Below are 46,740 nucleotides of genomic sequence, written 5' to 3'. Positions count from 1 at the left end.
CTCGGGAGATTTTTTTATTCAAATCCGTATTACGGCGTTGGCGTTGCGGTAACTTCCACCGCAGACCCGACGTAGAACGCAAAATTATTTGGCGAAACATCTGCCGAGTGACCGGTGGGAACCATGCCTTGCGTTGTCAAAACCGCGAACAACGTAGAGTCTTCCCAATTGCCGTTGCCAAAAATGTTGTTGCCGGTGGCAGTTGCATCCGCGCGCTGTGAGCCCAACTGCATGGCATCGTAGCTGGACAGGTCCAACCCGCCGCTACGCGCTGTGAGCGCCGAGTTATGACACGAGACACACCCAATCGCATTGGCATACCATTGCCCGTTTTCCACAAACAGCGGTTGAATATCCCGATACGTCGCTTCGCAGTCTTTCCCGTTCATATCGGTGAATGGAAAGGCTTCACTTTCAGGGGCGCCTGCCGAAACCCACGCGCCGATCAACTCAGTCGCGGAGACCTGGCATTTATCAAACTCGTCCGCCGCGCCGCCCATGGAAGAATCGACATGGCTGGCGGGAATCAAGGTGGGGACCGGAGTGCGTTCCACAATTTGGCTCGCGCGCGCGCACTCGAAGGAAAACCCGCAAGACCAAAACAACAGGGCGGTGATCCAGACCACCAGCGTTGCAAGAAAGGCGATGATCGTGGTGTAAATTAATTTTCTAACATCATTCATAATCGAAATCCCTATTCTGCAGGTTGTAATGTGCGCAGGAAGTTAACCACATCCCAGCGCTCAGACACGGTCAGGTTTTCGTTCAGAGCGGGCATGCGTCCATCCACGCCATTGGAGATGGTCAGGAACATCGAACCGTCGCTCTTGGATTGCGCAATAGCGGAGGTCAGGTCGGCAGGCTTGAATTGGATAAGAAATGGGGCAACCGGTCCGCTCCCGGCGCCATCCGCGCCGTGACACATTTGGCAGTTGATCGCGAACAATTCCGCGCCGCGCGCCAGGGAGGCGTCATCCGCTATGGTGGGGTTTTCGGGCGCGCCCATGCCGGGGATGACGATCGCCCCTTCTATTGGAACAGATTGACTGGGCGGAGGAAGCGGGTCTTCCATCGCGCGATAGGATGGCTGGATCTCCATGAAGCTGACCCAGTCGATCTTGATGATATCGAACATGAAGAGTTCGAGAATTCCGAAAAGGATACCGAGGGTGAGGAAAACCCAGAATAGTTGTTTCAAAAGTCTCATAGTTGCCGCGCCTCCGCGGGTTTGACAGATTCAGCGCCGAGCGTATTCATGGCGTCGGTAAATTTTTTGGCGTCGTCTTCCGCAACCCGAAAGAAGACGGCGATCTTTCCATCGCTCACCTCGTCGACATATTCCAGCGGGCGATAATTCGGGAAGTAACTATCCAAAAAGACGCCGAGGAAGGTGGCAAGGAGCGCAAACAGCATGGTCATTTCGAAGGTCACAATTGCGCCAGGCGGAATCGGGGTAACGTACTGCCCGCCTACTTGAATGCCATAGAGATGGGGCGTTCCAAAATTGAGGAAGATGCCAAACAGAAAGCCCGCCGCCGCGCCGCCCATCGAAAGTTTCGATACGTTCGTCCATGGATGCGGGCGCCCCAAAATTTTATGCGCCACCGGCACGCCGGAAATCACATTGATGTTTTCATCGCCCACGCCCATCTCGTGCAATTTTTCGATGGCGCTCGCGGCGGGGTCTAGGTCTTCGAAGACAGCAAGTAAAGTTGCTTCAGACATGGTTCGCTCCGTTTATTCGAATTCGCTGATCGTTGGGAGTTTCGCCTTACCCACTTTGCGAAGCGAGTGAGTCATCTGCCCTTCTTGCACCTCCCAGACCGGGATCAAAGGGATGAGGCGGGAAACGATCATATAGAACAGGAGGAACATGGAGAATGTTCCAATGGTGAGGAAGATCTCGAGACGCGGTTCAAATAATTTCCACGTGAACGGCATACGGTTGATGGTGAGCATGACCGGAATGATCAAATAACGCTCCCAATACATGCCAACGTTGATCATCAGACCGATCAAGGCAAGCAACCAGGGGGTTTCACGCACTTTCTTACTCCACAGCAACAGCGGCGGAATGACGATGTTGAAAAACACGAACTGAATGAACATCCATGCCATGGGACCTTCTTCCAACCAGTGCAAAAGATCATCGGTTGCCTTGTCGCCGCCGTACCATTGCACGATATAGTCGTTGAAGAAGAAGTATGTGTAAGCGAAGGTGACCATCAGCATCAACTTGCCGAGCGCATCGAAGTGCTCTTTGCGGATGAAATAGTCCATGTGCTTCATGGTGGCGCGCATCACAAACAGCACCATCGCCACCGCGCCCATACCCGAATGCAAAGCGCCGAGCACGAAATACGGACCGAACACGCTGGAAGACCAGCCCGGGCGCATCGCCATGGCAAAGTCCCAAGACACGATGGTATGCACAGAGAACATCACAGGGATGATGGCAAAGGCGAAGAAGTTCATGGCGACCGTGAGATGCCGCCACTCGCCCTCTGTGCCGCGGAAACCGAGCGCGAGGATTTTGTAGAACGTCTTGCGCCAGCCGGTGGAACGATCGCGCGCCATGGCAAGATCAGGGATGAGCGGCAGGAACAGGTACATGGTACTGCCAAGAACATAGGTGGAAATGGCGAGCAAATCCCACATCAAGGGCGAGTGAAAGTTGGGCCACAACTGCCGCGCGTTCGGGATGGGAAACATCCAATACGAAAGCCACACACGACCCATGTGCATGAAGATGCTCGCGCCCGCCTGGATCAAGCCGAAGGTGGTCATTAGCTCGGCGGCGCGGGTAAACGGACGGCGGAACTCCGCCTTGAACACGCGCAGGATCGCGGAGATAAAGGTTCCCGCATGGCTAATACCGATCCAAAACACGGTGTTGACGAGGAAGATGCCCCAATAGGCTGGTCGCATCACCCCGCCAACATACAAGCCTTCATTGATCATATATCCCCAGGCAAAGAAGAAACAGGTAACAACCAGAAACGCCAGCACGCCCAACACTGCCCAGAACTTCCACGAGGTCGTGTGCATGGATTCCATCACCATCGCGTTCATCTCGCCGCGCGGCTTGGGATCGTACATCAAATACTGTTTCGGATCTTCTTCGTGGTGAGAGTCGTGCGCTTCATGCGCACCGGATAAATATTTGGAAGTAGCGGTCATGAGTTAACCTTCCTTGAGGTAGGTCACGCGCGGCAGGGTATTGAGTTCTTCGAGGTGCTTCACACCGCGTTCCTGATGAGCCAGCTGGCTGACCAGGCTCTCCGGGTGATCCACACGCCCAAAAGTGATCGCGCTTGCCGGGCAGGCTTGCGCGCAAGCGGTTGTGAACTCGCCGTCTTCAACCTCGCGCCCTTCAGACTTGGCTTTATCTTGAGCCTTGTGGATGCGTTGAATGCAGAACGTGCATTTTTCCATCACACCGCGGCGGCGGACGGTTACATCCGGGTTGAGTTGATTATGAAGCGGGAAGACGAGCGTCCCGTTCACCATATTTCCAAGTTCGGGAACGGTGTGGTAATCGCGCCAGTTAAACGAACGCACCTGATAGGGGCAGTTGTTGGCGCAATAGCGCGTGCCGACACAACGGTTATACACTTGCAAATTGAGGTCTTCCGCCGGGCTGTGGGGAGTGGCAAACACTGGGCAAACAGGCTCACACGGCGCGTGACCGCATTGCTGGCAGAGCATCGGCTGAAAGGGAGTCGCCTGCACGTGCGGATATTCCCCATCCCAAAAACGTTCGATCCGGATCCAGTGCTGGGTTCGCCCATAGCCGGCGTCTTCCTCGCCCACAAAGGCAAGGTTGTTCTCCATGGCGCACGCCGCAACGCATGCCTGACAGCCGGTGCAAATATCCTGGTCGATGGTCATCCCCCACTTTCCTGCCGCGGCTTCGGCGATGGCGCCTTTGGCGCCAACGAGATTTAAATCAACGGTCATGATTATTTCTCCTCGGGAAATCCCTCGCCGTAGACGCCGATGCGGCTTTCGAGGCGGGATAGGTATTGTTTACGTCCGGTCTTTTCAATCTTTACTTTCATGCCCGCAAAGGCAAGATCACCGGCTTCATTGAAATGCGCGCCGAGCACATCGGCTGGATTCGCGCCGCGTTGCATGGCATCGCCCACAAGCCCGCCATGCGGCACAAGCCCCATAAATCGGTCTTGCGGCATTTTGGCTGTGGCAAACCTTCCATAAGCGGTATGACCTTGCCCGAAGGGCATGGCAACCACCTCCGGGTGGATGGCTGGATACTCGTACACTGCCACTTCTACCTCCCCGGCTTCGCTGATGATCTTCACTACGTCGTCGTTTTCAATACCGAGATGATGAGCGGTTTCAGGGTTGATCGCCACCCACGAATTCCACATGACAGTGGTCATCGGGTCGGGCAACTCTTGCAACCATGGCTTGTTGGCGCCAGCCTCGCCCAACGTCGGCGAAACGAATGGGATAAAGAAGAACTCGCCGTCGCCGGCAAATTCTGTCTCTTTGACGGCAATCGCCTTGCTGAGCGCGCTTGCGGAAGATGATGAAGTAGAAACTCCCGCCGCAGACCACCAGCCGCCATGTTGCTGAAAGTAAGAAGCGAAGGTGTTGATCTCTGGCGCAACGAATGAACCATCGGCGCGAGGGATGAGGGTGGAAATTTTGTTTCGAATGAAGGCAACTTCGTCGGTGAAGGGCAATGCTTCGGAAAATTTTCCGCCAGCCAACCGCGCCGCTTCGATCAACACGTCGGCTGTGGAGCGCGTATCGCCCATCGGCGAAACCACCGGTTGCGCGCCTGACAGCACCGATTGCATGGCGCCGGTCGCAGAACGCTGGTACCCCCACGCTTCGAGACCTTGATGATCGGGGAAGATATAGTCGGAGGCGAGAGCGGTTTCGTCGGGGAATGTTGCGAACGAGATCACAGTAGGAATAGATGCTAACGCCTCGGCAAAACCTAGCGATTTTGGCAATTCAAATAGCGGGTTGACCCCATGAATGAACAGGGTTTTCACGCCGCCGCTCTTCAGCGTTGTGATGAAGTCTGCCATTTCTTTCGCGCTGGCAGGGCGATGGTAAACATCTTCGTTCGGTGACAGCGGAGAGATGAACACGCCGCCGGGTTTGCCGTAGTTTTCAACTAACGCGTTTAATGCAAGCGCCGCTTCTGCTGTGAACAGCCCGTTGCTCTGCCCTAATGCCTGCCCGCCGGGGATGGCAAGCGGGGCTTGCGCCTGGGCGATCAAACTGGCGATATGCTCCAGTTGTTCCAGCGAAACGCCAGATTTCGCGGATACCTCTTCGATGTCGACAGATGCAAACGCGCGAGGGGTTGTTCCGCCTTTTGCTTCCGCCACGAGCCGGCCGAGGGCAAGGGTAACCAAGCCTTCCGTCCCGGGAAGAAGCGGAATCCATTCGTCTGCTTTGGCGGCAGTCTGCGACATCTGCGATTCAAACTGGATGAGGTATCCGCGCTTTTGCTTATTACCGCGGCGCATTTTTGCAAAGCCGCGCGTGTAAGCCACTGGCGAAAGCCACGTTTCGAGGAAGTTTGATCCAAATGAAACGACGAGATCGGCATTTGCCATGTCAAAGAACGGCAAGCCAGCCTCTCCCAGGAGGTTCTCAGCCGCCTTGCTCAAGGTGGCGCGAGATTCGAACATGCTCAACGCGCCAAAACGGATCGGGGCAGGCGCGCCGATTGCCTGGGTGAGATCGGTGACCAAATCGTAAAGGTGATCCGACGCGGTTCCTAGCAGGAAGGCAACTTCGGAAGCGTTCGATTTGCTCAAAGCATCCGAAACAACTTGAAGCGCTTCGTCCCAATTCATGGCAGTGGTTGCCAATGCCGCGCCGCGCGCCTGCTTCACGGGGAATTCAACACGATCGGGGTTATACAAGCCGTGCAAGGTTGCCTGCCCGCGCGCGCAGGTCTTGCCGAGGTTGATCGGGTTCGCAGGGTTGCCTTCCACTTTGATGGCGCGCCCTTGCATGGTGCGGACGATCAGCCCGCAACCAGCCGCACATTCGCGGCAGGTGGTGGCGTAATAGGCGCTCAAACCATTGTAGGTGTACTCCGGCATTTTGGTATACGGTTCGCGCGTCACGTAACGCGAAGCGGGACCGCAACCGGTTAATACCGCGGTGGTTGCCGCGCCTGCAGTGGCTAATTTGAGAAAATCACGCCGGGAAATTTTTTGACTCATAGAATATTCCTCTGTGCCCGGATTAATAATGACATGTGCCGCAATCGGTGAGTTTCGTGCGCTTCTTCTCCAACTGGGCAGATACGCCGGCGTCGCCCGTGGGGTTATTTTGGACGTTATCCTCGGTGCGCGACTTGTGGCAGTTAAGACACCACCCCATGTTCATCACCTGCGGGTTCTCGGCGATGGTCACTTTAGTCATGTCGCCGTGACAATTTTCGCAGTTGAGACCCGCCGCCACATGCGGACGATGTGTGAAATGCACAAAGTCCGGCACTTGCGCCACCGGAACCCACGTGAAACCCACGCCGGCGTTCATTGCGTCGACCATGGGCTTGAGAAGCGGACTGGTTTGTGTTTTTGCAATTTGCTGATGGCATCCCCAGCATTTGTTGATGGTCGGCAAACCGGGAGACGGTCCGCGCAAAGCGCCGGGATGGCAATACAAACATTGAATGCCCAGCCCTACGTGTAACTTATGAGTGAATTGAATCGGTTGTTCGGGAGGCTGTTGAGTTTGATAAACCCCATAGGCGGCAAGGCTGAACAGCGACATTACGGTGATCACCACTGCTATCCGCCCCATCGGGCTTAAGACCCATTCAAAAAATTTTCGGATCATGCATTCTCCTGGAACGAAGATTTATTCGTGAAATATTGCACGATTTTACCTAATTGAACCAAATTTGTAAACATGAGTTTGCATAACGAATTGTCAGCCATCGTCATGAATGCCATGCGCGTCATTTGAGTTTTTATCGAACAAGTGAATCGACCAAAAATTAACATCGTCATTCAGGGTAATCATTCACCCTGAAAGCGCGCCGAAATTATACTTCAAAAGGACAGGCAAGTACATAAAAGACACAATAGGCGCGTGATATACTTGCCCGGCATGAAAAGAACAACCCGGGTCATCATCATCATTATTCTGGCGTCGGTCTTGGCGATGGCTCTAACCGCTTTCACGCAATCGCTGGCAAGCCGGGCAACCTTCACACAAGCAGACGCTGAAGCCTCGTTCTTCTTCCAAGCCACCACCACCCCCGAACCGAAAGATCAATCTGAAGTCGGATCGACCGATGGCATCATCGTCATGGGAGGCGTGATCTCCCTCATTATCATTATCCCCATTCTGGCGCGTCGAAAACGCTGGGCGAATCAGCCTTCGCAATAATTTTGACACATTAACAAACCTTAAAATCCATTATAATGAGGCATAGTAAGGCGCTGAACAAGTCTATTTCTGCCGCATTGCGGCTCGGCTGTACACTCTCTGGATATTACGAGCAAGAACCTCCCCGTTTTGGGAGTTATTTGAAGAAGTCAAACAAACTATGTATGAAAAAGAAACTGACTTCACCCCCACAACACGTTCGCCGTCTGTGACCTGATCATCGTCACGCGGTTTGACCCACCCCGGCGCGCTTCACCCGGGACGTTGGGTTTGCTCCACATTCCCAGACATTTTTCTCCGTTGACGCGGGGTCTTCGACAGCCGAAACCGACAGGCGGCGCTTCGGTTGTTTTATTTTAAATGAAAAAGATCACTGCCCTCGAAGCGCAAAAGCGAAACCCGAATCGAGTCAATGTGCACCTCGATGGGGAATTCGCCTTCGGGCTGGCGCGCATTACCGCCGCATGGCTCAAAGTCGGCGACGGGTTGGATGATGAAAAAATTCAGCGGCTTCAGGCTGAGGACGCGAAAGAACGAGCCATCCAGCAGGCGCTATTGTTTTTGAGTTACCGGGCAAGGTCCGAAGCGGAGATCTGCAAGAACCTGCGCAAACATGAGACCCCGGAAGATGTGATCGAGCAAACGCTCGAACGGTTGCGGCAAGATGGGCTTGCCAGTGACGATCAGTTTGCCCGCGCATGGGTCGAAAACCGAAGCGCCTTCCGCCCGCGCAGTCGCCGCATGTTGGCGATGGAAATGCGACAAAAAGGCATCGACGACGAAACGACCTCAGCCGCCCTCCAATCTGTGGATGATGACGCGCTGGCATATGAAGCGGCGCGAAAAAAATCAAGCCGTTTCAAAGAGTTGGACTGGCAGGAATACAGAAGAAAACTTTCAGAGTTCCTTGCCAGGCGCGGTTTTTCCTATTCGACTATTGCGCCCGTAGTGAGAAGAATCTGGAACGAAACGCATCAAGAAGAAAAATCTTTCGAAGAAAATGAGGATACACCATGAATCCGATTATTTTGATCGTTGACATACTGGTATTAGGCGTTGGTCTGGCGGCGGGATACTTCCTTCACCGGTATCAGGCGGAACGCGCGTTGAAAAACCAGCAAGACAAGGCAGATAACATCCTAAAGGTCGCCAATGAACAAGCACGGTTGATCGAAAGCCAGGCGCGCGAGAACGCGACCAAAATTGTGCAAGCCGCCGAAGCGGAAATGAAAGAACGGCGCATCGAACTCAACAAAGAGACCGAACGATTGGACAAACGCCGCTCGGAGGTGGACAGCCGAAGCGACCGCCTTGAACAACGCGAGCAACAGATCAATAAGCGCCAGTCGCAGGTGGACCGGCGCGGCAACGAGATCGATAAACTGCACGAGGAGCAGGTCAAAAAACTCGAACAAATTGCCCAGCTTTCGCCAGAGGATGCGAAGAAAGAATTGTTCGCGGCTGTGGATAAAGAGGCGCGCGGCGATATGGCGCGCATCATCCGCCAGATCGAGGCGGAAGCGCGCGAAGAAGGCGAGAAACGCGCCCGCAAGTTGATCGCGGACGCCATCCAGCGCGTGGCAAGCGAACACGTGGCGGAGGTGACGCGCGCGGTTGTCACCCTCCCCAGCGAAGAGATGAAGGGGCGCATCGTTGGTCGCAATGGACGCAACATCAAAGCCTTCGAGCAAGCCGCGGGCGTGGATGTGATCGTGGACGATACGCCGGACTCTGTGACCGTCTCGTGTTTCGACTCAGTCCGCCGTGAAATTGGCCGGCGGGCGTTGGCGAAGTTAATCCTCGATGGACGGATTCACCCCGCGCACATCGAAAAGATCGTGGAAGACGAAACACGCGCGGTGGAAAAGATCATCAACGAAGCGGGCGAGCAAGCCGCCTATGAGGCAAACGTCTCGGGCTTGCATCCGGAAATCCTACGAATGATGGGGCGTCTCAAATTCCGCACTTCGTATGGTCAGAACCAGCTGGCGCATGCGGTCGAAGTTTCCAAACTGGCTGGTATCCTGGCGGCGGAGATCGGGGCGAACGTCGAGCTATCCAAACTGGGAGGCTTCTTGCACGATATCGGCAAAGCGATGGATCACAACCAGGATGGCACGCACGCAAAACTCGGCGCGGAATATTGCAAGCGTTATGGCGTCAACTCGATCGTGGTGAATGCCATCGAATCGCACCACCATGAGGTGGATCAACTCACCGTGGAAGCGGTCATCACCGAATCGGCAGACGCCATCTCCGGCGCGAGACCCGGCGCGCGGCGCGAGGACCTTGAGGCATACATCAAGCGCATCCGCTCGCTCGAAGAAATGTCGATGTCGTTCGATGGAGTTCAACAGGCTTTTGCAATACAAGCCGGGCGCGAAGTGCGTATCATTGTTAAGCCAGACGCAATTGACGATCTCGCCTCGACTCGTTTGGCTCGCGATGTGGCAAAGAAAATCGAAGAGACCATGCAATACCCCGGACAGATTAAGGTAACGGTCATCCGCGAGACACGATCGACCGAGATCGCAAAATAATCCAAATCCGTTTAGGCTCAAAATGGCTCAGCCTGAAACAAGCAGAGCAACACAAGAGAAAAAACAATCTGTGAAAGCCGCTCGATCGCAACACGGGACGGCTGTGTCTTCACGAGAGGAATACCTCGCGCTTCTCAATGAGATGACACATGCCATCCTGCTCTCCGAGGATTTTGACGCCACTCTACACGCTTTGGCGATCGATATGGCAAGGCTCATCGGCGCGGACGATTGTTATATCACGCGGTGGGACGCGGAACGACAGTTAACCATCCCCACTGCGACCACGGCAAAACTCCCATTCCAGTATTCGCGGGATGCTGAAAAGAACCCCGAGGTTCATTCTCTCACCGCCTCTGTATTACGAGCCGAGCGCGCGCTTGCCATAGAGGATGTATTCAACTCCCCCTATATCAGTATCGAGATTGCAAAGCGCTACCCAGCGCGCTCGGCATTAGGCGTTCCGCTCATCGCAAGAGAGCGGAAATTGGGCGCGGCAATCATTGCTTTTAACGAGCCTCATCAATTTACGGCGGAGGAAACCGAACGAGCGGAAGAGGCGGGCAACCAGATCGCGCTGGCGCTCTGGAACTTCCAACAAAGCGCGGAGATCCAACATCGCCTCAAAGAGAGCCATGCCCTGGCGAAGATCGGGCGCGCCCTTAGTGAAACCGAGCGCGTGGGCACCAGCGGAGTCTTACAACTGATCGTTGATTCTGCCCGCGAACTCATTCCGCAAGTTGAAAAAAGCGTTATTCATCTGTTAGAAGCAGACGAACAGGCTTTATTTGCCCGCGCTGTTTCCGGCTTCGACGAGGGTGAAAAAAAAATTGAGCGGGTACGGATGCGTTTGGGCGAAGGCGTGGCAGGGCAGGTGATCCGCGAGGGGGTTACGATCAACATCGGAGATATACGGACCCATCCGGATTTCATTCGCGGCGAGTCGTTGCCTGAATTTCGCTCCTTGCTGGTTGCGCCGGTGCAAAGCGGCGACCAACAAATTGGCACGATCAGCGTTCAAAGCGCCCTGGCAAACGCTTTTTCCATGAAAGACGCCGAGTTGCTCAACGCGCTGGGCGTGCAAGCCGCCATTGCCATCGAAAACTCCAACTTGTTCGAGAACACGCAACAACGATTAAAAGAGGTGGGCGCGCTCTACCGAACCAGCCGGGGGTTGGCGGCGTCGCTGGATACGGACGAACTCATCAAGGAAGTTGTAAAACTTCTTCACCAAAATTTCGGCTATTATCATGTGCAGATTTATCTGATCGAACCGGATAGTAGAAACCTTGTGATACGCCACGGTAGCGGATATATTGGCGACACGCTTGTGCAACAGGGACACTATATCCCTCCCGGCGAGGGGATCGCCGGTCATGTGGCGGAAACCGGTGAGTCGTTTATCTCCAACAATGTCGATCGCGTGGTTTTCTTCAAGCGCAGTCCTTTACTGCCCGAAACACAATCCGAAATTGCCGTGCCGATCAAGATCGAGGATCGAGTGGTGGGCGTGCTGGATATTCAACAAACGCCGCCGCACCGCCTCACGGATAGCGACCTGCAACTCATGGTCGCCGTTGCGGACCAGTTGACCGTGGTGTTACAAAAAGCCAATTTATATAATACTCTGCAAACGGCTTTACGCCAGGAACAAACGGTTCGCTCGCAATTGATCCAAAACGAGCGTCTCGCGCTTGTCGGGCGATTGCTTGCTTCTGTTTCCCATGAACTGAATAACCCACTGCAAGCGATTCAAAACGCTCTGTTCCTTCTGAAAGAGGAGGCGGATCTTTCCAGCCAGGCAAAACAGGACCTGGATGTGATTCTAGCGGAAGCAGAACGGATGGCGGCGTTGATCGAGCGTCTGCGCAGCGCCTACCGCCCCATGCGCATGATGGATTTTCAACCCGTGGAACTCAACGGGTTGATCGAGGACGTCCACGCCCTGATCTCCACGCATATGCGTCAAAAAGAAATCGCTTTTGAATTTTTCCCAGACGCCAACCTGCCAGCTATTTCAGGCGTATCGGATCAGATTCGACAGGTGGTATTGAATCTGTTCCTGAACGCGGTCGAGGTGATGAAACCCGGCGGGCGCCTCATCGTTCAGACCCAAGGGTTGGTCTCACAAAACGAAATCCTCTTCACCGTCAAAGATACGGGTCCTGGCATCGACCCTGAAATGCTCCCCAGGGTTTTCGATGCGTTTATCACCAGCAAACATACAGGCACCGGGCTTGGGCTGACCATCACACACGACATCATCCAACAACATCATGGGCGCATTGAAGCGGCGAACGACCCGCAAGGCGGGGCGACCTTCACCATTTGGCTGCCAATTCACGAGGAGGGCTTTGAATGAGCGCCAGCGGTCACATTCTGATCATTGACGATGAAGCCAGCCTGCGCCAAACTTTAGCGCGTATTCTTCAACGCGCGGGGTTTGAAGTCACCACCGCCATCAACGGGACAGAAGGATTTTCTCTCGTTTCACAGCACCTGTTTGACATGGTCTATCTCGATATTCGTATGCCGGATGTGAGCGGGCTGGAACTGCTCAAGTCGATCCACGCGAAGTACCCGGACCTGCCGGTCATTTTGTTCACCGCCCAACCCGACCTGAATTCGGCGGTGGAGGCGTTGAGAAGCGGGGCAACCGATTATCTCTTGAAGCCGCTCAAGCCTCAGGCTGTGGTCGACCGCACGAATTCTGTTTTGGCAAACCAACACAAAGAACGGCGCAAGCGCGAACTGCAAAGGCAAATTGATTCTTTGCAAGCCGAATTGAACGAGTTGGAAACCCCAAGGGGCGAACCGGCCGAATCGAAGGCTGAGCAGGCAGCCACGGCGGATGACCGCTTTCTCAAACGCGGCGCGCTCACACTCGACCTGCACACTCGCCGCGTCGCGATGAATGAGCGCGTCATCAATCTTCCGCCAACTTCATTCGATTATTTATTGTCGTTGGCGCGTCACACTCCAAACGTGGTGGATTATCAAACGCTTGTCTCCGAAGCGCAGGGCTATGATGCCGATGTGCGCGAGGCGCAAGAATTAACAAAATGGCACATCCATCACATCCGCCAGGCGATCGAGCCAGATCCGCGCAACCCGGTTCATGTGATTAATGTGCGAGGCACGGGGTATCGGCTTGTCTTAGGCTGAGAGTTCGTGGCGCGCAGTTTCCTGTGCGCCTGCGCGAGGCGTCTCATCAACCCGGGCGCGCAACAAGGGGATACAAACTTTTGCCAACTTTATCCAATTAATTCAAACGGTGCGGCGGGGAAGATCAGAGAAAATAAGGAGGCGATGAACCGACCTTCCCTTCCCATGGTAGACACGCCGGTCAAAATCCTTGTGGTGGACGATCACCCCAATACGGCGACGATGTTAGCGCGCGCCATTTCGCAATTAGGTCCTCAGGTAAAAGTTGCTTCAGCCACCAGCGCCAGTGAGGCGCTGCGCCACGCGGGCAACGACGTTGTGGATATTCTAATTACCGACATGGTGATGCCGGAGATGACCGGGTTGGAATTGATCGAGCAGTTGAACAGCAACCCGGCGGGGCGACCGGCGTTTTCGTTCTTGATCACCGCGTACGACGTGCCGGGGTTGAAAGTCAGCGCGAACCGCCTCAAGGTGAAGGAAGTCATTGTCAAGCCGGTTCATCCCGAGCGGATCTGCCAGATCGTCGCGCGCGCCATGGATGAAATGCATCAGGCGAAGACCGTTCACAAAGAGCCAATCCCCCAGAAATCCTTCACGATTTTGATCGCCGACGACCAGCCCGATAACCTCACATTACTCGCCCGTTATCTAAGCAACGAGGGCTACAAACACATCAAAGCCAAAGACGGCGTCGAGACGTTGACGCTTGTTCGAAGCGACATGCCCGACCTGGTCCTGCTGGACGTCAACATGCCGCGCAAAGACGGCTTTGCCGTTTTGGAGGAAATTCGCGCCGACCCCGCCATCCAACACATCCCGGTCATCATCCTCACCGCGGCGAAACTCGACCTCGCCGACATCCAATCTGGGTTGAACATGGGCGCGGACGATTATGTGACCAAGCCTTTCGACCGCCGCGAATTACTCGCCCGCATCCGCACAAAGTTGCGCGTTAAGCAGGCGGAGGATGTGATCCGACGGCGGAACCGCGAACTTAACCTGTTGCCTGAAATCGGCAAGGAGTTGAGCGCGCGGCTTAACATCGATGAACTGACAACCGTGTTGCTCAAACGCACGGTGGAAACCCTTGGGGCAATGTTTGGTCATATCCTGATCCTCAATCCAACGGGAACGTATGAAAAAACATTCCGTCTCGAATCATCCTCCTCCGACTTTACGCTACCGCAGGGGTTGTTTGAAATCGTCAATGAGTCTCGCCAGGGGTTCATTGTAGACGACACGCAAACCGACCCGCTCTGGCGGGATGAAAAAGAGGCATTCGCCGGCTCCGCGGTCGTTGTCCCCATGTTCGGCAGGCACAGCCTGCTGGGGATCCTGGTGCTCACAAACGAGCAAACCAAATACTTCACCCTCGATCATTTGCTGTTACTGCAAGCCATTACCAGCCAGGCAAGCATCGCGTTGGAAAACGCCCAGTTATACAACATCGTGTCGCGGGAACAGCAACAATTAGCCGCCGTGCTGCAAAACGCGGCAGACGCAATTCTTGTGTTCGATGCCGAATACCGGCTGACTCTCGTAAACCCAGCCGCTCAAAAGTTATTTACCGATTACGAGACAAACCTTGGGCAAACTTTGGAGGCGGGCGCCGGATACGATTCCTTCCTCGCGCTCCTCAACCAGACTCAGGATACGAACGCTTCTTTCGCAGGGGAGGTTGTTTGGCCCGACCAGCGCGTTTTCTCCGCCTCCGCCACTCCCCTCGAGCAGGGCGGGTGCGTGGTTATCCTGCACGATGTGACGCGCTTCAAGGAACTGGAGCGCGTGAAAGATGAGTTCATCGCGATCGCGTCTCACGATCTGCGAAACCCGATCACGTCCATCAAAGGCTTCGGTCACCTCATCAAACAAGCGGGACCGCTCAACGACAACCAGACTGAATTTGTGGAACGCATTCAGAACTCCACAGAGACTATGAGCGAACTCGTGGAGAACCTGCTCGATCTGGCAAAAATGGATTTGGGCGAGGAACCCGCGTTTGAAATTCTGGATGCCACTCGCCTCTTAACGGACATCGCGGATGAATTTAAACCGCAGGCAGAAGCGAAGGGGCTGTGGCTCACGCTGGGGAAAACCGGGACCAGCTCACATGTGAGAGGAGACGCGTTGCAGATCCGTCAGGCTTTAAGAAATTTGATCGGCAACGCCGTCAAATACACGCCGGAGGGCGGCAGAATTTCGCTTTCATCTGAAAACCAGCCTGGGCAGGTGTGTCTCCACATTCGGGATAACGGCTACGGAATCCCCGCCTCTGACCTGCCTCACATCTTTGACCGTTTCTACCGGGTGCGAAATAACGGGCATGACGATGTAAAAGGCAATGGGCTGGGGCTGGCAATTGTAAAAATGATCGCCGAAGAACACGGCGGAAGCGTGGCGGTGGAGAGCGCGCAAGGCGAAGGAACCTGCTTTAGCCTGACCCTGCCGCTGGTCGCCGAGGCATAAGGACCAACTTTTCCCAACTTTTCTACACGAATTCCATCGGTCGTTGCGATGAATTCATGCAAAATATGACTACCGAGATCGTTTTCTCAAAGGAGCCAATCATGTCGACTAAAAAATTATTCGTTTTGTTTTTCGCTCTTAGTTTGATCCTGTCAAGCTGTGGCGCGTCGAAGCCCCAATCGTATACCGTTGGGGTCATTGTGGAGATCAGTTGGTTAAGCCCAATTGTCGATCACTTTAAAACCACAATGACCGAATTGGGGTATGTGGAAGGTGAAAATATCACCTATCTCTATAACCCCGAAGTGGGACCCGACCAGGCGGCATTCGACGCCGAAGCGCAACGGCTGATGGAACAAAAGGTGGATATCTTCTTTACGGTCGGCACCCTGACCACGAAAGCCGCAAAGAAAGCGGTGGAAGGCACAGACATCCCAGTGGTGTTCACCCCGGTCATCAATCCCGTTGAAGAAGGCGTAGTGGCGAGCATTGCCAACCCGGGCGGCAATGTGACCGGCGTGCAAATCGTAGACCGTTCTGCCAAAGCGCTGGAGTGGGCGCTGAAGATCGCGCCCGATACAAAGTATGTTTATATTCCTCACAATCCCGCCGATACTATTACGACGATGGTCTTGCAGGGCATAACCGACAGCCTGCCTCAATTCAAGGTGGAGTTGGCGCCCGGCAGCGAGGTAAACAGTATTGATGAGATGTTGGCGGCTGTTGAAACTTTGCCGGAAGATACCATCATCTTCTTGCCTTCGCCTCTCTCAAGCCTGGAGCCGGGGCTGGAACAACTGAGCGAGGTGGCTAAGAAACAAGGAGTTCCGGTATTTGGCAGTAACAGAGGCGGAAGCGCGCTCTATCTGATTTCCGACTATACAGTGACCTTCGCGGGGGAGGCGGAACAAGGCGCCGCCATGGTGAACCGGATATTGAAAGGCGCCAGCCCCGCTGAAACGCCGGTGGAAACCGCCGATAGCTTTTTGTTCATCAACTTAAATGCCGCTCAAGCGTATGGCGTTACGATTTCAGACGAGATCATCAAGCAGGCAAACACGATCATCCGCTAAGGTAAACGTTTTGCAGACCCCAACGGCTTCTGTCTCTTGGGGTCTGCAAAATATCATTCACAGAATACGTCCAATGGTACGCGATCGAAAGTTCTAGTCGGAGACCCTCTATGAGAAAAAGCCTACAAACACGATTGACAGTCTACTTTATTGCGCTAGTGTTGATTCCTTTGTTAATCGTTGGAGCCATAGGCGCCTGGCAAACCTACAGTGGCGAGGTTCCCCACGCTCTGGAATCTCAGGGGCAGCTCGCAAAACGCGTGGCTGAACAGGTCGAAAACTTCATCGAGGGACGCGAAACCGAACTGCGTTCATTGACTGCTATCAATGATTTTTCGAATGCTACACGGGAAGAACAAACCGTCCTGCTTTCCAATCTGTTTTCAGACCAGACGGTCTACGAGGAACTGGTTCTGACGAACGGCCAAGGCAGGGAATTGATCTTCCTCTCCCGCTCGAAGGTGGTTACACCCGGGGAATTTAGCAATAGGGCTGGTTCCGAAGAATTTGATAAGCCGAAAGAAACGAACGCAACCTATTTTAGCCCTGTCTTTTTCAACGAAGTCACGGGCGAGCCGTATATGGTCGTTTCCGTTCCAATGCTCGACCTTCGGAGCGGCAGGCTCGATTATGTGCTGATCGCCAAGATTCGTTTCAAATCGGTGTGGGACCTCATGGCGCAGGCGGGCGTAACTGGCGAGAGCGCAGTATACATGACAGATAATAACGGTTTCGTGGTTGCCCATGCCAATCCTTCCTTCGTTTTGAAAAGAGCGCAAATCACTCCTCCAGCAGAAAATTCATTTACCACCGGCTTAAGCGGGGCTTCCGCCGCTTTGGCAGTCGAAAAGATTACGTTTGGCGATCAAACCTTTTATGTTCTCGCCGAACAGCCCGCTTCTGAAGCGTTATCGCTGGCTTCCAAAAACATCATTCTGACGATCATCACAACTTTGATCGCGATCGTCGTCGCCGGTTTCTTAGGCGTGCTTGCCGCCCGCCAGATCACCACTCCGATCACTGAATTAGCCGCAACGGCGCAATTGGTCAGCGAAGGCGATTTAACCCGGACGACTCATGTGAGTAATCAGGATGAAATCGGCGCGCTGGCTACGGCGTTCAACCGCATGACATCCCAACTGCGCGACTTGATCGGTTCTTTGGAACAACGCGTGGCTGAACGCACAAAGGCGCTTTCCTCTGTGGCGGAAGTAGGCATCGCCGCTTCCACGATTTTAGAGACAGACGAATTGTTGCAACAGGTGGTTGACCTCACCAAGGAGCGCTTCAATTTGTATCACGCCCATATTTATCTCTTGAACGAAGCCGGCGACACGCTTGTGCTTGCTTCGGGCGCGGGCGCGGCGGGCAGGCAGATGGTCGCCGAAGGTCGTTCCATTCCACTCGACCGCGAACAGTCATTGGTGGCTCGCGCCGCCCGCGAACGAAAAGGCGTCACGGTCAACGACGTGACGCAAGCGCCGGACTTTCTGCCTAACCCGCTGTTGCCCGACACGCGCTCCGAGATGGCTGTGCCGATGATCGTGGGCGAAAACATCATTGGCGTGTTCGACGTGCAATCGGAGGCAATCGGTCGCTTTACAGACGCGGATATCGCCGTTCAAACCACGCTCAGTTCGCAAGTTGCCGTTGCCGTGCAAAATGCCAATCAATACGAGGAAACCAGAGCGGCGTTAGCGCAGTCTGAAAAGTTGTTCAACGCAAGCGATCGTTTGTCGCAAGCGACCAATTTACAGGAATTGATCAAATTCATCGTAGAGTCGCTGGGGATTCGCGCGATCGACCGGGCTATCTTGGGAAGCCTGGCGTATAACGACAGGGATGAACTGGATGGCATGACCATTATTGCAAACTGGTCGAAGAGCGCCGAACTGCCAGCCTCTCCCATTGACACGCATTATTCGAAAGACATGTTAAGTTCCCTGTCTATGTTCACAAGCCTGGAACCGCTGTTTTTTAGCGACGTATGGAACGACGAGCGCGTGGACGAGGCGACCAGAGCCATCGCCCAAAAGGTAAATTATCGCAGTGTTGCGGCTCTCCCCATCTATATTGGATCGCGTCGCGACGCCATTGTCTTGCTGGAAGGACAGCAACCGCACAGTTTCACGCAAGCCGAAACCCGTCTGCTCGCCTCTCTAAGCCCCCAATTTGCCGCCATTTTGGAGAACCGCCGCCAGTTTGAACGGGCGCAAGAACAGGCAAAACGCGAGGCGATGCTTAACTTGATCACACAAAAGATTCAAGGCGCAACATCGATCGAAGCGGCGATGAAGATCACAGCCCGCGAGTTAGGTCATGCGCTGGGCATGAAGCCCACCCTGGTTTCCCTCGATCAGCCCGTGCCAGCCGGCGACGCTCAAAAAGTTACGGAAAACAGGCAATGATGACATTCACTGGAGCCATGTTCCACTTCTTCTTCCCGAACGCGCAAGGAGTCATGAAATGAACTATTCAACACCCGCCTTTTCCGAAGATACCCTGAGGCGAAGACGCAATGCCCTCATTGCGACCGGTCTCTATCTGTTCGCCAGCGTCATCGTAAGCGGATATCTACTGCTTCAGTTTTCTCAAGACCCTTCCTGGCAGATCAAAGTCGCAACGACCACGATGCTTGCCATGTCTATGGCGTGGGTCGTCTCCTTGTATATGATCTGGCGGGGCCGCATTGAGGCGGGAACCTGGCTCACGGTGGCGGTTTCGCTTCTGGGAGCAGTCGGCGTTATCGCTTCCATCTCCGGTCTGGGCGTGATATTCCTAATAGGCTCGGTGTTTCTCTGCGCCATAGTCGCCATCGAAACGTTGCAGACCCGCCAGACAGCGATGATCGTCACAGGCATTGCGGCGGGCTTGCTCTTCATCTTGATGGACGCGTTTCTTCCGTGGGAGCGCATTAGCGCCGCAGGGATTCAAGCGCTGATCACCTTTATTGTCCCTGTGCCGATCGCGCTGTTGGCTTTTATCATTTTCCGTCAGTTCCGCAATTACTCCCTGCGGGTTAAACTGATCTCGTCCATCGTCTCCGCCACAGTAGCGTCCATCGTGATCTTCTCGATCGTTTCGAACAGCATTACAGCCACGCTGATTAACACGCAAGTGGAACGTAACATCAACGCCCTGGCTGATTCAAGCGTTCGCGATGTGACTAACGCCATCGACAGCAACCTCGACTCGCTTAACGCGCTAGCGCTCAATAAATTTCTCCAGGAATCCGTAGCGCAAGAGAATCCCGTTCGGTCGCCGGATAGCGGCGAATTCCAAAGCCTCGATGCGCGCTGGGGGCGCGCGCTCGACAGCGATCCGCTGATCCAAAACGTGATCGCCGACGATCTATCGGCGGAGTTCAGAAATATTCAATCCGTCTTTCCGCAGTTCGTCGAAGTTTTTGTCACAGATCAATACGGCGCAATCATATCGTCCAGCGACCGCACGTCCGATTACTATCAAGCGGATGAGGACTGGTGGCAGGCGGCATGGAACGACGGCAAGGGCGGCGTCTACATCGGCGAGCCGGCATTTGACGAGAGCACCAATACGCTTGCCATTCAAATGGCGATCCCTGTCGCCTCGCGCAACACGGCGGGCAAACCGATCGGGGTCTTACGCGCCACAATCGACATCAACGAATTGGCGGCGCTTGTTTCCGCCAATCAATTCGGCAACACCGGCAAAGTGGAAATTATCTTTCAAAATAATCAACTATTGGAACATGGAGAAACGACCTTAGGGACGATGGACGCGCAAACGGCGTCTATCCTTGACGCGCTATCAGGGGGGTACGCGCAGGTGGAATACGAAGGCGCGCCAAGTTTGGTAAGTAAAAGACCTGTTGTCGCTCCGCTGTCGCCGTACAAGGAATACATTGGCCGGCTCGGCTGGCTCGTCGTGGCGCATCAAAACCTTCAGGAAGCCCAGTTACCCATCACGACGACCAAAAACGCCAATATGGTCGTGGCGATCATCATTGTGGTCGTCATGACGGCGGTCACAATGGGTATCGCTCAATTTATTTCCAACCCGCTTGCGCGTCTCACCGCCGCGGCAGAGAGAGCGGCAACCGGAGACCTTTCTGCCCAGACGGTCATCGATTCGAAAGACGAGATCGGCATACTCAGCACGACGTTCAATACGATGACGTCTCAACTCAAAAATATCCTCGGCGAACTGGAACAGCGCGTGACAGCCCGCACAAAAGACCTCGCGGTCGTGGCTGAAGTGAGTGCCGCCACCTCTTCCATTCTGGAACCTCAAAGGTTATTACAGGAAGTGGTAGACCTGACCAAAGAACGCTTCCATCTCTATCACTCTCACATTTACCTGCTCGACGATGAAGGCAAAAATCTCATGCTTGCCGCCGGGGCGGGAGAACCGGGGCGCATCATGGCGGCAGAAAAGCGCTCGATCCCGCTAGACCGCGAACAGTCGCTCGTCGCCCGCGCCGCTCGCGAACAAAAAGGCGTTACCGTGAACGATGTGACTCTGGCGCCCGATTTTTTCCCCAACCCCCTGCTACCCGATACGCGCTCCGAATTGGCGGCGCCGATGATCGTCGGCAATAAATTGATCGGCGTGTTCGATATTCAGTCCGATCAAGTTGGGCGCTTTACAGATTCGGATGTGAACATTCAGACCACGCTTGCCGCGCAATTGGCAACTTCCATTCAGAACGCGCGCTCGTTCGAGCAATCCAAGAAGCAGGCTGAGTTCGAAGCGCAAGTCAACCTGATCGGCAGCCGCATCCAAAGCGCCTCATCCATCGAAGAAACCCTGCAGACCGCCATCCGCGAACTGGGGAAGGCAGCCGGCGTTTCGCGGGTTAGCGCAAGCCTCGCCAAGCGGCTGGAAGCTGGCAACAATCACGACGGTCGGAACCAATCATGACCCAGCCGCGGAGAACCCTCATGTCTCAAATGAATCAAACAATCAACGGAATCAAGAATAAGATCGCTCTCGGGCGCTGGCGCAATCTCCGGTTGCGAGCCAAGATCATTCTCGCCCTCTTGGCGATTGAAATCCTATCCATCAGCGCGCTAACTTTTTTTGCTCTTACGAGAGCGTCAAAGATCATAACTTCCATTTCCGACAGGTATGAGAACAGCGTCGAAGCCCAGACCGATACGCAATTAACCAACCTGATTAATACGGAGGCGTCTAACGCCGACCAGATTTTCTCCTTGACCCAACACAATTTGATTAAATTGGCAGACTACCGGGCGCAATTGGCGTCGCAAGGACCCGTTTTGAGTCAAGGCGCGTATTGGGACTCTCGGCAAGAAGTTGTTCTGTTGCCCGGCGGTCAATACACGAACTCACGAAACGATCCGGGCACCGTGCTGATCCCAAGTACCGTGCAGGTGAATGACGCGATATATGACGATATTAATATTTCCGCGTATCTTGATTTTGCAGCCCCAAAAATCCTGGAAGATCAGCCGGAAGCGGTGGCTGTTTATTACATTGGCGCGCTTGGGTACAGCGCCTACTACCCCAACCTTGATCTGGCATCCTTCGTTCCTGCAGACTATGATGTTCGCACGGAGCCTCTCTACACCATCGTCACCCCACAGAACGACCCTGACCGGAGCGTCCGCTGGACCGAACCGTATCAAGATCAGGCAGGTACCGGATTGATCGTAACCGCATCCGCGCCTGTATACAATGAAAGAGGCGTTTTCCAAGGCGTGATGAGCATCGACTTGCACCTGGGGCGCATTGCGCAGAATATCTCCCAAATTAAAGTCGGCGACACCGGTTTCGCCTTCCTCGTGGACGACACGGGGCACATTCTCGTCATGCCGCCGGAGGGCTACCCCCTCTTTGGTTTACAACCCGAAGAAGTGCCGCTCGGAGAAACGCCAACGCAAACCGTTCTCGATCGCGGCTCAGAAGAACTGCAAGCCCTCACAACTCAAATGACAGACGGCAAGTCCGGGCTGTCTATCGTGACGATCAACGGCGTGGAATCATACATGGCGTTCACGCCGCTGCAAACGGCAGGCTACAGTTTGGGAATCATCGCGCCGGTCAGCGAATTAAATACAGCCATCGCAAGTTCTCGCCAGGAAGTTCAAAACGAGACAAAGGCCTCTTTATGGATCGCGGCATTCATTCTCCTCGGTCTCTTGATCGTCGCCACCGCCTTAAGTTTTATCACCGGTCAATTTATCGCCGCGCCGCTTGTCCGCCTGACACAAACGGTGGAACAAGTCTCAGCGGGAGACCTTTCCGCTCGCGCCAAGGTCGAATCGAACGATGAAACCGGCTCTCTGGCGGCTGCGTTCAACTCTATGTCGGCTCAATTGAGCGAAAGTTTCGCCACCCTGGAACAGCGCGTCGCTGATCGCACCCGCAACTTGGAATTAGCGGCAGAAGTGGGGCGCGCCGTCTCTCAGGTGCATGAACTCGATGTGATGCTGAGAAACGCTTGCGACCTCATCTTGAAAGAATTCAATCTGTACTACGTACAGGTCTACCTAACCGACACCAGCGGTTCCACTCTCATACTGGAAGCGGGCACCGGCGTCGTTGGCGCTCAACTGGTTGAACAAGGTCATAGCCTGCCCATCAACATCAACTCGATCAACGGGCGCGCGGCAACCGAAAAACGTTCGGTGGTGATATCCGACACCCTCCAAAGCGCCACATTCCGTCCTAACGCATTACTGCCGGAAACGCGCGGCGAAATATCGGTGCCGCTGATCGTCGCAGGCAAGGTGGTGGGAGCGCTCGACATGCAGTCGCGCGCCCCGGGCGTATTGACGGAAGAAATATTGCCCGCTTTCGAAGCGCTGGCGGGTCAGTTAGCGATTGCCATTCAAAACGCCAACCTGTTGGAAGAAACGGAACAAGCCCGCCTTCAAGTGGAAGCGCAAGCCCGGCATCTCATCCGTGAGAGGTGGGCTGAGCATCTGGATGCCATCCACGAGCCGGAACAATTCGGCTTCGTATTCAGCCACGACACTGTGACGCCGCTTTCAGAAGCGGATGAAACCCAACCGGCAGAGGGCGCGCAAGCCGTTGTAGCCCCGATCGCATTAGCGGGTGAAGCGCTTGGGTCCCTGGTGGTCGAACTGAACGACGATGACCGCCGCGAGCATACGAATGAATTAGCCAGCGCAGTTGCCCGCCAGGTGGCGCAACAGATCGAGAACCTGCGCCTGCTCGAAAACGCCGAGCGGTATCGCGCCGAGGCGGAAGAAGCCGCCCGCCGCCTAACCCGCGAAGGCTGGCAAACCTACGCCGAAAAAGCCAGCGGAAGCCTGGGCTATGTGTACAATCTCAAAGAAGTCCTTCCGCTCAACGGCTCGTCGTTCGAAGAGGCGGGCGCGGCTCTGCCACTGAAGGTGCGCGACGAAGTGGTGGGCAAACTTGCCGTTCAAGGCTTGGATTCAAGCGATGCGGAATCGATTGAACTTGCCAGCGCCGTCGCGGAGCGCCTCAGCGCGCACATTGAGGGTCTGCGCCAATACGACCAGACGCAATCCGCGTTGGCGCAATCGGAAAAGTTGTTCGAAGCCAGCCGCCGCATTACGCAAGCCGCAGACTTACAGGAACTGACCGCGGTCGCCGTCGAGGCGATCAACATCCCGGTCATCAACCGCGCGATCATGGGGAGCACAAATTTAAACGCGGAAGGCGAGGTGGAGAGTCTGGATGTTATCGCCAACTGGTGGAACGGAACGGGGCACGAGGCCACGGAGGTTGGCGCCCATTATTCCATCGAGGTCGTGCGCATGATGAAGTTATTTCTCAGTCCGACGCCTTTGTTCTTCGACGACGGCTTCGACGATGAGCGCGTTGATCCCGTCACCATGCAACTGGCGCAACGCTTGAACCTGCGCGCGGTGGCTATTCTGCCCCTGCACGTTGGGTCGAAACAACTCGGCGTGCTAATGTTGGAAGGCGAAGAGCCGCACAACTTCACCGAAGAGGAAAAACGCCTGTTTGTGGCGTTAGGTCCGCAGATCGCCACCATGCTGGAAAACCAGCGTCAGTTCGAACAGACGCAGGCGTCTCTGGCAGAAACGCAAACGCTTTACCGCATCAACGAAGCCATCGGCGGCGCAACAGAACTCGACGTGATCTATCAAACCGTGGCAAAATTATCCTGCGACGAGCTGGGATTTACGGGATCGTGGATCGCGGTATACGACCCCGCAAGCGAGACGTTACGAGGCGTGGCAGGTGAAAACATGCCGGCAGAGAGAATCACAGCCAGCCTGTCCATAAACGAAGCCACGCCTGCCACGCTGGCGGCAAAAATGCGCCACATGGTGATGGTGAACAACCCCGAAAAAGACGAGCGGATGGGAGGCATACCGCCGGAGGTCCTGGCAAGAGTGGGCAAGGCGCTTTCCATGCCCATCATGGCTGGGCAGGAATTGCTGGGCGTGATTGCCGTAACGCGACATCGGAGCATGGCAGATCTCGGCGAACGCGAAGAACGCATGTTGCAAGCGATTGCGACCCAACTCGCCACCGTCATGCAACGCATTAACCTCTTTGACCAAGTCCGCAAGCAAGCCGAACGCGAAGCCATGTTGAACGTGATCAACCAAAAGATCCAGAGCGCCACCAGCGTGGAAGCCGTGTTACAAATTGCGGCTCGCGAATTGGGAACCGCGCTCGGCGCGCCGATGACGGTCGCCCAATTAAGTTTGAAGGATAAAGCCTCTTAGCAGGAATCTACTTGCAGGAGAGAGACCGATGACCGACAACAAAGCCAAACAACGGGTAGAAAAGTTGTTCGCAGGGATGGAACGACCAGACTCTTCGGAATCGCCGAAGAGGAATGGGCACGGCGAACCCGTAGTGACCGCGCCTGCAAATGGCGGAGGTTCGCAATCCAACAAACCCGCTCCCGTTTCGCCGAATGAAAAAGAAGTGGAAGCGCTCAAGGCGCGCATCCTCGAATTGGAATCGCGCCTCAAAGAGAACGAATCGCAAATCTCTTCGGCGCCGCTTCTGTACGAAAAGGAAGAGGTTGGTTTCGCTTACATGGGCGATCAAGTCCTGCCGGTTCGAGGCGACCAGCCCGAGGTCCGGAATGAAGCGAATGTGGTCAAGAGTCCTCTAACCTTTAGCGGAAAGACGATCGGCGAAGTGCAGGTCGCTCAATCGCCCGAACGCCCGTTGACGCAAGACGATATCAAACTGGCGAACACGGTCGCGCAACAAGCGTCGCTTCAGATCGAGAACCTCCGCCTGCTCGCCGCCGCCGAACGCGCGCGCGCCGAAGCCGAAGATGCGACTCATCAATTCACGCATCGGAATTGGGCGAACTTCCTCGACGCCATTCATAACAGCGAACGCATCGGTTACGCCTACGACCAGGCGGCCGTGGAACCGTTTACTCAACCCGCGCCCACACAATACGACCATGAAGAGATCATGCAAGTGCTAGACCAGCAGGTCGGCAGACTCTTCGTCAAAGGCAACGGAACATTTACAGAAGAGGATAAAACGCTCGTCCAAGCGATAGCCAAACAGGTCGGGCAACAGGTTGAGAATATCCGCTTATTGGCGGATGCCTCGCGCGCCCGCGCCGAAGCGGAAGAAGCCACGCGTCGCCTCACGCGCCAGAACTGGGATAGTTACGCCCAGCAAGAAGGAGCCGCAACGGGCTTCGTGTACGACTCGATCAAGGTATCGCCGATGGCAAATGAAACGATCGCGGCGGCTGTTGACCTGCAACAACCTTTGATGGTGCGCGGCGAACCGATCGGACAACTTTCCGTCTCGGGCTTAACAAATGTTTCGGAGGAAGCCAAAGAACTTGCGGCATCCATTGCCAAGCAAACAAGCATCCATCTCGAAACCTTGCGCCTGACCGAAGAGTTGCAAAAACGCGCCCAGGAGTTGAAGGAACTCGACCGCCTTAAGTCCGCGTTCCTCGCCAACATGTCGCATGAGTTGCGCACGCCGATGAACTCGATCCTCGGTTTCACAGATGTGATGCTCGAAGGCTTGGACGGCCCGCTGACGGAAAACATGGACAACGACCTGCGTCTCATCCAAAAGAACGGACAGCACCTCTTACACCTCATCAACGATGTGTTGGATATGGCAAAGATCGAATCGGGCAAGATGAACTTGAACCTTGAGAAGTTCAGAGCGCACGCCCTGCTGGATGACGTGGTGAGCATTACCTCGACGCTGGCGGCTGACAAGAAACTCTCGCTCGTCATTGACGACGCGTCGGATCAAACCATTGAAGTCTATGCCGACAACACGCGCTTGCGGCAAGTGATGATCAACCTTGTGAACAACGCCATCAAATTTACCGAGGCGGGCAAGGTTACGATCTGCGCAAAGCCCGTCGCCGGAGCGAGAATCTTGATCTCGGTCAAAGATACCGGCATCGGCATTCCGCAGAACGATCTTGAATCGGTGTTTCAGGAATTCACACAAGTGGACGTATCCACCACGCGCAAAGCGGGCGGAACGGGTTTGGGTCTGCCGATCAGCCGCCGTCTCGTTGAAATGCACGGCGGGCGCTTGTGGGCTGAGAGCGCCGGCATCCACGGCGAAGGCTCGACCTTCTTTGTCGAAATGCCTCTCGAAGCGCGCGTTACAGAAGTGGTAGAAAAACGAGAAAAATAATATGGCAACGCCCAAGTATCTTGAATGTAATCTCTGCGGCAACCAACAGCCGTACGAACCCCTCGTTCCCGCAGTCTGCAAAAATTGCGATTCGCAATGGCTGGAGGCGCGCTACGATTACAACGCGTTCAAGCGCGAAATTTTACGCGGCCTCCCAAACCGCCCCTCGAACATGTGGCGTTATCAGGATGTCCTCCCGCTGAACGACCCCGCCTCGTTGGATCTTTACCCCGCCGGCGGGACTCCCCTCTGGCTGTCGCAGCGCTTCGCTCCGGACCTTGGGCATGCTTCAGTTTACATCAAGGATGAACGCTACGGGCCGACCTCCTCCTTCAAAGATCGTCAGGCGGCGGGAGCCGTGGCGGCGATGGCGGAAAAAGGAATCAAAGAAGCGGTCATCGCCTCCACAGGCAATGCCGCTGTCGCCTATGCCGCCGCATGCGCGCGCGCGGGAATCAAACTCTGGGTCTTTATGACCAGCCTCGTGCCGCAGGAAAAACTGCGCGAGGCGGCGTTATTCGGCGCGGAGGTGATTCGCGTCAGCGGCAATTACGACCAGACCAAACAGATCGCCGCGCAATTCGCGCAACGGCGTCAACTCCTGCTCGATCGTGGCGCATCTTCCATCTCTGCGCGTGAAGCGATGAAGACCATCGCGTATGAAATCGTCGAGCAACTCAATTGGCACGCGCCCGATTGGTACATCCAGGCAGTCAGCGGCGGGTTGGGACCGCTGGGCGTGTATCAGGGCTTCAAAGAATTATTCAACATGGGTCTCATTGACCGCATTCCCAAACTGGGAATTATCCAAGCCGCAGGTTGCGCCCCGATGGTGAATGCTTTCAAAGCCGGCAAAGATTCCGCCGAGGCGGTGATTCCCGAAACGAGCATCATCATTTTATCCACCGGCGATCCCGGCAAAGCCTATACTTATTTATGGAATCTCACCCAGCAGTTCGGCGGCGTGATGGAATCGGTGACCGATGCCGAAGCGTTCGACGCGATGCGCGCGCTTGCCAAAAGCGAGGGCATGGCGGTCGAACCGGCAACCGCCGTCGCCTTCGCGGGACTCGAGAAGTTGATCCGTACCGGCACAATTGGAACCGACGAGAAAGTTGTCGTCAATTGCACCGGTCACACGTTCCCCGTTGAAAAACATGTGCTTGGCGATCAATGGGCAGTGGATGTACACTTGAGCAAAGATCAATCTCCCGCCCCGCGCGAAGGTCTGCAAGCCGCGCTGGAAAATCTGGATGAAAAGGCAACCACTGTCTTGCTCGTGGACGATAACGCCGACGACGCCTTGCTCATCCGCCGTTTGCTCGAAGGGCACAAATCCTATCGCGTCTATCATGCCAAAGACGGCTGGGAAGGTCTCGCAATGGCTCGCCAAAAATTACCCGACCTGATCGTCTCGGACCTCACCATGCCCGGCATAGACGGGTTCGGGTTCGTTGAAGAACTGAAACTCGACCCGCGCACAAAAGATATTCCCATCGTCGTGGTCAGCGCAAAAGACATCACAACCGAAGAACGAAAACGCTTGAACGGTCACATTCAAGCGGTGTATCAAAAAGGCTCGCTTTCCACCAAAAAATTTGTGGACCAGGTGATCCATGTCATCGAAGAATCCAGCGAACCGACAGGAGAGCAAACATGACAGCGCCTATCGTTCTATACATCGAAGACCACCCGGACAACATGACTCTCGTTCGGCGGGTGCTGCAATCGGAAAATTATACGTTGATCGAAGCCTGCACCGGCTTACAGGGAATCCTCCTTGCAGAAACCGAAGAGGTGGATTTGATCTTGCTGGACGTCAATCTGCCCGATATTGACGGCTATGAAGTTGCCCGTCGATTACGCGCCAGCAAAAAAACCAGGCTGGCTGAGATACCCATTGTTGCCGTTACCGCCAATGCAATGAGAGGCGACGATGCCAAGATTCTCGAGTCGGGCTGTAATTTTTATCTATCGAAACCGATTAACATTCAGGAGCTTATAGACACCGTGGAAGGATTAATTCAGTTGGAAGCCCGAGGAGTTAGGTCATGACAGAAATACATAATATTCTCTATGTGGAAGACAACCCGGATAACACCATGCTCGTCAAACGCGCTTTGGAAGCGCGCGGGTACAAATTGTTACATGCGCCGACTGGCATAGACGGCGTTGCAAAAGCGGAAGCGGAGGATGTGAGCCTCATCCTATTAGATATCAACCTGCCGGATATTGACGGGTACGAAGTGGCGCGGCGGTTGCGCGCCAGCGCGAAACGCGAACTGAGTTCGGTGCCGATCATCGCCATTACCGCCAACGCCTTGAAAGGCGACGCCGAAAAAGCGCTGGAAGCCGGTTGCGACGTGTACATGTCCAAGCCGATCAACATCCGCGAATTGTGGGCGCGTGTGGAAGCGTTCGTTCCGACCCCGTAAAATAATGACCGCCTCTCATTTATCTCATCTACTCTGTTCGGGATGCGGCGAGAAGTATTCGCATGAAGATCTTCATACGTTTTGCCCTACATGCCAGTCGCCGCTTCTCTCTGTGTACGATTTGGAAAAAGCGCGCGGCCACGTAGACCGCGATGAGATCACTCGCCGCACACGAGGCATGTGGCGCTGGGAGGAATTCCTCCCGGTGCTCCACCGCGAAAATCAGATCTTTCTTGGCGAAGGCGATACTCCTTTATTAGCCCTGCCTCGTCTCCAACAAGAATTGGGGCTGACGAATCTTTTTGTGAAAGATGAAAGCAGTAACCCGACCGGTTCGTTCAAAGCGCGCGGGTTAGCCGCGGCGGTCTCCAAAGCCAAAGAACTCGGCGTCGAAAAAGTAATCATTCCCACCGCGGGCAATGCGGGCGGCGCGATGGCGGCATACGCGGCGCGCGCAGGCTTAAGGGCGCACATCTTCATGCCCAAAGACACGCCGATCGCCAACATCGAAGAGAGCCGCATGACCGGCGCGGAAGTCATCCTCGTGGACGGCCTCATCAGCGACGCGGCGGGCATGGCGGGCATCAAAGCGCGCGAAGAAGGTTGGTTCGACGTCTCCACGTTCAAAGAGCCATATCGCGTGGAGGGGAAAAAAGTGATGGGCTACGAACTCGCCGAAGCCTTCGATTGGACGTTGCCCGACGTGATCGTTTATCCCACCGGCGGCGGCACGGGTCTCGTGGGCATGTGGAAAGCCTTCGCCGAACTCGAGGAACTGGGCTGGCTCGAAAATACAAAACGTCCGCGCATGGTCTCGGTGCAAGCCGAGGGATGCGCGCCGGTGGTCAAAGCCTTCCAAGCCAAAGCGGAGTTCTGCGACTTCTGGACGAATGCGCAGACAGTCGCTTCGGGCTTGCGCGTGCCGAAGAGTTTCGCCGATCATCTCATCATGCAAGACATTTACGACAGCGCCGGGACCGCCGTCGCGGTGAGCGACGAAGCGCTTCTCGAAGCGCAGGGACAGCTGGCTCGCGCCGAAGGAATCTTCGCCGCCCCCGAAGGCGCGGCAACACTAGCCGCCCTCAAAGATTTGATCGCCCACGGCTGGGTTCAGAAAGACGAAAAAATTGTTTTGTTCAACACAGGGTCGGGATTGAAGTATTTAGATCGCAAAAACTAGCGGCGCGTACCGCAAAGTTCACTTTGCGAAATTAAATTCATGCCGCAGTTGAACTGCGGCATGATCGCGTTTATCTCAGGTTGCAAAGAATCCGTGAATCGCAAGATACTCTTCGACAGGCTCAGAGCAAGAATCTTGCGGTACTTAAAACCCCACAAACGGATTACTCCTCTTCTCCTCCCCCACCGTCGTTTCGGGACCGTGACCAGAAAGCAAACGCGTATCATCGGGCGTCGTAAATATCTGCTCGCGGATACTTTTCACAAGAGTTTCCCAATCGCCGCCGGGGAGGTCGGTGCGGCCGACGGAGCCAGAGAAGATGAGGTCGCCGCAGAAGCAGACGCTTCGACTGCGCTCCCCTGTCGGGTCACTCCGCTCAGCGCGAGGATTGGAGGCGGGAACGTATAAGGCGCAGTGACCAGTTGTATGTCCCGGCGTGAAGCGGATTTCAAAATCCACCGAGCCGAGCCGCAATTTCATCCCGTGTACAAAATCAATCGTCGGTTCAGGACCCGGGTCAATGTCGAATCCAAAATACGCGCCGCCACCGCCTGCTCGCCACAACACATGGTCGTTCGGATGCAACGCCACGAGCGGCAGAGGGTTCAACGCATCGGCAATCACCGCCGCGCCGCCGATATGATCGAAGTGCGCGTGCGTGTACCACAGGTGACCGATGCGCCAGCCGCGTTGTTGCGCGGCATCCAAAATGATTTGCCCATCCCAGGCGGGATCAATGACCGCGGCTTCTTTCGTTTGCGAATCCGCGACGAGATAGGCATTGGTTTGCGCGGGACCAAGAGTGAACGAAACGATCTCAAGCATAGACCAATCTCCGAGGGACGATCATACTGATGATAATGGAAACGCCGATCAACACAAGCGCGAGCGGATAGATCGAAAATGGATTGCTCTCATAGATCAACCCTACAAGAGGCGGGACAAGAATATAGATGATCGAGTTGATTGTTTCGATCACGCCGTAAGTTAATCCCATTTGCGATGGATGAACAAGCGAACGCGCCTGCGCCGCCGCCAACGGACGCGACGCGCGAAAACCGCCGAGCAAAAAATATCCGAGAGCGAGAATCGGCGTCCCCGTTCCGCGCCAAAGGATGAACGCGAACGCGGCGACCATCACCTGCGCGATGACGTATCCGCGATGCGGCTCGACGCGGCTCAGCATGATCGCCATGAGCGAATTGCCCAACGCGCCCAACCCAAACACAAATCCGATGTTTGACAGCGAGAGTCCGCGCGCGTCTTCTAAAAAATTCGGCGTGAGCGGCTGGGCGATGTACATGGCAAAAACGGCGAACCCAATTACCCCAAAAAAATATTTCAGGCGCGTGTTGTCCGATAGATTAAGCGGAGGCGCTTCAGGGTCGTGCTGATCAATCGGCTGGTTTTGAATCAAAAGAATCAGAAGCGATGAAATCACAAAGATTCCCGCCGCGACAGAATATACCGAATGTAAGCCGAAACGCTCGCCGATCCAACCGCCGGTGATAGGACCCAGCGCCATGCCCATGCTGAACGTGGCAGTCGTCATCGAAAGCGCGGCGCTAACCGACCACTCCCCGCGCGCGGCGGTGACATAACTACTGAGCGGCGAAGAGACGAACGCCGTCAAGGCATAACACATCATGCCGACGAGAAACATCGGCAGGTCGCGCGCGAATGCCATGACAATCGTCGAGAACAATCCCGTCAGCCATGCGATGACAAGCAGAGGTCGGCGACCGATGCGATCCGCGAGTCTGCCTGCGGGAATATGCGTGATCGCCATCGCCGCGCCGAACGCGCCGAGGATGAGTCCGATCTCCGCTTCACTGCTCCCCAACTCTTTGAGATAGATGGGCTGGAAATTAAAAAACAACCCTTCGCCGAATCCCCATGTGAGCAGAGCGAGTGCGATAAATACAAGATTACGATTCAAACCTTTCCTCCGATACGCTGGATAAATTCCAGCGCCGACTCAAATACCTGCTGACGAGCCGCGTCTTTCGTGACGACGTGGCCTGATCCGCCAATGGACAGTTTTGTCCGCCCTTCTGCGTTGACCAACTCGGCGTAGATCCTTTCCATGTTTTCGGGCAACACATACGCATCGTCCTTCGAGTGCATGAGCAACACAGGCGCGTGGACATTCGGCAGAGCGGCGCGCATTTCCAGAATCAATTTTTTCAACTCCGCCGTCGAGCGGATGGGGTTTTGCGGATACGAAACCTGCTCACGATATGCGTCCTTGTCGAACCATCCGCTACCGGGTTTGCCTTTTCCCTTGGGGTTATATTTTTTGAAAACGCTGACGAGTTTCAGCATCCAGATCGGATAATCACGCGGCAACGTAAACGGCGTAGACATTGCCACAACTCCCATCACCTTCAACTTTATAGACATCAACAGCGAAAGCACGCCGCCCATCGAAAGCCCGATCAAAATGATGTTTTGCGAAACGCCGCGCAACAGATGATAACCATCTTCGACGGAAGCCATCCAATCCGTGTAACGCGAGCGAACCATATCTTCCGGCGTGGTGGCATGACCGGTGAGCCGAACACCGAGGCAGGTATAGCCATGCTGATTCAAAAATTCCCCCAGCAATCGCATCTCTTTGGGAGCCCCGGTGAATCCGTGAACGAGCAGGCAGGCGGGTTTGGTCGAGTCGCCAAGAAAGAAAAACGGCTCAGCCGTTTGAATGATTTGAGACATAGTTGGAATTATAGACTATCTGAGGCGCATCGATACAAAACAGGTTCTTGTCGCGCATTAGATCTTGTCGGGCATTAGATCTTGTCACACATTAGATCTTGTCGCAGTTGCACTGCGACAAGGCAGACAGCACGATTTATCTACGATTTACCACGCATCCACGCGGGGCGGAGACTTGCCACCTTCTTAAACGTCGGACAATTTTTTTGATGCGCGCCTTGCAAATACCCCGTTGACATGAGGAACTCGTTCACGATCTCGCCGCCGGTGAACACAAATGTCTTCTTGAACAGTTTCGTCCACTCGTCCTTTGAACACGGATGATGCGCGTCGAGCCAGCCTTTGAACGAGCCGAATTCTTTTTGCAGTTTGCGAATCCGCTTGGCGTTCTCGATCGCCGCGTCCACTTTCAGGCGGTTGCGGATGATCCCCGCGTCGGCGAGGAGGCGGGCGCGGTCTTTCTCGCCAAACTTCGCCACCTTTGCAATGTCAAATCCACGATAGGCTTTGCGGAAGTTCTCCGCCCGCTTCAGAATCAGAATCCACGAAAGCCCCGCCTGATTGATCTCAAGGATCAATCGCTCAAAGAGCAGGTTGTCGTCATCGAGCGGGAATCCGTATTGGGTGTCGTGGTAAATCTTGTTGAATAAGTCTTCAGGATGTGAATTGACGTAATCGCAATAGGTGGTCATGTAGGTATTCCAGTTAGGATGATTGATCTGCGGAAAAATCACTTTTCCATTTCGCACGCCCCTTATCAAGCCAATTGTCAGTAATATCTTTACGATCTGACCACATGCCAAAAACTTCGCGCGTTAATTCGATTTCTCTCAATGTTAACTTTTTGCGAGAACGGCGACGCTTGACTTTGCCAATCTTTGAAATATTTATATCGGGGTAGTTCATTCTCGGCATAATCTCTCCTAGTTGTCCGAGTACACAATTTTCATATCGTACTCTTCCAGCAAATGGTAAATCAAAGCAATCAGAATGGTAATTTTACTCTTCAACCTGTCTTCGTAAGTCTTCTTTTATATCGTCAGGCAATTCATTCCAAGGGATACCCAACAACGCGGCTTGAAGTCCCCACAACATGTTGAGCGTCACCTTTTCAGGATACGCGGCTTTGACGCGCTTGTACGTCTCAACGACACCCAGCCGCGCGACATCATCGAGGTTATGCACGCCAACCGATGCCAGCCATTCACTACTTTTCGGACCGAGATTTTTCACAATGCAATTTCCATGATCGGAAGGATACGCGGCGTGCCATCCACATCGGAATGTCGTTCGCCGATCTTCTTCATTCCCATTCTCTCATAAAATCCCAACGCGTTCGGATCCGCTTCGAGTTGCAGAGACTTGTAACCGCGTCCTCGCGCGAGAGCCGTTGCATGATGAAACAATTCCTTGCCTACACTCCTCCCGATGTATTCGGGCAAGACCCAGAGATTTTCGAGCCACGCGATTCCGTTGTTGTCTTCTAATGTGTAAAACGCAATGGGCTTCTCGTCGTCAATAGCCGCCCAGCCTTCATGTTCTTCAAAATAATCATAGGCAAAGGTTAATTGCGGAGTCCAAATCTCCATCCACCGTTCGGGGTAGCCCCAGTGACGTTTGGCAGAGACGGCAAGCTCCGAAAGGAGTCCATATTCGTCTGCGCGAACTTCTCGTATCAGCATCGCAGGTCCAAATTTTATTTGCGGCAAACCTAATTGCAAAACAACCAGCCGAATCCATTGAAGTATAATGATTCCATTGACGGGTCTTGCAGGAGGTTTGAAGTGTTTTACCAAGTCGTTTGGTTTATATGGATTATCGTTATTGGGTTGAGGGTGATTTCGCCTCGTCTCATCCAGGATGATGCCCAAACTTGGACGCAAATCTCATTCACGATCATACTATATTTTTTCACCATCATCACGGCATGGGGGACAGGAAAAAAACTGACCGTCAAACTTATCGACTCTACTATTCTGGAGCAAGCCCTAATTGCGCTGGCTCTTGGTCTTGGGGTAATCTCTATTGGCGTATTGATCCTGGGTTTAGTCGGGCAATTGACCGTCCTTGCAGTTTACATTTGGCTGGCAATGTGCGGTTTTGTCGCTTCGTTCCAGTGGAAAGATATATTCGCAACGCTTGCCAAACAGGGACGGCTTCCTCTTTGGAAATTTTACACAAGCCAAAAAGGGTTGGAAAGAATATTTCTGCTAATCTTTTGCGTAGCCATGTTTGCGTTAATACCCATGATATTGACGCCGGTTCGGGATTACGACGCTCTCATGTACCATCTTCAGATCCCGCGCCTCATTTTGGAACATGGAGGCTATTATTTCGACTCTGAATTCTATCGCCTCTCCTATCCCGCCCTGACCGAAATGCTATTTCTCGTCGGCATCGCTTTTCAGGTCGACATCTTCTCTCAATGGATCGGTCTAACGTATACCATCCTGTTTTTTCTTAGCGTGTATGCTTATGGAAGGCGATTCTTCAACCCGTCCATCGGAATCCTCGCGGTTTGTATCTTGGCAGGAAACCCGGCTTTTCCAACCTACGCAACCTCCCCGGGTAACGATTTTTCATGGGCATGTTATGACTTCTTGTACATATTGACCCTCTCAATTTGGGCTTCGATAAGCGATCGGACACAAAGGAATAAATTTCTCATCCTCGCCGGTAGTATGGCAGGGTTGGCGGCGGGAACAAAATATTTATCCATTCCTTTTATTGGCATCGCGGGACTTCTCGTTTTGGGATTTTCCGTGAAATTTAAAGACGATACAAAATGGTCTCCGTTGAAGAATCTGGCAATATTCGGTCTCATAGCGGCAATGATTGCGTCGCCGTGGTACATCAAAAATTTGGCATGGGCAGGCAATCCGTTTTACCCTCTCGTTTTTGGCGGACCCGGGTGGGGCGCGCTTCAGCAAGAACTTTTCAACGATTACATGGGTAGTTTTGGAACCGGTCAAGGCATTATGGATTTCATAATGATCCCGATCAATCTTTATCTGGCACAGCCTCGATTTGCAACGTTATCCCTTGAAATAATCCATCCGTTGCTTTGGCTGGGCTTCGGCATCTTCTTCATTAAGGAAGGGTGGAAGAATCATGCGATTCTTGTTATTTATTCACTAACCGGATTTATCGTTTGGAGTCTCAGCATGGATGTGATTCGATTCCTGCTCCCCCTTTCAGGCTGTCTCGCCTTACTGGCGGCTTGGGTCATGTCCGCTTTTCCCAGTTCCGTCAAACGCATTACATCCATCCTCTTCATTGCGGGCTTTATGCTGATCACAATCGCTTACCAAATCGGCGAAATTTCCAGCACGGGCACGCTTCGATACCTATTCGGAAAGATCACAACCGCCGAATTTCTTGAAGAAAATGTATATGACTACAAGGCAACAGAGTTCATCCTCGAAAACATAGGCAAGACAGATCGCGTCCTGTTTCTCTGGTCAGGGCAGGGATATTACTGCGATTCCCGGTGCCTTCCCGACGATGAACAGACCAGGGCGATTCTTCTAAGCACGGATTCCCCCAACCCACAAACACTGGCTCACGAACTAAAATCGAGCGGTGTGACGCATCTTCTTCTAGGGAAGCCCGATGCCTATTGGTTCATCAGCCTGCATGATCCAAGGCGTCTCCACAGAAATGCCCTGGAGTATTTTGAAACTATTTTTCTTCCCGCATGTGGAAAATCAATATTCAAAGACAATCTAATCGAGTTACACCAAATCACCTGCAATTAGAGAACTCGCCTTACGCAGAATGTCCCGAGGAATCTCGCGGAAGCCCGACAAGCAAAGCAACGGGTCCCAGAATCAACAGCCACATCGCAACGCCGAGACCGAACTGGTCGGCGAGGAAGCCGAGCAAGAGCGGAAGAAGTTTCACCAGCGGATCTGTCACCGCGCCGATTGCCATGATGCTGGCGGATTGACCCGGCAGGCTGGAATAGAGTCGTCCCTGCAAGATGGAGTACCAGCCCGTGTTGAATAGGTTGACGAGGATGACGAAAATCAATTTGGGGATGAAGCCGGGGACGAGCAAGAACCCTGCAAAAGCGAACAACTCAACGAGGGCGGTGCGGCGCAGAAATTGAATCGTGTCTTTTTGGCGATCAACAAATGGGATGAACAGAAAGTCGGTGATGAGTCCCATCGCAAGCCAAACCGTGACGGCGATCCCTGCTTGGGTTTGGGTGACACGGCCCACATCCACGAAATACAAGGCGAGGAAACTGAACAGCACGTCGAGCATCAAGTCGGCGAATTCGAGCAGGATGAGCCAACGCCAGACTTCCTTCCGTTTCAATGCGGCAAACGCGGCGCGGAATCCGTCGAAGACAACGTTGAACGAGGGGAACGAGGGAGAGGAATCTTTATCGGGCGGTAAAAGCCGCCACGCGGCGAGCAGGCAGAACGTCGAGAAAGAAGCGAGCAGGGCGTACGTCCCGCGCCATCCAAGGCCGAGGTACACAAAAAGTCCGAGGAGGATCGGACCGGTCAAAACTCCGAGCGACCCGGCGAACGTCCAGCGCGCCATGTTTTGTTCGTGGCGATTCGAGTCGGAGTCCATCAGGTTCGCTTGCGAAAGATTTACAAACGCGCCGGAGGAGGGGTTAAAAAGGATGAAGGATGAAATCAGAAGGATGAAGGAATAACTTGCGGAGGTTAGAAAGAGGGAAACGGTGAACAGCAATCCGCCAGCGAGGATGAGCGCGCGGCGTCGCCACACGTCGCCGAGGATGCCGATGAACGGTTCGATGAACGCGGCGAGGATGCCCGGCGCGCTGAGGAGCAATCCAATTTGTGTGTAGGTGAGGCGCAGTTCGTCGCGGATGAGGGGCAACGCCACTTCGCCAACGCCGAAGACGAGTTCGTCGAGGAATTCGATGAGGAGGTAGATCATGAGAAGGCTGAATTATGAGGGGTGAAGGATGAATTGGGAAGACAGGGCTGAGACAATTTGCTCCTCAAAAAGATTGACGTTCTTGCGCATCGTAGTATAACTGCCGCAAAAAAGAGGCGACATGAGCATCTGGTTTACTGAAGAACTCCATCCCTATTACCGCAAAGGGATTCGCGTCAAACGCATCCTTGCCGACGAGCAAACGCAATACCAACATCTGCAAGTGGTCGAAACTGAATTTTTCGGCAATGCCATGATCCTCGACGGCATCATCCAACTCACCGAACGCGACAACATGGGCTATCACGAAATGATCGTCCACGTTCCGATGCTCGCGGTGGGCAAGCCGAAACGCGCGCTCATCGTCGGCGGCGGCGACGGCGGGTCGTTGCAACAGGTCTTGCGATACGACTCGGTGGAAGAGGCGGTCGTCTGCGAATTGGATCAGCGCGTGGTGGACTTGTCGCGCGAACACTTCGCCGCTTCTTTCGGGGACCCTTGGGCTGACTCGCGCGCGCGGCTGATCGTGCGGGACGCCTTTGCGTACCTCGAGGAGAATCCCGGTCAATTCGATGTGATCATCTCCGACACCACCGACCCCATCGGCATGGCGGAACGACTCTTCTCGGATGAATTCCAAAAACTCGTCGTCCGCGCGCTCGTCCCCGGCGGCGCGGCGGCGACTCAATGCGAGCAACCGTTTTTCGATACCGAGTTGATCAAGCAGATCTATCAATCGGCGCAAGAGAAAGTCAAACATCCCGCGTACTACTACGCCAACATCCCCACCTACCCCGGCGGCGGGATCGGATTCATGTACATTTCCGATACGCCCTGGGAAAACGGGTTGAAAACCCCCTACCCGTCTGGAAAAAATAATTACCTCAACCCTGAAATTCACAAAGCGGCGTTCGCCCTGCCCGAATTTTTCAGAAAGGAACTGTACGGCTGAACTGAGTAGCTTACAGAATGCCCTTTGGACGCAGACCCTTGCACCGCCCGCAAGGGCAGGTGAAAACGCCGATTTCGCTGATTCAAAAGTAAGGAAATCCGCTTTTTCTGCGCGAGTCTGCGTCCCGAGTTTGAAAGTGTAAGGTATAGGACTGACGCAGTTGAACCTGTTGCGCCGTAGTTGCACTGCGGCGGCGGCAGTACAACTGCCCGCCAACTGCGTAAGTCCTGAGGTAATCAAACGGCTGAACTAATCTCCGAGTAAATTACTCGGAGATTAGTTGTCTATTTCAACCTGCCTCTCAATGTGGCTCGTCCACGGTGGAAATCTGCATTGATTTAATTACGGATTCCGTTTGCCAAACTGCCTATACTGAGAATGCGGTTTGCGTTCGAGGTACCGAGCGAGCGCAAGAGGAGCCGCGCCAGAAAAGAGAGAAAATGTATTACGGAACCTTGAAAAGTGTCTCCAAAGCAGTTGCGCTTCTGACGATAGCGGTTTTACTTTCCAGCACAATATTCGCCGCGCCCAGATCTGTTCGGGCGGCGCCGGGGGATACGACCAGAGTCTCGGTGGACGCGGTCGGCGCACAGGCGAACGAGGCGTCCAAGCGGCCGTCCATTTCAAGCGACGGGCGCTTCATTGCCTTCGAGTCGGACGCGAACAACCTCGTCCCTAACGATACGAATGCCGCTACGGATATCTTCGTCAAAGACCGGCAGACCGGCGAGGTGACGCGCGTCTCCGTCGATTCGAGCGGCGCGCAGGCAAACGAAGGCTCCGGCGGCGCGGCGATCTCAGGCGATGGGCGTTACGTGGCGTTCGTCTCCGATGCGAGCAACCTCGTCGCCAACGACACGAACAACACCACGGATGTTTTCCTGCGCGATCGGCAATTGGGGACAACGATCCGCATCTCGGTCAGTTCGAGCGGCGAACAGGCGAACGATCTTTCCGATTTCCCTTTGGCGATTTCCAGTGACGGGCGTTTCGTCGCTTTCAATTCCGATGCAACCAATCTGGTCGCCAACGACACAAATGAAGCGACCGACGTGTTTGTGCATGACAACCAGACCGGCGCGACCGAGCGCGTCTCCATTGCCAGCGATGGGACTCAATCAAACTCTTCCTCGTACCACCCATCCATTTCAGCCAACGGGCAATTCGTGACGTTCACTTCCAGCGGCGATAATCTGGTCAGCGGGGATACGAACAACAGCGCGGATGTTTTCGTGCGCGACCGGTCAGCCAACACGACAACGCGGGTCTCGGTCAATTCGAGCGGCGAACAGGCAGACAAAGGCGGAGGCAGTCCGGCGATTTCAGGGGACGGCCGATTCGTTGTATTCTTATCCGAGTCAGAGAATCTCGCGCCGGAAACCGATGAGGTGGCGAACGGCAAGGATCTTGTCTACGTACACGATCGCCAGATGGGACAAACCATCCTTGTCTCAGTATTCTCAGATGGTAGTGTGATGACCGTGGGTTTGTTAGACCAGCCAGTTATTTCCTACAATGGGCGATACGTGGCTTTCGCCTTCGTCGACAAAGGCGACAATAATGGGATCGCGAATATTTGGACGCGCGATCTTCAGAGAGGCGAATCCGTTCGAGTGAAGTACGGCAACGACTCATCCTTCAGTCCATCGCTTTCGGCGAATGGAGGCATCGTTGCCTTCTGGTCCAGCGCCTCGAATCTGGTCAGCGGGGATACCAATGGAGTCTCGGATATCTTTTCCAGCGAGGTCGCCTATGGTCCAGACCGCAACCCAACGGTGGTTTCGGTTACTCCTCAGTGCGGGCAGATTAACTCTCAGTGCCCCTATCCAACTCCGTCCAGCGTTTCGTTTATCGTGATCTTCTCAGAGCAAGTCTCTGGCGTTAGCGCGGATGATTTTTCCCTGGAGGCGCTCGACGGCATCACCGGCGCTTCCATCACAGGGGTAAGCGGATTCGGCAGTGAATACTTTGTCACCGTTGATACCGGTACAGGCGAGGGCAAACTACGCTTGAAACTTGTTGACAATGATAGCATCCAAGATACCGCCCTCAACCCACTGGGGGGCGCCGGTATAGGCAACGGGGATTTCACCACCGGTCATCTGTTTTGGATCGACAAGAACAATCCCGTTGTCGCCTCCATTACGCGCGCCGATCCCAACCCAGCCCCGGTCGGAACCGCGCGCTTCACGGTGACCTTCTCAGAAGGAGTCTGGCCCGTCAATCTAAACGTTTTTGCCCTGTCCACTACGGGTAGCCTTTCGGGCGCCAGCATTATAGAGATTTCACCGAGGGTAGATGAATTCCAAACGACATCAACGTACACCGTCACGGTAAATACCGGTTCCGGTGAAGGCGCCCTGCGCCTGGACTTGAATGACGATGACAGCATCCGCGACTGGAGAGATAATCCATTAGGAGGCGCAGGCGCGGGCAACGGTAACTTCAACACAGGAGAGGCGTATATCATTGGCAATAGCATCCCTGCTGTTACCGGAATCGTTCGCGCAGATGCGAATCCCACTTCGGCGAGTCAAGTCCGCTTCACGATCAATTTCTCTGAACCGGTCTTTGGCGTGGATATAAGCGATTTCGCTGTGGCGACCACAGGCAATATCGCCGGCGCAACTCTCGCGGACATCACCGGGACGGGAACATCGTACATCGCCACCGTAAACACCGGCTCCGGTGATGGAACCCTCCGCCTCGACCTGCTCGACAACGACAGCATCATGGATAGTTCCAACGTCCCATTGGGCGGAAGCGGAGCGGGCAACGGGAATTTCACAACGGGCGAAGAATACAATCTCAATCGCGCGGCTCCCACTGTGACCTCGATCATACGCGCCGACGCAAACCCATCCACTGCCGAGAATATTCGCTTCACTGTCACCTTCTCCGAGGTTGTCAGTGGAGTAGACATCAGCGACTTTACCCTCTTCACAACGGGAAATATTACCGGCACATCCGTAAAAGAAGCGAACGGATTCGGCAATCTATACACAGTGACGATTGGAACAGGCACAGGCAGCGGAACGATCCGCCTCGACCTCGCGGACAACGACTCCATTGTGGACGCGTCCAGCCTCCCCTTGGGCGGACTCGGCGCGGGAAACGGAAACTTCACAGTTGGCGAGGAATATTCCATCAACAAGACTCCCACGGTGATCCTCTCCCAGATATTCAGCTCGAATGGCACGAACGACGGCTGGATACTCGAAACCAGCGAAGACAGCAATCAAGGCGGCGCAAAGAACGCCAACGATACCATCTTCAGGCTTGGCGACGATTCGCTGGACCGCCAATATCGAGCGATCCTACATTTCCCCACTTATTATCTGCCGGACAACGCCGTGGTGACCGAAGTAACCTTGTTGATTCGAGGTCAAGGCGTTGTTGGGACAGACCCATTCACCACTCATCTGGGCATATCCATTGACATTCGCAAAGGCGTGTTCGGCAACCTGGGACCATTTGGCATCAAAGCCCTGCAAGGATCAGATTTCCAAAACCCCGCCAGCCTGAGTGCGGCAGGCTTGATCTCGAATAACCCGATCAGTGGTTGGTATATATCCACATTGAACAGCGCCGCAAATCCGTTTATCAACCCGACGGGCATGACCCAACTACGCCTCGCCTTCCAGTTGGACGATAACGACGACTTGAGCGATGATTACATCACGTTCTTCAGCGGCAATGACAGTACGCTTTCCAATCGCCCTCAGTTGGTTGTCAAGTACTACATTCCAAAATAAGTCGTCACATCCCATGGTTTCAATCAAAAAGGACACCGACCGGTGTCCTTTTTGATTGAATCAATTCCCGTTTCCACGTTTATAATCTTTGCCTATGAACTTCCTCATCACAGGAGCCGCGGGATTCCTCGGCTCTTCGCTTGCCAACCAGCTCGCCCGCGAGGGACATCAAGTCCGCGGGCTGGATGATCTTTCTACGGGCGATCCCAAATCACTCTCGCCTGATGTCCACTTCACGCGCGGCGATGTGAGCGACCGCCCCAAGTTGTGGACTCTGCTTCAAGAGGTGGATGTCGTCTATCATCTCGCGGCGCGCGTTTCGGTGCCTGAGTCGGTTTTGTATCCGCGCGATTACAACAACGTCAACGTCGGCGGGACGGTCGCGCTGATGGAGGCGATGCGGGATGTCGGCGTACGCCGTGTCGTTCTCGCCTCCAGTGGGGCTGTGTACGGCGATTTAGCCGATCAGCCGCTGACAGAGTCCTTCACCCCCGCGCCGCGTTCACCGTATGCCGTCTCCAAACTTTCAGCGGAATACTACGTCCGCACGATCGGCGGATTGTGGGGAATCGAAACAGTCAGCCTGCGCATCTTCAACGCTTACGGACCTGGTCAACATTTGCCCGCGTCACATCCGCCCGTGGTGCCGCATTATTTGAGGCAGGCATTACGCGGCGGGACATTGGTCGCGCACGGAGACGGCTCGCAAACCCGCGATTACGTTTATGTAGATGACGTGGTCAGCGCGTTGGTCGCCTCTGCAACCGCGCCGAACATCAATGGATTGGTCATCAATGTCGGTTCGGGGACGGAGACCAGCATCAAAGATTTGATCCAGCAGGTGCTTGACACAACGAACAGCAAAGCGGAGGTCATCTACAACGCGAAGACATCAGGCGGCGTCTCGCGTATGAGAGCAGACCTCTCGCTGGCAAATCAGAAATTGAATTATCGCCCGTCGCTGTCGCTGGCGGAGGGGTTACGGTTGACGTTGAAACGGGATGAGAGATTTAAGTGATTCACCACAAAGGACACGAAGTACACAAAGTTTAAAGGCATTGAACCTTCGTGACCTTTGTGTCACTTCGATGAACTCAGTGCAAGCCTTCGTGGTAAAAAATGATTCATTCACGAGATTTTTATGATCGCCCCACATTGACCGTCGCCCGCGAACTGATCGGCGCGCGGTTGGTGCGGATTCTCAACGGTAAGAAACTGGTTGGGTTGATCGTGGAGACGGAGGCATATATCAGCGAGAAGGATTTGGCGTGTCACTGCAAAGCGGGGCGGACTCCGCGTACGCAAGTCATGTATGGCGAGGCGGGTCATGCGTACGTCTATTTCACGTATGGGAATCACTGGATGTTCAACGTGGTAACGGAACGGGTGGATTTCCCTGCGGCGGTGTTGATCCGCGCGATTCAGCCGATCGAGGGAAGCGAGATCATGTCGAAGAGGCGCGAGGGGCGCGACACGTTTGGTCCAGGGAAGTTGACGCAGGCGATGGGGATCACTCGAAGGGAAAATACGGTCGACTTGACTGAACCAGCCTCCCCGTTGAGAATCGAAGCGGGAGTCCAAGTCCCGAATTCGCTCGTGACGAAAAGTCCGCGTGTGGGTTTAAACAATACACCAGAGCCATGGCTGTCGAAGCCGTGGAGGTTTAAAGTCAAGGACTGGAAGATCGAAAATAAATCTGTGTAATCTGCGAAATCTGCGGATGCAAATAAGGAGACAGCATGGGATTACTCGAAGGCAAGAACGCATTGGTGTTTGGGTTGGCGAATGACAAATCTATCGCGTGGGGAATCACGCAGGCGTTTCATCGCGAGGGCGCGAACATCGGGATCAGTTACGCGGGCGAGATGCTCGAACGGCGCGTCAAGCCGCTGGCGGAACAAGTGGGGTGCCAATGGCTCGAAGAATGTGACGTGACGAAAGACGATCAGATCGCGGCGGTGGCGGAAAAAGCCGCGAAACATTTTGGGAAGATCGATGTGCTTGTTCACTCGATCGCGTTTGCGGGACGCGACGAGTTGAGCCGACCGTATTATCAAACGTCGCGCGAGGGATTCAAGAACGCGCTGGATATTTCCGTGTTCTCGTTCGTCGCGTTGACGAATGCCTTCCTGCCTCATTTGAATTCGGGCGCGTCGGTGATGTGCCTCACGTACGGCTCGGGCGCGACGAAGGTTGCGCCGCATTACAACGTGATGGGCGTGGCAAAAGCCGCGCTGGAATCTTCGACACGCTATCTGGCGTATGATCTGGGTCCGCAAAAGATTCGCGTCAACGCGATCTCGGCGGGACCGATCCGCACATTGGCGGCGGCGGGCGTGGGCGGCTTCCGCGACATGTACAAGCATTTCGCAGATCTGTCGCCGTTACGCGAGAACGTCACGATTGAAGATGTGGGCAACACGGCAGTGTTCCTTGCGTCGGATCTGTCCGCGCGAATTACGGGCGAGGTGTTGTACATCGATTCGGGGTTCAATATCATGGGCGTGCAGATGCCGAATAAGGAAGAGAAGGGTGAGGGGCAGTAGAAAGTGGAAAGTGGATAAGTAGACAGGTAAACACGTACACAGGTAGACACGTGAGTTGCAAGACTCGCGTGTCTTTTTACTTGCGTGCTTGTTTCCGTGTGTACTTGTCTACGTGTTTCCGTGTGTACGTGTTTACGGTAAAATCAACCCATGTTCAAACGCAACGCAACACCAGCAGAAACACAACAACCCGCCGTAGGAGCGGTCGAGCGCATCACATCGGTGCTTGGGTCGGGAGTCATTTGGCACGGGAGCATCAACGGTTCAGGCGGCGTGCGCATCGAGGGCGCGTTCGAGGGCGAGATCGCTTTGCGCGGAATGCTCGTCGTCGGCGAGACGGGACGCGTCACTTGCCAGAACGTGCGCGCAAACGCGGTCATTGTCGCTGGCGCGGTGCGCGGCAACATCACGACTCAAAAGTTGGAGATTCGCGGAAGCGGTCGCGTGTGGGGAGACGTGGTCACCACCGCGTTCGTGACGGAGGAAGGCGCGTTCCTGCGCGGACAGATCCGCATGGAAGAAACGGTCGAACTCGACCTTGAGCCTGCTCCCGAAACGACGCCTTCGGAAGCCGCCCAAGCCGAGTCCATTGCGGCGATGCCGATTGTCATCCCCGAAGCCGAGAAGACGCAAACGATTCGCAAGAAGAAAAAGACAACGGAATAACATAAACTGCTATTGAACCGCGAAGTGCGCTAAGAGCGCGAAGATTTTGTTTTTTCTTTGTGACCTTCGCGTTATTCGTAGTAAATATTTATTTATGAACTCACTGTCTGCAGTTATCTATTTTCAAACTATTAAGTATGTCACCCTGAGCGACAGCGAAGGGTCTCTTACACGATGACGGAGATTCTTCGCTCCGCTCCATTAGACTTGAAGTAGTATTGGAGTTGCCAAACAAGGGCTGAACAAGTCTAGAGCCGCTCACGAGGCAAACGCCGAGTCAAACTCAAATTCTGAAGCAGACCCAGC

General features: G+C 54.4%; 37 protein-coding genes. 22 read left to right on the top strand and 15 right to left on the bottom strand.

Annotated elements, in window-relative coordinates; all coding sequences use genetic code 11:
- Positions 1-29: 29 nt before the first annotated feature.
- From AC16KF_RS11660 to AC16KF_RS11630, 7 genes are read right to left on the bottom strand one after another with little or no spacing between them, the layout of a single operon-like run.
- On the bottom strand, positions 30-683 hold the full coding sequence (locus tag AC16KF_RS11660; RefSeq protein ID WP_484037492.1) for a hypothetical protein: 654 nt from the start codon (positions 681-683) through the stop codon (positions 30-32).
- Positions 684-694: 11 nt separating this feature from the next.
- The gene (locus AC16KF_RS11655) at positions 695-1,207 is read right to left on the bottom strand and encodes a c-type cytochrome (protein ID WP_484037491.1); all 513 of its coding nucleotides are present in this window, start codon (positions 1,205-1,207) and stop codon (positions 695-697) included.
- Positions 1,204-1,725 (bottom strand): quinol:electron acceptor oxidoreductase subunit ActD, encoded by a 522-nt coding sequence (locus AC16KF_RS11650; RefSeq protein ID WP_484037490.1) that lies wholly within the window; start codon positions 1,723-1,725, stop codon positions 1,204-1,206. Before AC16KF_RS11650 ends, AC16KF_RS11655 begins: the two co-directional genes overlap by 4 nt.
- Before the next feature lie 12 nt (positions 1,726-1,737).
- Positions 1,738-3,180 carry an NrfD/PsrC family molybdoenzyme membrane anchor subunit gene (nrfD, locus tag AC16KF_RS11645; RefSeq protein WP_484037489.1) on the bottom strand — a complete coding sequence of 481 codons (1,443 nt, stop codon included), beginning with the start codon at positions 3,178-3,180 and terminating at the stop codon, positions 1,738-1,740.
- Between the two features lie 3 nt (positions 3,181-3,183).
- Positions 3,184-3,960: a 4Fe-4S dicluster domain-containing protein gene (locus AC16KF_RS11640; RefSeq protein ID WP_484037488.1), complete on the bottom strand. Its 777-nt coding sequence runs from the start codon at positions 3,958-3,960 to the stop codon at positions 3,184-3,186.
- 2 nt (positions 3,961-3,962) lie between these two features.
- Complete coding sequence (locus tag AC16KF_RS11635) at positions 3,963-6,218, bottom strand: molybdopterin-dependent oxidoreductase (protein ID WP_484037487.1); 2,256 nt, start codon at positions 6,216-6,218, stop codon at positions 3,963-3,965.
- 22 nt (positions 6,219-6,240) lie between these two features.
- Positions 6,241-6,840, bottom strand: a complete 600-nt coding sequence (locus tag AC16KF_RS11630; RefSeq protein WP_484037486.1) for a cytochrome c3 family protein — start codon at positions 6,838-6,840, stop codon at positions 6,241-6,243.
- 273 nt (positions 6,841-7,113) lie between these two features.
- Here AC16KF_RS11630 and AC16KF_RS11625 point away from each other — a divergent pair, with 273 nt between their 5' ends.
- From AC16KF_RS11625 to AC16KF_RS11555, 15 genes are all read left to right on the top strand, one after another.
- Positions 7,114-7,395 carry a hypothetical protein gene (locus AC16KF_RS11625; protein WP_484037485.1) on the top strand — a complete coding sequence of 94 codons (282 nt, stop codon included), beginning with the start codon at positions 7,114-7,116 and terminating at the stop codon, positions 7,393-7,395.
- Between the two features lie 360 nt (positions 7,396-7,755).
- Complete coding sequence (locus AC16KF_RS11620; RefSeq protein ID WP_484037484.1) at positions 7,756-8,412, top strand: regulatory protein RecX; 657 nt, start codon at positions 7,756-7,758, stop codon at positions 8,410-8,412.
- On the top strand, positions 8,409-9,935 hold the full coding sequence (gene rny / locus AC16KF_RS11615; protein WP_484037483.1) for a ribonuclease Y: 1,527 nt from the start codon (positions 8,409-8,411) through the stop codon (positions 9,933-9,935). Before AC16KF_RS11620 ends, rny begins: the two co-directional genes overlap by 4 nt.
- A 70-nt stretch (positions 9,936-10,005) precedes the next feature.
- On the top strand, positions 10,006-12,297 hold the full coding sequence (locus AC16KF_RS11610) for a GAF domain-containing protein (RefSeq protein WP_484037482.1): 2,292 nt from the start codon (positions 10,006-10,008) through the stop codon (positions 12,295-12,297).
- Positions 12,294-13,100, top strand: coding sequence for a response regulator transcription factor (locus AC16KF_RS11605; RefSeq protein WP_484037481.1), 807 nt, complete (start codon positions 12,294-12,296; stop codon positions 13,098-13,100). The genes AC16KF_RS11610 and AC16KF_RS11605 overlap by 4 nt, the downstream gene beginning before the upstream one ends.
- A 144-nt stretch (positions 13,101-13,244) precedes the next feature.
- Positions 13,245-15,569 (top strand): response regulator, encoded by a 2,325-nt coding sequence (locus AC16KF_RS11600; protein WP_484037480.1) that lies wholly within the window; start codon positions 13,245-13,247, stop codon positions 15,567-15,569.
- Positions 15,570-15,670: 101 nt separating this feature from the next.
- Positions 15,671-16,642, top strand: coding sequence for an ABC transporter substrate-binding protein (locus AC16KF_RS11595; RefSeq protein WP_484037479.1), 972 nt, complete (start codon positions 15,671-15,673; stop codon positions 16,640-16,642).
- 110 nt (positions 16,643-16,752) lie between these two features.
- Positions 16,753-19,050: a GAF domain-containing protein gene (locus tag AC16KF_RS11590; RefSeq protein WP_484037478.1), complete on the top strand. Its 2,298-nt coding sequence runs from the start codon at positions 16,753-16,755 to the stop codon at positions 19,048-19,050.
- Between the two features lie 58 nt (positions 19,051-19,108).
- On the top strand, positions 19,109-21,544 hold the full coding sequence (locus AC16KF_RS11585; RefSeq protein ID WP_484037477.1) for a GAF domain-containing protein: 2,436 nt from the start codon (positions 19,109-19,111) through the stop codon (positions 21,542-21,544).
- Between the two features lie 20 nt (positions 21,545-21,564).
- Complete coding sequence (locus tag AC16KF_RS11580; protein ID WP_484037476.1) at positions 21,565-25,341, top strand: GAF domain-containing protein; 3,777 nt, start codon at positions 21,565-21,567, stop codon at positions 25,339-25,341.
- Between the two features lie 28 nt (positions 25,342-25,369).
- Positions 25,370-27,265: a sensor histidine kinase gene (locus tag AC16KF_RS11575; RefSeq protein ID WP_484037475.1), complete on the top strand. Its 1,896-nt coding sequence runs from the start codon at positions 25,370-25,372 to the stop codon at positions 27,263-27,265.
- Position 27,266: 1 nt separating this feature from the next.
- Entirely contained in the window at positions 27,267-28,925 is a 1,659-nt protein-coding gene (locus AC16KF_RS11570) for a pyridoxal-phosphate dependent enzyme (protein ID WP_484037474.1), read from the top strand.
- The gene (locus tag AC16KF_RS11565) at positions 28,922-29,320 is read left to right on the top strand and encodes a response regulator (protein WP_484037473.1); all 399 of its coding nucleotides are present in this window, start codon (positions 28,922-28,924) and stop codon (positions 29,318-29,320) included. Before AC16KF_RS11570 ends, AC16KF_RS11565 begins: the two co-directional genes overlap by 4 nt.
- A complete protein-coding gene (locus tag AC16KF_RS11560; protein WP_484037472.1) occupies positions 29,317-29,700 on the top strand; it encodes a response regulator in 384 nt (127 codons plus the stop codon). The genes AC16KF_RS11565 and AC16KF_RS11560 overlap by 4 nt, the downstream gene beginning before the upstream one ends.
- A gap of 4 nt (positions 29,701-29,704) precedes the next feature.
- A complete protein-coding gene (locus tag AC16KF_RS11555; protein WP_484037471.1) occupies positions 29,705-30,880 on the top strand; it encodes a threonine synthase in 1,176 nt (391 codons plus the stop codon).
- A 144-nt stretch (positions 30,881-31,024) separates the two neighbouring features.
- On the opposite strand, the gene AC16KF_RS11550 is transcribed toward AC16KF_RS11555, so the two are convergent.
- The 7 genes from AC16KF_RS11550 to AC16KF_RS11520 all read right to left on the bottom strand — a co-directional run bounded on the left by AC16KF_RS11550 (position 31,025) and on the right by AC16KF_RS11520 (position 35,277).
- Positions 31,025-31,705, bottom strand: a complete 681-nt coding sequence (locus AC16KF_RS11550; RefSeq protein ID WP_484037470.1) for an MBL fold metallo-hydrolase — start codon at positions 31,703-31,705, stop codon at positions 31,025-31,027.
- Positions 31,698-32,819 carry an MFS transporter gene (locus AC16KF_RS11545; RefSeq protein ID WP_484037469.1) on the bottom strand — a complete coding sequence of 374 codons (1,122 nt, stop codon included), beginning with the start codon at positions 32,817-32,819 and terminating at the stop codon, positions 31,698-31,700. Before AC16KF_RS11545 ends, AC16KF_RS11550 begins: the two co-directional genes overlap by 8 nt.
- Positions 32,816-33,595, bottom strand: a complete 780-nt coding sequence (locus AC16KF_RS11540; protein ID WP_484037468.1) for an alpha/beta hydrolase — start codon at positions 33,593-33,595, stop codon at positions 32,816-32,818. Before AC16KF_RS11540 ends, AC16KF_RS11545 begins: the two co-directional genes overlap by 4 nt.
- A 140-nt stretch (positions 33,596-33,735) precedes the next feature.
- Complete coding sequence (locus AC16KF_RS11535) at positions 33,736-34,287, bottom strand: DNA-3-methyladenine glycosylase I (protein ID WP_484037467.1); 552 nt, start codon at positions 34,285-34,287, stop codon at positions 33,736-33,738.
- 13 nt (positions 34,288-34,300) lie between these two features.
- Positions 34,301-34,501 (bottom strand): hypothetical protein, encoded by a 201-nt coding sequence (locus AC16KF_RS11530; RefSeq protein ID WP_484037466.1) that lies wholly within the window; start codon positions 34,499-34,501, stop codon positions 34,301-34,303.
- A gap of 93 nt (positions 34,502-34,594) precedes the next feature.
- Positions 34,595-34,828, bottom strand: coding sequence for a TfoX/Sxy family DNA transformation protein (locus tag AC16KF_RS11525; RefSeq protein ID WP_484037465.1), 234 nt, complete (start codon positions 34,826-34,828; stop codon positions 34,595-34,597).
- A complete protein-coding gene (locus AC16KF_RS11520) occupies positions 34,825-35,277 on the bottom strand; it encodes a GNAT family N-acetyltransferase (RefSeq protein ID WP_484037464.1) in 453 nt (150 codons plus the stop codon). The genes AC16KF_RS11525 and AC16KF_RS11520 overlap by 4 nt, the downstream gene beginning before the upstream one ends.
- 102 nt (positions 35,278-35,379) lie before the next feature.
- On the opposite strand from AC16KF_RS11520, the gene AC16KF_RS11515 reads away from it, so the two are divergent.
- Positions 35,380-37,353 (top strand): ArnT family glycosyltransferase, encoded by a 1,974-nt coding sequence (locus tag AC16KF_RS11515; RefSeq protein ID WP_484037463.1) that lies wholly within the window; start codon positions 35,380-35,382, stop codon positions 37,351-37,353.
- 10 nt (positions 37,354-37,363) lie between these two features.
- Here AC16KF_RS11515 and AC16KF_RS11510 read toward each other — a convergent pair whose 3' ends face one another.
- Positions 37,364-38,515, bottom strand: coding sequence for an MFS transporter (locus tag AC16KF_RS11510; RefSeq protein WP_484037462.1), 1,152 nt, complete (start codon positions 38,513-38,515; stop codon positions 37,364-37,366).
- A gap of 121 nt (positions 38,516-38,636) precedes the next feature.
- Between AC16KF_RS11510 and speE the strand changes: the two genes are divergently transcribed.
- The 6 genes from speE (at position 38,637) to AC16KF_RS11480 (ending at position 46,434) form a co-directional block, all read left to right on the top strand.
- Positions 38,637-39,467 carry a polyamine aminopropyltransferase gene (gene speE, locus AC16KF_RS11505; RefSeq protein ID WP_484037461.1) on the top strand — a complete coding sequence of 277 codons (831 nt, stop codon included), beginning with the start codon at positions 38,637-38,639 and terminating at the stop codon, positions 39,465-39,467.
- 440 nt (positions 39,468-39,907) lie between these two features.
- Positions 39,908-43,222, top strand: coding sequence for a TolB family protein (locus tag AC16KF_RS11500; protein WP_484037460.1), 3,315 nt, complete (start codon positions 39,908-39,910; stop codon positions 43,220-43,222).
- A 94-nt stretch (positions 43,223-43,316) separates the two neighbouring features.
- Entirely contained in the window at positions 43,317-44,240 is a 924-nt protein-coding gene (locus AC16KF_RS11495; RefSeq protein WP_484037459.1) for an NAD-dependent epimerase/dehydratase family protein, read from the top strand.
- Positions 44,241-44,341: 101 nt separating this feature from the next.
- The gene (locus AC16KF_RS11490) at positions 44,342-44,926 is read left to right on the top strand and encodes a DNA-3-methyladenine glycosylase (protein ID WP_484037458.1); all 585 of its coding nucleotides are present in this window, start codon (positions 44,342-44,344) and stop codon (positions 44,924-44,926) included.
- Between the two features lie 35 nt (positions 44,927-44,961).
- A complete protein-coding gene (locus AC16KF_RS11485; RefSeq protein ID WP_484037457.1) occupies positions 44,962-45,768 on the top strand; it encodes an enoyl-ACP reductase FabI in 807 nt (268 codons plus the stop codon).
- A gap of 150 nt (positions 45,769-45,918) precedes the next feature.
- Positions 45,919-46,434, top strand: coding sequence for a bactofilin family protein (locus tag AC16KF_RS11480; protein ID WP_484037456.1), 516 nt, complete (start codon positions 45,919-45,921; stop codon positions 46,432-46,434).
- Positions 46,435-46,740: the final 306 nt, after the last annotated feature.

This window comes from Candidatus Defluviilinea gracilis (assembly GCF_057138825.1).
This window is presented reverse-complemented; position numbering and strand designations above follow the sequence as displayed.

Bases quoted from the DNA above. Each gene is read 5' to 3' on its own strand.
- AC16KF_RS11660 (WP_484037492.1), bottom strand. From the start codon at position 683: ATGAATGATGTTAGAAAATTAATTTACACCACGATCATCGCCTTTCTT.
- AC16KF_RS11655 (WP_484037491.1), bottom strand. From the start codon at position 1,207: ATGAGACTTTTGAAACAACTATTCTGGGTTTTCCTCACCCTCGGTATC.
- AC16KF_RS11650 (WP_484037490.1), bottom strand. From the start codon at position 1,725: ATGTCTGAAGCAACTTTACTTGCTGTCTTCGAAGACCTAGACCCCGCC.
- nrfD (WP_484037489.1), bottom strand. From the start codon at position 3,180: ATGACCGCTACTTCCAAATATTTATCCGGTGCGCATGAAGCGCACGAC.
- AC16KF_RS11640 (WP_484037488.1), bottom strand. From the start codon at position 3,960: ATGACCGTTGATTTAAATCTCGTTGGCGCCAAAGGCGCCATCGCCGAA.
- AC16KF_RS11635 (WP_484037487.1), bottom strand. From the start codon at position 6,218: ATGAGTCAAAAAATTTCCCGGCGTGATTTTCTCAAATTAGCCACTGCA.
- AC16KF_RS11630 (WP_484037486.1), bottom strand. From the start codon at position 6,840: ATGATCCGAAAATTTTTTGAATGGGTCTTAAGCCCGATGGGGCGGATA.
- AC16KF_RS11625 (WP_484037485.1), top strand. From the start codon at position 7,114: ATGAAAAGAACAACCCGGGTCATCATCATCATTATTCTGGCGTCGGTC.
- AC16KF_RS11620 (WP_484037484.1), top strand. From the start codon at position 7,756: ATGAAAAAGATCACTGCCCTCGAAGCGCAAAAGCGAAACCCGAATCGA.
- rny (WP_484037483.1), top strand. From the start codon at position 8,409: ATGAATCCGATTATTTTGATCGTTGACATACTGGTATTAGGCGTTGGT.
- AC16KF_RS11605 (WP_484037481.1), top strand. From the start codon at position 12,294: ATGAGCGCCAGCGGTCACATTCTGATCATTGACGATGAAGCCAGCCTG.
- AC16KF_RS11600 (WP_484037480.1), top strand. From the start codon at position 13,245: ATGAACCGACCTTCCCTTCCCATGGTAGACACGCCGGTCAAAATCCTT.
- AC16KF_RS11595 (WP_484037479.1), top strand. From the start codon at position 15,671: ATGTCGACTAAAAAATTATTCGTTTTGTTTTTCGCTCTTAGTTTGATC.
- AC16KF_RS11590 (WP_484037478.1), top strand. From the start codon at position 16,753: ATGAGAAAAAGCCTACAAACACGATTGACAGTCTACTTTATTGCGCTA.
- AC16KF_RS11585 (WP_484037477.1), top strand. From the start codon at position 19,109: ATGAACTATTCAACACCCGCCTTTTCCGAAGATACCCTGAGGCGAAGA.
- AC16KF_RS11580 (WP_484037476.1), top strand. From the start codon at position 21,565: ATGTCTCAAATGAATCAAACAATCAACGGAATCAAGAATAAGATCGCT.
- AC16KF_RS11575 (WP_484037475.1), top strand. From the start codon at position 25,370: ATGACCGACAACAAAGCCAAACAACGGGTAGAAAAGTTGTTCGCAGGG.
- AC16KF_RS11570 (WP_484037474.1), top strand. From the start codon at position 27,267: ATGGCAACGCCCAAGTATCTTGAATGTAATCTCTGCGGCAACCAACAG.
- AC16KF_RS11565 (WP_484037473.1), top strand. From the start codon at position 28,922: ATGACAGCGCCTATCGTTCTATACATCGAAGACCACCCGGACAACATG.
- AC16KF_RS11560 (WP_484037472.1), top strand. From the start codon at position 29,317: ATGACAGAAATACATAATATTCTCTATGTGGAAGACAACCCGGATAAC.
- AC16KF_RS11555 (WP_484037471.1), top strand. From the start codon at position 29,705: ATGACCGCCTCTCATTTATCTCATCTACTCTGTTCGGGATGCGGCGAG.
- AC16KF_RS11550 (WP_484037470.1), bottom strand. From the start codon at position 31,705: ATGCTTGAGATCGTTTCGTTCACTCTTGGTCCCGCGCAAACCAATGCC.
- AC16KF_RS11540 (WP_484037468.1), bottom strand. From the start codon at position 33,595: ATGTCTCAAATCATTCAAACGGCTGAGCCGTTTTTCTTTCTTGGCGAC.
- AC16KF_RS11535 (WP_484037467.1), bottom strand. From the start codon at position 34,287: ATGACCACCTATTGCGATTACGTCAATTCACATCCTGAAGACTTATTC.
- AC16KF_RS11530 (WP_484037466.1), bottom strand. From the start codon at position 34,501: ATGAACTACCCCGATATAAATATTTCAAAGATTGGCAAAGTCAAGCGT.
- AC16KF_RS11520 (WP_484037464.1), bottom strand. From the start codon at position 35,277: ATGCTGATACGAGAAGTTCGCGCAGACGAATATGGACTCCTTTCGGAG.
- AC16KF_RS11510 (WP_484037462.1), bottom strand. From the start codon at position 38,515: ATGATCTACCTCCTCATCGAATTCCTCGACGAACTCGTCTTCGGCGTT.
- speE (WP_484037461.1), top strand. From the start codon at position 38,637: ATGAGCATCTGGTTTACTGAAGAACTCCATCCCTATTACCGCAAAGGG.
- AC16KF_RS11500 (WP_484037460.1), top strand. From the start codon at position 39,908: ATGTATTACGGAACCTTGAAAAGTGTCTCCAAAGCAGTTGCGCTTCTG.
- AC16KF_RS11495 (WP_484037459.1), top strand. From the start codon at position 43,317: ATGAACTTCCTCATCACAGGAGCCGCGGGATTCCTCGGCTCTTCGCTT.
- AC16KF_RS11490 (WP_484037458.1), top strand. From the start codon at position 44,342: ATGATTCATTCACGAGATTTTTATGATCGCCCCACATTGACCGTCGCC.
- AC16KF_RS11485 (WP_484037457.1), top strand. From the start codon at position 44,962: ATGGGATTACTCGAAGGCAAGAACGCATTGGTGTTTGGGTTGGCGAAT.
- AC16KF_RS11480 (WP_484037456.1), top strand. From the start codon at position 45,919: ATGTTCAAACGCAACGCAACACCAGCAGAAACACAACAACCCGCCGTA.